Origin of the sequence: Streptomyces sp. NPDC101132 (assembly GCF_044759225.1) — a bacterium.
Classification (GTDB): Bacteria; Actinomycetota; Actinomycetes; order Streptomycetales; family Streptomycetaceae; genus Streptomyces.
On the sequence record NZ_JBIVYX010000007.1, the window covers coordinates 1 to 57,671 of the forward strand.

Genomic DNA, 57,671 nt, shown 5'->3' on the forward strand with positions numbered 1-57,671 from the left:
GGGCCTGCCGCTGGGGGTACCTCCCAGCGGTAGCTGGGGGAGGCCTGCAGGCCACGACGGGTCAAGCACCGAGGGGACCCACACACCACACGACCGGCCCCGGCAGCACCGGCTCCCGGGCACCGGCCGGCCCCCGGCCCCGGCTCGCCCCAGCCCGCACGCCCGCACGCCCGCACGCCCGCACGCCCGCAGCCCGCAGGGCCCCCAGCCCGCAAGCCCCGCAGCCCGCATGCCCTCAAGCCCGAAAGCCCGCAGGTCGCGAGTGCCCGCACCCCGCAACCCCCTTCCTCGAACCCCGCAACCCCCACTCCCCCGCCCCCCACCCCCCGCACTAGGATGCTCACCGTCGGGCCGACTGGTCCGGCACCGCCGAAGGCGGCGTCATGGGAGGAAGCCCGGTGTGAATCCGGCGCGGTCCCGCCACTGTGAGCCCCGGTGTCCGCCCTCGCGCGGCGCCCGGGTGAGCCAGGAACTCCCGCCGCCTTCACTGCCCGGGGCGCGGAAACCCCGAGGAAGGCCGGACGCCGCATGATCCTGCTGCTGTCGACGTCGGACACCGACCTGCTGAGCGCACGTGCGTCGGACGGCCCCGTCCCGTACCGCTTCGCGAACCCCTCCCGGCTCCCCCTGGACGACCTGCCCGCGCTGCTCGACGGGGCCGACCTCGTCGTCGTCCGCCTGCTCGGCGGCCTGCGCGCCTGGCAGGAGGGCCTCGACCTGCTGCTGGCCCCCGGCCAGACCAGGCCCGTCGTGGTGCTGACCGGCGAACAGGCCCCCGACGCGCAGCTGATGGAGGCCTCCACGGTGCCGATCGGCATCGCCGCCGAGGCCCACGCCTACCTCGCGCACGGCGGCCCGGCCAACCTGGAGCAGCTGGCCCGCTTCCTCTCCGACACCGTGCTGCTCACCGGCCACGGCTTCGAGCCCCCCGCCGCCTCGCCCACCTGGGGCGCGCTGGAGCGCGACCCGGCGCTCACCGTCCGCCCCCACCCGGACGCGCCCCGGATCGCCGTGCTCTACTACCGCGCCCACCAGATGAGCGGCAACACCGCCTTCGTGCACGCCCTGTGCGACGCGGTCGTCGAGGCCGGCGGCGCGCCCGTGCCGCTGTACGTGTCCTCCCTGCGCAGCCCGGAGCCGGAGCTGCTGGCCGAACTCGGCTCCGCCGACGCCATCGTGACCACCGTCCTCGCCGCCGGCGGCACCCGCCCGGCGGACGCCTCGGCCGGCGGCGACGACGAGTCCTGGGACGCGGGCGCCCTGGCCGCGCTCGACGTGCCGATCCTCCAGGCGCTCTGCCTGACCGGTTCGCGCGCCGACTGGGAGGAGAACGACGAGGGCCTGTCGCCGCTCGACGCCGCCAGCCAGGTCGCCGTGCCGGAGTTCGACGGCCGGCTGATCACCGTGCCGTTCTCCTTCAAGGAGATCGACGAGGACGGCCTGCCCGCGTACGTGGCCGACCCCGAGCGCGCCGCCCGCGTGGCCGGCACCGCCGTCCGCCACGCCCGCCTGCGCCACCTGCCGAACGCGGCGAAGCGGCTGGCCCTCGTGCTCTCCGCGTACCCCACGAAGCACTCCCGCATCGGCAACGCCGTGGGCCTCGACACCCCCGCCAGCGCGGTGGCGCTGCTGCGCCGGCTGCGCGCGGAGGGCTGGGACTTCGGCCCGGAGGAGGACATCCCTGGCCTGGTCTCCGGCGACGGCGACGAGCTGATCCGCGCCCTGATCGAGGCCGGCGGCCACGACCAGGACTGGCTGACCGAGGAGCAGCTGGCCAAGAACCCGGTCCGCATCCCGGCCGCCGATTACAAGCGCTGGTACGCCCGGCTCCCCGCGGAGCTGCGCGAGCAGGTCGAGGAGCACTGGGGCCCCGCGCCGGGCGAGATGTTCCTGGACCGCACGCACAACCCGGAGGGCGACATCGTCCTCGCGGCGCTGCGCCGCGGGAACCTGCTCGTCCTGATCCAGCCGCCGCGCGGCTTCGGCGAGAACCCGATCGCCATCTACCACGACCCGGACCTGCCGCCCTCGCACCACTACCTGGCGGCCTACCGCTGGATCCAGGCGGCCGCGGAGGACGGCGGATTCGGTGCCGACGCGATGGTGCACCTGGGCAAGCACGGCAACCTGGAGTGGCTGCCGGGCAAGAACGCCGGCCTCTCCGCGGCCTGCGCGCCCGACGCCGCGCTCGGCGACCTGCCGCTGGTGTACCCGTTCCTCGTGAACGACCCGGGCGAGGGCACCCAGGCCAAGCGCCGGGTGCACGCGACGCTGGTCGACCACCTGGTGCCGCCGATGGCCCGCGCCGACTCGTACGGCGACATCGCGCGCCTGGAGCAGCACCTCGACGAGTACGCGCAGATCTCCTCGATGGACCCGGCGAAGCTGCCCGCGATCCGCGCGCAGATCTGGACGCTGATCCAGGCCGCCAAGCTCGACCACGACCTCGGTCTGGAGGAGCGCCCGGACGACGACGGCTTCGACGACTTCCTGCTGCACGTCGACGGCTGGCTGTGCGAGGTCAAGGACGCCCAGATCCGGGACGGCCTGCACGTGCTCGGCGGCGCGCCGACCGGCCCCGAGCGGGTCAACCTGGTGCTGGCGATCCTGCGGGCCCGCCAGATCTGGGGCGGTACGACGGCCCTGCCCGGCCTGCGCGAGGCGCTGGGCCTGGACGAGTCCAAGGCCACCCGCACCTCCGCCGACGAGGCGGAGGAGACGGCCCGCGCGCTGGTCGAGGCGATGGAGGCGGCGGGCTGGGACCCGGCGGCCGTGGCCGGGGTCGCCGAGGGCCACCCGGCCGGCGTGGCGGACGTACTGGCCTTCGCCGCCCGCGAGGTGGTGCCGCGGCTGGCCGCCACCACGGACGAGCTGGACCACGCGGTGCACGCGCTGAACGGCGGCTTCGTGCCGGCCGGCCCCTCGGGCTCGCCGCTGCGCGGCCTGGTCAACGTGCTGCCGACCGGCCGGAACTTCTACTCCGTCGACCCCAAGGCGGTGCCCTCGCGCCTCGCGTGGGAGACCGGACAGGCGCTCGCCGACTCGCTGCTGGAGCGCTACCGCACGGACAACGGCGAGTGGCCGGCCTCCGTGGGCCTGTCCCTGTGGGGCACGAGCGCCATGCGCACCGCCGGCGACGACGTGGCCGAGGCCCTCGCCCTGCTCGGCGTCCGCCCGGTGTGGGACGAGGCCTCGCGCCGGGTCACCGGCCTGGAGCCGGTGCCGGTCGCCGAGCTGGGCCGCCCGCGCATCGACGTGACGCTGCGCATCTCGGGTTTCTTCCGGGACGCGTTCCCGCACGTGATCGGGCTGCTCGACGACGCGGTGCGGCTGGCCGCCTCGCTGGACGAGAGCGCCGAGGACAACTACGTACGGGCGCACGCCCAGGCGGACCTGGCCGAGCACGGCGACGAGCGGCGGGCCACCACCCGCATCTTCGGCTCCCGCCCGGGCACCTACGGCGCCGGCCTGCTCCAGCTGATCGACAGCCGGGACTGGCGCACCGACGCCGACCTGGCCGAGGTGTACACGGTGTGGGGCGGCTACGCGTACGGCCGGGGCCTCAACGGCCGGCCGGCGCGGGACGAGATGGAGTCGGCGTACAAGCGGATCACGGTGGCGGCCAAGAACACCGACACCCGCGAGCACGACATCGCCGACTCGGACGACTACTTCCAGTACCACGGCGGCATGGTGGCGACCGTGCGCGCGCTGCGGGGCACCGCCCCGGAGGCGTACATCGGCGACTCGACCCGGCCGGAGACGGTCCGCACGCGCACGCTGGTCGAGGAGACCTCCCGGGTGTTCCGGGCGCGCGTGGTCAACCCGAAGTGGATCGAGGCGATGCGCCGCCACGGCTACAAGGGCGCCTTCGAGCTCGCGGCGACGGTGGACTACCTGTTCGGGTACGACGCGACGACCGGCGTGATCGCGGACTGGATGTACGACAGGCTCACCCAGGCGTACGTGCTGGACCCGGAGAACCAGGCCTTCCTGAAGGAGGCCAACCCCTGGGCGCTGCACGGCATCGCGGAGCGGCTGCTGGAGGCGGAGTCCCGCGGGCTGTGGGAGAAGCCGGACCCGCAGGTGATCGAGGCGCTGCGGCAGGTGTTCCTGGACACCGAGGGCGACCTGGAGGGCCAGGCCGGGCAGGAGTAGCGGGCGCGCCGTACGCGGCCGTCGGGGCGGGCTCCGTTCCGTGGGGAGGACGTCCGACGACCTCCTCCCACGGAGCGGACGCTGCACGGCGCGGGCCGAACCGCCAGCGGGTCACCGGGCTTTCACCTGATGCGGTGAACCGCCCCATGGGCGGGCCGGGCCGGGGGTAGGGCACTGCCGATCCCGCGCGCGGACCGGGGAAACGGGCCGGGGAACGGCCCGGGGAAACGGTCACCCTCCGCGCGGCGGGACGCCCCGACGACGAAGCGAAGTGAAAGGCCGGGCCCTCCGTGACGCAGCCGTTCCACCTGCCGGACTTCTACGTGCCCCATCCGGCGAGACTCAACCCCCACGTGGAGCAGGCCAGGGCCCACAGCACGGAGTGGGCCCGCGGCTTCGGGATGCTGGAGGGGTCCGGGGTCTGGGAGCAGAGCGACCTCGACTCCCACGACTACGCCCTGCTGTGCGCGTACACGCACCCGGACTGCGACGCCGACGCCCTGTCGCTGATCACCGACTGGTACGTGTGGGTCTTCTTCTTCGACGACCACTTCCTGGAGCTCTTCAAGCGCACCAACGACCGCGAGGGCGCCCGCAGTTACCTCGACGGGCTGGCCGCGTTCATGCCGATGGACCTCGACGACGGCTTCCCCGAGCCGTCGAACCCGGTCGAGGCGGGCCTGAAGGACCTGTGGCTGCGCACGGTGCCCGCCATGTCGCCGGACTGGCGGGCCCGGTTCGCGGAGAGCACCCGCAACCTCCTCAACGAGTCGATGTGGGAGCTGCACAACATCGGCATCGGGCGGGTGGCGAACCCGCTGGAGTACGTCGAGATGCGCCGCAAGGTCGGCGGCGCGCCCTGGTCGGCCGGGCTGGTGGAGTACGCGGCGGCCGAGGTGCCCGCGCGGGTGGCCCACGCCCGGCCGCTGCGGGTGCTGCGGGACGCCTTCTCCGACGCGGTGCACATCAGGAACGACCTGTTCTCGTACCAGCGCGAGGTGCAGGACGAGGGCGAACTGTCCAACGCGGTGCTGGTCCTGGAGACCTTCCTCGGCTGCACCACCCAGGAGGCGGCCGACCTCTCGAACGACCTGCTGACCTCGCGGCTGCACCAGTTCGAGCACACGGCGCTCGCCGAGGTGCCCGCGCTGGCCGCCGAGTTCGGGCTCACGGCGCCCGAACTGGCCGCCGTCCTCGCGTACGCCAAGGGCCTCCAGGACTGGCAGTCCGGCGGCCACGAATGGCACATGGTCTCCAGCCGGTACATGAACGAGCACGCCCGGCGGACCGCCGCCGTCCCGCTGCCCGTGCCGGGCCCGGGGGCCCCGGGCGGGGCGGCCCTCCCGGGCGCGGTGACGCACAGCGGTCCGGGGACGGCCGCGCTCGACATCCGGTCCGTGTTCGCCCCGCGCGCCGCGGAGCTGCGCCGGCGGAGCCTCGGCCACGTGCCGTTCCGGCAGGTCGGGCCCGTCGCGCCGCCCGAGGTCACGCTGCCCTTCCCGGTCTCCCTCAGCCCCCACCTCGACCGGGCGCGGGCCGGGCTGGTGGAGTGGTGCCGCGAGATGGGCCTGCTGGAGCCGTACCCGGGCGACCCGGCCTCCGGGATCTGGGACGAGGACCGGCTGCTGGCCTTCGACTTCGCGCTCTGCTCCGCGGCGATCGACCCGGACGCCACGCCGGAGCAGCTGGACATCAGCGCGCGCTGGCTGGCCTGGGGCACGTACGCCGACGACTACTACCCGGTGGCCTTCGGCGCCACCAGGTCCCCCGACGCGGCCCGCGCCGCCACCGAACGGCTGCTGTCCATGGTGCCGTTGGACCCGGCCGAGGCGCCCGAGCCGCTGGTGCCGCTGGAGCGCAGCCTCAGGGAGCTGTGGGCGCACAGCGTGGCCGGCATGGCCGGGCCGGTGCGGGAGGAGTTCCGCGGCGCCCTGGCCGACATGCTGGAGAGCTGGGTGTGGGAGATCGACAACACCACGCTGAACCGCGTCCCGGACCCGGTCGACTACGCGGAGATGCGCCGGCACACCTTCGGCAGCGGGCTGACGATGTTCCTGGCGCGCCAGGGGCGGGCGGGGCGGGGGGTGCCGGCCGAGGTGTTCGGGGACGGGGTGGTGCGGTCGCTGGAGAACGCCGCGGCGGACGTGGCCTGCATGGTCAACGACCTGTTCTCGTACCGGAAGGAGATCGAGTTCGAGGGCGAGGTGCACAACCACGTCCTGGTGACGGAGACCTTCTTCGACATCGAGCCCCCGGCGGCCTCCGGCATCGTGGCGGACCTGCTCCGGCAGCGGACCCGGGAGTTCGAGCACGTCCGCGACCACCAGCTGCCGGTGCTGTACGAGGACCGCGGGCTGGACCGGGCGGGCCGGGCGGCGATGGACGCGTACGTCCGGGAGCTGGAGGACTGGATGGCGGGCGTCCTGCACTGGCACCGGGAGACCCGGCGGTACGACGAGGAGTACGCGTCCCGGGCGGCGGGGCGGGGCGCGGTGGCCGGCACCGGGGCGTCCGCGGGGGCCGGGCCCCTGCCGGACGCGGGGCCGGCCCCGGCCGCGCGGCCGCCGTCGGACGTCGGGCTGCCGACCGGCCTCGGGTCGTCCGCGGTGCGGCTGTTCCGCCCCCAGCCGGCCTGATCCGGCGCGGCCCCGGCCGCTCTGACCGGGCGCCGGTCCCGGGCGGCTGATCCGGCGCCGGCCCCGGCCGGTCCCCGAGGGGCCGGTCCGGGGCCGCGCCGGTCAGAACTCGTCGAGGGTGTGCGGCAGCAGCCCGGTGCGCAGCCCCGCGTCGAGCCACTCGGCCGCCCCCGGCGTGTGCTCGGTGACCAGCCCGGCCCGCACCAGGGCCCCGGCCGGGGTCCCGCCGAGGTAGCAGGCGGCCAGGTCCCGCACGTCGAAGACGAGGTCGGGCGCCTCGTGCACGGGCTCGTACGCGGCCCCGTCCGGCCCGGCCTTGAGGCGGAACCGCCCCGCGTTGGCCGGCAGCCGGTCGTCCCGCACCTCCAGCACCAGTTCCACCGGGGCGGCCCAGGACCGCGCGGTCAGCGCGGCCCGTACGTCGACCAGGCGCACCCAGAGGGCGGGGAACTGCTCGGTGACGCGCACCTGGTCGCGGTCGGCCGCGAAGAGCAGCAGCGGGTCGTCGGCCGGCCGGCCCCAGGCGCGTACCGTGCCCGCGAGGTCGAGGGCGGTCAGGCACTGCCAGAGCGCGGCGGCCGCGGCGGGGGTGTCCGCCTCCAGTTCGTGGACCTGCACGACCCCGCGGCCGCGGCCCGGTGCGCCGGGCTGTTCCTCGGTCTTGCTGCGGTAGACGGCGTAGCCGGCGAGCGGGTCGCCGAGGGCGAGGATCCGCGGCGGGCCCAGCTCGTCGTCCTCCTCGTCCTGCTCGGCCAGCCAGTCGGCGCGCCAGCGGGCCTCGTCGCGCAGGGTCCGGCCGGCGCGGAGGGTCCGGGTGCGTTCGAAGTAGGGGCCGAGGAGAGCGGGTGCCTCGTCGGGGGCGACCAGGCGCAGCGGGCGCGGGTCGGGCGTGATGCGCAGGGCGAGCGGGCGGGTGGCGTCGATCTCGACGCTGACGCCCTGCGTGGCGGCGCCGAAGCCGAACCGCCCGTAGATGGCGGTCTCGGAGGCCCAGAGGGCGGCGACCGGGTGCTCGTCGCGGACGGCCCGGTCCAGCCGTGCGGCCATCATCGCGGTGAGCACCCCGCGGCGGCGGTGGGTGGGGGCCACGGCGACGAAGGTGAGGCCGGGGCACGGCAGGTCCGCGCCGGGTACGGAGATCCGGAAGGGGTGCGCGGCGAGGAAGCCGACCAGGGTGGTCCCGTCGTAGGCACCGAGGCGGTCGCACCCGCGGAGCAGCTCGCGGTGGCGTTCGCGGACCCGTTCCTCGGGGCGGTCGTGGAAGACCAGGTAGGCGAGTTCCAGCGCGGCGTCGATGCCGTCCTCGGGCACCTCTCGGATGTCCAGCATGATCAAGACCCTAATGGGTTATTACGGCCCGGTTACCGCAGAATGGCCGGTTTCGCCAGGCGGACGAGCTCCAGGGCCTGCTCCGGGAACCACGCGCCGGCCTTCGGGTCCACGGTGCCCCGCGCGGGGTCCTCGGGGCCCTCGGTGCCGCGCAGGCAGGCGCCGTCGGACTCCCCCGGCGTCTTGATCCACAGCCTGGCGTCGTGGAGCGGGTCGCCGGTGGCGGTGGTGGGGCGGGCGCCCAGGCCGCGGCCAGGCGGGTTGCACCACTCCTGGGGGTCGGCGTAGCGGTCGGCGGGGGCCTTCCAGGGGCCCTGTCCGTTGCGGCTGCTGTCGGTGATGAAGTGCTTCATCGTGGCCGGATCCGGTGCCCCCACCCGGGCGGCGATCCAGGCGCGGGCCTCGCCGCGCGGGCGCCGCTGGTCGGGGCAGTCCGCGCTGTCGCCGCCCTGGTCGGCGTACCGGAGGCAGGCGGAGACCAGGTGGGCGAACCAGCTGCTGTCGTCGTCGGTGGTGTAGTTGGAGATGTTGACGGCGAACCCGGTGGCCGCGGCGACGCCGGCCTGACGCAGGCGCGGAACGATGTTGTTGACGGTGTGCCAGTCCGCGTGTCCGGTGTCCAGGTAGACGTCGGCGGCCGGCTTGGACTCCAGGGTGCGGACCGCGTAGTCGATCTCGGTGTAGCGGGAGGCGGTCCTGGTGCGGCCGAGGGCGTCACCGCCGCCGGCGCACTCGCGCGGGAGCAGGGCGAGCGAGTCGGGTTCGAGGACGACGAGGGCGCGGTGGTCGTCGATGCCGCGCGCCACGGCGTCGATCCAGGAGCGGTACGCGGCGGTGCCGGCCGCGCCGCCCGCGCTGTACTGGGAGCAGTCGCGGCCCGGCACGTTGTAGAGGACCAGCACCGGCAGCGTGCCGGCGCGGGCGGCGGCCATCGTGGTGGCCCGGGCCTCGGCCTCGGCCTGGGCGGGGGTCTGGTCGCCGAGCCAGACGGCGTGCGGGGTACGGGCCATGGCCAGGATCCCGGCGGCCTCGCGGTGCAGCCCGCGGTCGGCGAGCTCCCGGGCCTGCCGCTCCGCGGCCGGGTTGGGCTCGGGGACGTACAGGGCCTGCTGCGGGGCGGGCGCGGCGGCGCCGGGGGCGGGCAGCAGCGCGGCGCCCGCGGCGAGGGCGGCCAGCGCCCGGGCGAGGATGCGGTGGAACACGCCCCGACGCTGACGGAGCCGCCCCGCACGGGTCAACCCCCGTTCCCCGGTACGGCCCAAGGGCACAACCCGTGCGGGTTGCGCCCTCGGCGGTGTGCTTACGGAACGTCCGGCGGCGGCTGCGGGCGGGTGGGCCGGCCGCGTGTGCCGCCGGTCGGGTCAGGCGACGGCGGCGCGGGAGGTGGGGCGGGGGTCCGGGAGTTCGCGGTGGATCGGCGAGTGGGCGCCGGTCAGGGCGATGCCGCTGCCACCGCGGCGGTTGGCGACGATCTCGGCGGCGATGGAGATCGCGGTCTCCTCGGGGGTCCGGGCGCCGAGGTCCAGGCCGATCGGGGAGCGCAGCCGGCCGAGCTCCAGGTCGGTGACGCCGACGGCGCGGAGCCGCTTGTTGCGGTCGTCGTGGGTCCGGCGCGAGCCCATCGCGCCGACGTAGGCGACGGGGAGGCGCAGGGCCAGCTCCAGCAGCGGGACGTCGAACTTGGCGTCGTGGGTGAGCACGCAGAGCACCGTGCGGCCGTCGACCTCGGTGGACTCCAGGTAGCGGTGCGGCCAGTCCACGACGATCTCGTCGGCCTCGGGGAACCGGGCCTTGGTGGCGAACACCGGGCGGGCGTCGCAGAGCGTGACGTGGTAGCCGAGGAACTTGCCGACGCGCACCAGGGCGGCGGCGAAGTCGATGGCACCGAAGACGATCATGCGCGGGGCCGGGACGCTGGACTCGACCAGCACCTTCAGCGGCTCTCCGCAGAGGCGGCCGTCCGCACCGATCTCCAGGACGCCGGTCCGGCCGGCGTCCAGCATGGCGCGGGCCTCCTCGGCGACGGTGCGGTCCAGCTCCGGGCTGCCGCCGAAGCCGCCCTGGTGGGCGCCCTCGGAGCGGACCAGCACGGGACGGCCCACGAGCTCGGCGGGGCCGGCGGCGACGCGGGCCATGGCGGCCGGGGAGCCGGCCGCGGCGGCGGCTATCGCGGCCTCGAAGACGGCCCGGTCGGGGCTGTCGGCGCGGACCGGGGTGACCAGGATGTCGATGACGCCACCGCAGGTCAGGCCCACGGCGAAGGCGTCGTCGTCGCTGTAGCCGAAGCGCTCCAGGACGGTCTCGCCGTCCTCGATGGCCGTTCGGCACAGCTCGTAGACCGCACCCTCCACGCATCCGCCGGAGACCGAACCGATCGCGGTGCCGTCGCTGTCGACGGCGAGCGCGGCTCCGGGTTGCCGGGGCGCGCTGCCGCTGATCGCCACCACGGTGGCGACCGCGAAGTCGCGTCCCTGCTCGACCCACCGGTTCAGCTCTTCGGCGATGTCCAGCATTGCGGCCTCCCTGAGGGGTTCGGTTCCAGTATCGGACGGGTGGGGGGTGCGGTCCCGGTCAGCGGACTCAGCTGATGCCGAGCCAGCCCTCGATCGGGTGCAGGGCGTAGAAGACCACGAAGATCGCGGTGAGGCCCCACATGAAGCCGCCGATCTCACGGGCCTTGCCCTGCGCGATCTTGATGGCGACGTAGCTGATGACGCCCGCGGCGACACCGGCGGTGATCTGGTAGGTGAACGGCATGATCACGACGGTCAGGAAGACCGGGATCGCGACCGAGCTGTCGGCCCAGTCCACGTGGCGGGCGTTCTGCATCATCATCGCGCCGATGACGACCAGGGCCGCGGAGGCGACCTCACCCGGGACGATCTGGGTGATCGGGGTGAAGAAGATGCAGGCGGCGAAGAACAGGCCGGTGATGACGGAGGCGAAGCCGGTACGGGCGCCTTCGCCGACTCCGGTCGCGGACTCGACGAACACGGTCTGGCCGGAGCCGCCCGTGATGCCGCCGATGGCACCGCCGGCGCCGTCGATGAACAGGGCCTTCGACAGGCCCGGCATGCGGCCCTTGTCGTCGGCCAGCTTGGCCTCGGTGCCGACGCCGATGATGGTGGCCATCGCGTCGAAGAAGCCGGCCAGCACCAGGGTGAAGACGATCATGCCGATCGTCACGGCGCCGACCTCGCCCCAGCCGCCGAACTCGACCTCGCCGAAGAGCGAGAAGTCCGGCATGGAGACCGCGGAGCCGCTGAGCTCCGGCGGGCCGCTGCGCCACGCCTTGGGGCTGATGTCGGCCACGGCGTTGAGGATCACGGCGAGGACGGTTCCGCCGACGATGCCGATCAGGATCGCGCCGGGAACCTTGCGTGCCTGCAGCATGAAGATGGCGAGCAGGGTCACGCAGAAGATCAGGACGGGCCAGCCGGCGAGCTCGCCGGCGGGTCCGAGGGTGACGGGACCGCCACCCTGGGAAGCGTGCACGAATCCGGCCTTCACGAGGCCGATCAGGGCGACGAACATGCCGATGCCCATGGTGATCGCGTGCTTGAGGGCGAGCGGGATCGCGTTCATGATCATCTCGCGGAGGCCGGTGACGACCAGGAGACAGATCACGACGCCGTACATCACGCACATGCCCATGGCCTGCGGCCAGGTCATCTCGGGGGCGACCTGCGAGGCGAGCACGCCGGAGACGGAGAGTCCGGCGGCGAGGGCCAGCGGCACCTTGCCGATGAAGCCCATGAGGAGCGTGGTCACGGCCGCGGCGAAGGCGGTGGCCGTGATGAGGGCCTTCTGGCTCAGAGTGTCGCCGGCGGCGTCCTTGCCAGAGAGGATCAGGGGGTTGAGCAGGAGGATGTACGCCATCGCCATGAAGGTGGTGATGCCGCCACGGACCTCGTTGCCGACCGAGGATCCTCTGTGGGTTATGTGAAAGTACCGGTCGAGCCAAGACCGTCCGGCCGCGGGGGAAGAGCCGGTTCCGGCGTCTTCCGCGGTGGTCTTGGGCTCCACTGACGACTGGGTCATGGTGCCTAACTCCCAAGGTTCAAAGGGGCACCCGCAGGGGGTTCATTTTCAATCGCGGGATTTGGGACTGCGTTTGGCTGCACGACCCGGGGTGACGGCCCGAGCTGTGGTACTGCTGGGGGTGAAACTTCGGTGTTTCGGTCCTGCTGGTTGGTGCTGGGTCCTGCTGGGGTGTTGCCGGTGCTTCAGGTGGTGCTGGTGAAGCGGACCGCGAGCGGTGCGGTACTTCGTTGCTCCGGGCGGTGTGACCGCGTGAAGTGTGACGTTCCCCGGTCACACCGCCCGGAGAGTCCGGGGTCCGGGGGCCTCGCGGCCCCCGGAGGACGCCGTCCTAGAGGGTGCCGGTGAGGGCCTCGGGACGGATCGGCGTCTTGTTGAGCTCCAGACCGGTCGCCTGCCGGATCGCCGCGAGGACGGCCGGGGTGGACGACAGGGTGGGGGCCTCGCCGAGACCGCGCAGACCGTACGGCGCGTTCGGGTCGGCGAGCTCCAGGACGTCGACCGGGATGGTCGGGGTGTCGAGGATGGTCGGGATCAGGTAGTCCGTGAAGGAGGGGTTGCGCACCTTCGCGGTCTTCGGGTCCACGATGATCTCCTCCATCACCGCGACACCGAGACCCTGGGTGGTGCCACCCTGGATCTGGCCGACGACGGAGAGCATGTTCAGGGCCTTGCCGACGTCCTGCGCGGTGGCCAGCTCGACGACCTTGACGAGGCCGAGCTCGGTGTCCACCTCGACGACCGCGCGGTGCGCGGCGAAGGTGTACTGGACGTGGCCGTCGCCCTGGCCGGTGACCAGGTCGAACGCCTGGGTCGGGCGGTGGCGGAACTCGAGTTCGAGGTCGATCGCCTCGTCCTCGAGGATGTCGGCGATGTCCGCGAGGACCTCGCCGCCGTCGGTGACGACCTTGCCGCCCTCCAGGACCAGCTCCGCGTGGGCCCACGCCGGGTGGTACGAGCCGTTCTTGCGGCGGCCGATCTCCAGCAGCTTCTCGCGGACGGCCTCACAGGTGTTCTTCACCGCGCCACCGGTCATGTACGTCTGCCGGGAGGCGGACGTCGAACCGGCGGAGCCGACCTGGGTGTCGGCCGGGTGGATGGTCACCTGGGTGACGCCGAGCTCCGTGCGGGCGATCTGGGCGTGCACGGTGACACCGCCCTGGCCGACCTCCGCCATGGCCGTGTGGACCATCGCGACGGGCTCGCCGTTGATGACCTCCAGGCGCACGCGGGCGGTGGAGTAGTCGTCGAAGCCCTCGGAGAAGCCGACGTTCTTGATGCCGACCGCGTAGCCGACGCCGCGGACGACGCCCTCGCCGTGCGTGGTGTTCGACAGGCCGCCCGGCAGCGCGCGGACGTCCGCGTGCTCGCCGGCGGTCTCCCACTGGCGCTCCGGCGGCAGCGGGCGCTCCTTGACGCGGCGCAGCAGCTCGGCGACGGGCGCCGGCGAGTCCACGACCTGGCCGGTGGGCATGATCGTGCCCTGCTCCATGGCGTTCAGCTGGCGGAACTCGACCGGGTCCATGCCCAGCTTCGCCGCGAGCTTGTCCATCTGGGCCTCGTACGCGAAGCAGGCCTGGACGGCGCCGAAGCCGCGCATCGCCCCACAGGGCGGGTTGTTCGTGTAGAGCGCGACGGCCTCGATGTTCACGTTGTCGATGACGTACGGGCCCACCGAGAGGGAGGACGCGTTGCCGACGACGGCCGGGGAGGCGGAGGCGTACGCACCGCCGTCGAGCACGATCCGGCACTTCATGTGCGTGATCTTGCCGTCCTTGGTGGCGCCGTGCTCGTACCAGAGCTTCGCCGGGTGGCGGTGCACGTGGCCGAAGAAGGACTCGAAGCGGTTGTAGACCATCTTGACCGGCTTGTTGGTCGCGAGGGCCAGCAGGCAGGCGTGGATCTGCATCGAGATGTCCTCGCGGCCGCCGAAGGCACCGCCGACGCCGGAGAGCGTCATGCGCACCTTCTCCTCGGGCAGGCCGAGGACGGGGGCGATCTGCTTGAGGTCCGAGTGCAGCCACTGGGTGGCGACGTAGAGGTCGACGCCGCCGTCCTCGCCCGGTACGGCGAGGCCGGACTCCGGGCCGAGGAAGGCCTGGTCCTGCATGCCGAAGGTGTACTCGCCGGTGACGATGACGTCGGCCTTCTTGGCCGCCTCGTCCGCGTCGCCGCGGATGATCGGCTGGCGGTGCACGATGTTCGGGTGCGGGACGTGACCGGCGTGGTGGTCGTCGCGGCCCGGGTGGAGCAGGACCGCGTCCTCGGCGAGGGCGGAGGCCTCGTCCGTGACGACCGGCAGCTCCTTGAAGTCGATCTTGATCTTCGCGGCGGCGCGGCGGGCGGTCTCCGGGTGGTCGGCCGCCACGAGGGCGATCGGCTCGCCGTGGTGGCGTACCCGGCCGTTGGCCAGGACGGGGGTGTCCTGGATCTCCAGACCGTAGTTCTTCATCTCCGCGGGCAGGTCCGCGTAGGTGAGGACCGAGTAGACGCCGGGCATGGCCAGCGCCTCGGAGATGTCGATGTTCTCGATCTCGGCGTGGGCGATCGGGCTGCGCAGGGTCTGGCCCCACAGCATGTCCTCGTGCCACATGTCCGAGGAGTACGCGAACTCGCCGGTGACCTTCAGGGTGCCGTCCGGGCGGAGCGTGGACTCGCCGATGCCGCCCTTGTTGTGCTTCTGGGTGACGTTGGTCGGCGTACCGGAGGGCGCGGTGCGGGTGTTGGCCATGGTCAGACCGCCTCAGACTGACGGGCGGCCGCCAGGCGGACCGCGTCGAGGATCTTCTCGTAGCCCGTGCAGCGGCAGAGGTTGCCGGACAGGGCCTCGCGGATGTCCTGGTCGGACGGGTCGGCGTTCTGCTCCAGCAGCGCGTCGGCCTGGACCAGCAGACCCGGGGTGCAGAAGCCGCACTGGACGGCGCCGGCGTCGATGAACGCCTGCTGGATCGGGGAGAGCTCGACGCCCTCGCCGGTCTGCGAGTCGCCCGGCTTGGCGGCCCAGCGCTTGGCCTCGTCGGTGGAGACGCCGCTGCCGCCGCCGCACGCGCCGGTGCCGCAGGCGTGGCCGTGGTCCTCGCGCTGCTTGGAGAAGTCGGCCAGGCCCTCGACGGTCACCACGTCGCGGCCCTCGACCTGACCCGCGGCGACCAGACACGAACAGACCGGCACGCCGTCGAGACGGACGGTGCAGGAACCGCACTCGCCCTGCTCGCAGGCGTTCTTCGAGCCGGGCAGGCCCAGGCGCTCACGCAGGACGTAGAGGAGGGACTCGCCCTCCCAGACGTCGTCGGCTTCCTGCGGACGACCGTTGACGGTGAAATTGACGCGCATGGTTACGCAGCCCCTTCAAGCGAGCGGCCGTTCGTGCCGCGGTACTGCTCCCAGGTCCAGACGAGCTGGCGGCGAGCAAGGATGCCAACCGCGTGACGGCGGTACTTCGCCGTGCCACGGACGTCGTCGATCGGGTTGCACGCGCCGGAGGCGAGCTCACCGAACTGCTTGGCGATCGACGGGGTGATGACCTTGCCGGACTCCCAGAACCCGCCCTCTTCGAGCGCGGCGTTCAGGAACTCCTCGGCGGCCTTGGCCCGGATGGGCGTGGGGGCGGCCGAACCGATGCCCGTACGCACGGTGCGGGTGTCGGGGTGCAGGGCCAGGCCGAAGCCGCACACCGCGATGACCATCGCGTTGCGCGTGCCGACCTTGGAGTACTGCTGCGGGCCCGTGGCGTTCTTGATGTGGACCGACTTGATCAGCTCGTCCGCGGCGAGCGCGTTGCGCTTCACGCCGGTGTAGAACTCGTCGATCGGGATCAGGCGGGTGCCACGGACGGACTCGACCTCGACCTCGGCGCCGGCGGCGAGGAGGGCGGGGTGGGAGTCACCGGCGGGCGAGGCGCAACCGAGGTTGCCGCCGACGCCGCCGCGGTTGCGGATCTGCGGGGACGCGACCGTGTGCGAGGCGAGCGCGAGACCCGGCAGCGTGCCGCGCAGGTTCTCCATGATCTGGGTGTAAGGGACGGAGGCGCCGAGCTTGGTGACCTCCTCGCCTACCTCCCACTCCCGCAGCAGCTCGATGCGGTTGAGGTCGAGGAGGTACTCCGGACGGCGGTGGTCGAAGTTGATCTCGACCATGATGTCGGTGCCACCCGCAATCGGCACAGCTGTGGGGTACTCGGCCTTAGCGGCGAGCGCCTCCTCCCAGCTGGCGGGGCGAAGGAAGTCCATGTACGGCTCTCTTCTTCTTAATCGGGTCGTTCACTTCAAGCCAGGAGGCCCAAAGGCCCTCGACTGGTCGTTCACGTGCTGTTAACGCGGTGTGGAGTCAGTACACAAGCCGCGCATCCCTCGGGTGCAGTCACCGAAACCATGAAGCAGTTGGCTGGCGGCCTCCCTCGTCTTGTAGATTCGTATGAAAGGCGAGGCGCGCTGACCTCGCCGATTTCCAACGGCAACATCGAGACAGATCGGCGGCGACCCCATGCGGCTGCGCGCACTGCTGGAAACCGAGGCGCTGGGCTTGCGGCTGCTCGGCGGCGAGGAAGAGCTCGACCGTACGGTCCGAGGCGTCATGACCACGGACCTGAAAGACCCGAGCCGATACCTTTCGGGCGGAGAATTGGTGCTGACGGGGCTGGCCTGGCGACAGAATCCGGCCGACTCCGAGCCTTTCGTACGAATCCTTGCGTCGGCGGGTGTCGCAGGCCTCGCGGCGGGCGAGGCGGAGATCGGGGGCATCCCCGAGGATCTCGTTTCGGCCTGTCTCCGGAACCGGCTGCCGCTGTTCGCGGTGAACGAGGACGTTGCATTCGCCACGATTACGGAGTACGTCGTCCGGCAGGTGTCCGGGGAGCGCGCCGGGGACCTCGCGGCCGTCGTCGACCGCCACCGGCGGCTGATGACCTCGGGCCCCGCCGGCGGCGGACCTGATGTGGTGCTCGATCTGCTCACCACCGACCTCGATCTGCGCGCCTGGGTGCTGTCCCCCACGGGACGCCAGATCGCCGGCGCCGGGGAGGCGCTCTCGCCGGGCGTCTGCGCGGCGCTGGCGAGCGAGCATCTGGCGGCGGTCCGGACCGGCCGCCGGGGCCCGCACCGGATCTCCATCCAGGGTATTACCTACTCCCTCTTCCCGATCAGGGGAAACGGCCGCGCCACGGCCGGCGCGGGCGTCCGTGACGTGCGCGAGAGCGTGCTGTCGGACTGGCTGCTGGCCGTCGAGGCGGACGCCGGGGACTGGCCCGCGGAGCGGCTGGACCTGCTCCAGGGCGTCACCCAGCTGATCGCCGTGGAGCGGGACCGGCGCGACGCCGCCCGCACCGTGCGCCGCCGGCTGGCCCAGGAGGTGCTGGAGCTGGTGCAGACCGGCGCGGCGCCGGCCGAGATCGCCGCCCGCCTGCGGGTGGCCGCCCCCGTGCTGCTGCCCGGCCTCGGCGCGGCCCCGCACTGGCAGGTCGTGGTGGCCCGGGTGGACTGGGAGGGCGGGGACATCCCCGGCGGCCCGGTGGCCCAGTCGCTGCTGGAGGAGATCCTGGTCGACCCGAGCGTGTCCGGCCCCGAGCCGTCCGACCGGATCGCCGTGGCCCACGCCGGGGACGAGGCGATCGCCCTGGTCCCGCTGCCGGCCCTGGCCGGCGAGGGCGAGCCCGACACCGCCCTCCACGCCGACGTGCTGCTGACCTCGGTGCGGGAGCCCCTGGCGGCCGGTCTGGCCGACGACGGCCGGCTCACCCTGGGCGTCAGCGCGGCGGTGCACTCGGCCGAGGGGCTGCGCGGCGCCCTGGAGGAGGCCCGGCACGCCCGCCGGGTGGCCGCCGCCCGGCCCGGCCGGGTCTGCGCCGCCGGGCACCACGAGCTGGCCTCGCACGTGCTGCTGCTGCCGTTCGTCCCGGACGACGTGCGGCGCGCCTTCACGGCCCGGCTGCTGGACCCGCTGCGCGACTACGACCGGCGGCACCGCGCGGAGCTCATCCCGACGCTGGAGGCCTTCCTGGACTGCGACGGGTCCTGGACCCGCTGCGCGACCCGGCTGCACCTCCACGTCAACACGCTGCGCTACCGGGTCGGCCGGATCGAGCAGTTGACGGCGCGTGACCTTTCGCGCCTGGAGGACAAGCTCGATTTCTTCCTCGCCCTGCGGATGAGCTGACGGAACGCCGTTCCGGCGGGCCCCGGCGCCCGCCGGGGTCGGCCGAAACCACAGCCAAGAGATTGTGAAACCGTTCACCTGACCCCTTGGCCCAGCCCTCCGGTGTGTGCTGGGATGCGTCCACGGGCTCGACGACGCGCTTTTTCCGGGGAGGGCAATGTGGCGGACACCGCCATGTCGGGTGGTGGAACGACCGGGGGCGACGACCCCCTCCAGCGGGCGATATGGCGGCTGCGCTCCCGTGGCTGCTGGACGGACGCGGCCGCGCTGCTCGAACCGCACGCGGCGGCGCCGGCGGCCGCCCTCCAACGCGCGGCGCTGCTGATCGAGGGCTGCCTCTACACCGAGCGCGGCTGGACGGAGGCGGAGGAGGCCCTGCGGGCCGCCGAGGCGGTGGCCGGTACGGACGACGAGCGCGGCGAGGCCGCGTGCGAGCGGGGGTACCTGGCCTACGCGTCCACCCTGCTCGGGGTGCGGGACCGCGCCGACGAGGCCCGCTCCGCCCTGGGCCGGGCCGCGGCCCTGATCTCGCCCGACTCGCCCGCGCGGGCGCTGCTGGACTTCCGGCGGGGGCTGCTGTCCGAGAACATCTCCGGCTCGCCGCAGGCCGCGCGGGCCGCGTACCGCCGGTCCCACACGGCCGCGGCGGCGCACGGGGACTTCCTGCTGCTGTCCTTCACCTCCCGGCACCTCGCCGGGCTGGCGCTGCGGGACGGGGAGCTGGCCGAGGCCCGCACCGGGTTCGCGCAGTCGCTGCGGCTGCGCGAGGAACTGGGCTACCTGGTGGGCACCGCCCCCGCGCTGGCCGCGCTGGCCGAGGCGGAGGAGGAGCCCGAGGCGGGCCGGCTGCGGGAGGAGGCGCGGCGGCTGGTCAACCTGCTGGGCGGCGTACCGACGTGGCTGGCGGCGCAGCTGCGGCCGTCGCCCGCGGTCTGAGCACCGGCTGTGCCCGTCCCGAGGGGCGGGCACAGTCGCATGCGGCGGCCGGGCCGGTCAGGTCTGGGAGCCCGCGAAGTGTTCGCGTACGAGGGATTCGACGACCGGCAGGTCCTGGGCGATCAGGGCCTCCAGCAGGGCCGAGTGCTCGGCGGCGTCGGCCACCAGGTCGGCGCGCCGGACCGCGGGGGCGCCCGGCAGGGGCCACTGGGAGCGTCGGTGCAGGTCGTCGGCGACCAGCAGCAGCTGCTCGTTCCCGGCCAGGGCCAGCACCGCGCGGTGGAAGGCGCGGTCGGACTCCGCGTACCCCGCGACGTCGCCCGCGGCGGCGGCGGCGGTCGTCGCGGCGGCGAGGGGCCGCAGCGAGGGCCAGGTGCCCGCGGGCACGGTCCGCGCCAGCCGCAGCAACACCGGCACCTCCAGCAGGCCTCGCACCTCGGCCAGCTCGGCCAGCTCGCGCGGCGTGCGCTCGATCACCCGGAAGCCCCGGTTCGGCAGGCACTCCACCGCCCCCTCCAGGGCCAGCTGCTGCATGGCCTCCCGGACGGGCGTGGCGGACACCCCGAAGCGCTCCCCGAGCGCGGGCCCCGAGTAGATCTGCCCCGGCGCCAGGTCGCCGTCGATGAGGGCGGTGCGCAGCAGTCCGAGGACCTGCCGGCGGACGGAGTGCCGGGACACCTTCTGGGGCGGGATGGCCACCCCTTCGGCGGAAGGTGCCGTGGTGAGTGCGGCTTCCGACACGCGCCTCGTCCCTCCGTACCGGTCCGCCCCGCGCGGGCCGCCGTGCGCGGCCGCTGTCCAGGGGATGTCCCCCGAGGATAGGCGAAACGCCGGCCGGGGCCCGCGGTACGGACCCCGCAAGATCGGGTAAGGTAAGCCTAACCTTTGCTACGATCGCGATCGATGGGTCCCGTCATGACCGTCCCGGCTGCGCTCCCCGCCTCCCCGGCCGCCCCCGCCCACGCCCCCGTTTCCCCCGCGGGGGAACGCCGTGCCACCGCCGGCTCTCCGGTGACACCGGCGTACGCGCGGCTGGCCGAGGTGTTCCCGGGACTGACCGTCCGCGAGGCGGACGCCGCCGATCCGGCCCCGCGCGGTGCGGGCTGGGTCGGCGCCGCCGAGCTGGCGGCCGGGGGCGCGGCCCTGGACGCGTTCCTGGCCTGGGACGAGGCCCAGGTGCTGCGGGACTACGGACGGCAGGCCCGCCCGGACGTGATCGCGAGCTTCGGCCTCCACCGGTACGCGTGGCCCGCCTGCCTGCTGTTCACGGCTCCCTGGTTCCTGTCCCGGCGGGTTCCCCGGCTGCCCGTCGAGCGGGTCGCCTTCCACCGGACCCTCGGCCGGATGTCCGTACGGGTCGAGGAGTTCGCCTGCCTTCCGTCGGACCCGGCGGCCGCGCTCCCCGGGGCCCGGGTCGTGCCCGACGAGGAGGCGCTGCGGGCTGAGGTGCGGGCGGCGGTGGCCCAGCACGTCGCGCCGGTGCTGGAGGGCTTCGGGCCGCGGATGCGGCGCGGGCGGCGCGCCCTGTGGGGCATGGTGACCGACGAGGTCGCCGAGGGCATCTGGTACATCGCCAGCCTGCTCGGCGAGGAGTCCCGGGCCACGGCGGAGCTGGCGCTGCTGCTGCCGGGCTCGACCGCCCCGTACACGGGCGGCGCCGGCTTCCGTACGCTCACCGGGCCCGGCGGCCGGGAACTGCCCACCCGGGACCGCGCCAGCTGCTGCCTCTTCTACACGGTGCGCCCCGAGGACACCTGCGTGACCTGTCCGCGCACCTGCGACGCGGACCGGGTCGCCCGGCTGACCGCGGCCGCGACGGCGTAGGCCGGACCGCGGGGGCCGCACGCGGCACTGCGTACGCCGAGCGCGGCCGCCGGGGGTGGCCCGCTCCGTGCGCCGCACGCCCCCAGGCGCACACCTGGGCGGTCCTCCCGGGCGCGGCCGCCGGCCTCCCCGGCCCGGCCACCGGGCTCAGCCGGCACCCGGGCGGCCGGCCCGGCCCCCGCCGCCCTGCCGCACCGCGTCGTGCGCGGCCAGCGCGGCGTGCAGCGTCAGTACGTCGGCACCCCGGGCGGCGTCCAGCCCGGTGAGCTCGGCCGCCTTGCGCAGCCGGTAGTCGACGGTGTTGGGGTGGACCTGGAGCCGGGCGGCCGCCCCGCGCCGGTCGAGGCCGGAGGCGAGGAACGTCCGCAGCGTCTCCAGCAGCTCCGGGCGCCCCTCCAGGGGGCCCAGCAGCGCGGCGAGCCCGCGCCGCGCCGGACTCGGACGGCTCAGCTGGTACTCCAGCAGCACGTCCTCCAGCAGGTACAGCCCCGGCCCCCGGCCCGCGGCCTGCGCCACCTCCCGCACCTCACCGGCCAGCCGGGCCGCCTCCGCCACGTCCTCGGGCGCCGCCGGAACCACCGCCGCCAGCAGCTCGGCCCCGCACATCCGGCCGAGCTGTCCCACCATCCGGGTGAGCCGCTCCCGGTCCGCCGGACCGCACTCGGCGGCCGGGGTCTCGTACGGCACCAGCACCAGCCCGCCGGACCCGGACAGCACGGACAGCGGGATGCCGGCCGTCTGGCGCTGGAGCTCGTTCCGCAGCCGCCGGAGCTTGCGGCGGGCCGCGACCGCGTGGTTCACGCCGGGCAGCAGCTCGTCGGGGTGCGGCCCCACGCTGATGCTCAGCACCAGGTAGCAGGGCGGCAGCCGGATGCCGGCCCGGTCGGCCGCGGCCCGCGGACTGCCGCCCTCCAGCAGCCGGGACAGCAGGGACTGCAGGGCGACCTGTTCGTCGCCCAGGGCCATCTGCCGCTCCTGCACGTACCCCGCCGCCACGTCACAGCTCACCAGCCGCAGGTACGCGAGGAGTTGGCGCTGGACCAGCAGCACGTCGGCCAGGTCCTCCGGCCCCGCGGCCGAGAAGACCTGGGCGGCGCACTCCTCGGCGCCGAGGTGGTACGCGCTGACCACGGCCTCCAGCGGCACGCCCTCGTCGGCGCGCCGCGCCGAGGACTCGCGGATCGCCGCCTGCTCGGCCGGCCCGGGCAGTTCGCCGGTGCGCAGCACCTCGGCGAAGGTCCGGATGCCGCGGACGACCTGCTTGGCGATGTCGCCGCCGAGCTGTTCCGGCGGCAGCGCGCCGTACACGGGCAGCCGCTCCACCAGCCGGACCATCACGGCCCGTTCCAGCGTGCCTTCGGCCGCCCTCAGCCGTTTGTGGACCGGGACGCCGCCGAACCGCGGCGCCGCCTGGTCGGGTTCCGGGGCGTTGGACGCGGTCACAATCCACCTCTCCAATGTCTGGGGCCCGCCCCGGAGACGCGGCCGCGCGGGGCCCGCATGATGTTTCCGGGATTTTTCCTACTGGTTGGTAACACGTCCGGCCGGTGAACCGCCAGACAATCCCCCGCCCCTGTCACGTCGTTGCCGAAGCGCGCCGTACCCGGGAGCCCGCCGTCACGGACTCCGGCCCCGCACGCCCCCCACGAATCGAGGCACCCATGTCCAAGGCAGCCGTGCGCCTGACCACCCTCGCCGCCGCCACCGCGGTGGTCGTGGCCGCCTCCCCGGCGGCGACGGCCGGCGCGTCCGGCCTCCCGGCCGGCACGACCGCGGCCGTCGCGTCCCCCACGACCGCGGCCGCGGGCGACCCCTTCTACGCCTACGCCGGCAGCACGCCCCTGTCCGCGTTCGCGCCGGGCACCGTGCTGAGGTCCCGGACGCTGCAGTACCACCTCATCGGCATCCCCACCCCGCTGAAGGCGGTCCAGCTGCTGTACCGCACCACCGACGCCCAGGGCCGGCCGGCCGCGAACGTGACCACGGTCGTACACAGCCCGTCGGGCGACGGCAGCCGGGCGGTGTCCTACCAGTCCTTCTACGACTCGCTCAGCCCGGAGGACGGGCCGTCCCGCGCCATCGCCGGGAACGTCACCCTGGGCGGCCTGATCCCCAACGTCGAGGCCGTGTTCATGGCGCCGCTCCTCGCCAAGGGCTACGACCTCGTCATCCCGGACACCGAGGGCCAGCGGGCCAACTTCGCCGCGGGGCCGGAGTACGGGACCAACACCCTCGACTCGATCCGCGCCGCGACCCGCACGGACCTCACCCGGCTCGACGCGGACACCCGCTTCGCGCTGCTCGGCTACTCCGGCGGCGCCATCGCGACCAACTGGGCCGCCGCGCTCGCACCGCGCTACGCCCCGGACGTCAACGCCCGCCTGGTCGGCTACGCCGAGGGCGGCCTGCTCGTGGACCCGGCGCACAACCTCAAGTACGTCGACGGCTCGCTGGCCTGGTCCGGCGTCATCCCCATGGCGGTCATCGGGGTCTCCCGCTCGTACGACATCGACCTCAAGTCCTACCTCAGCGACTACGGCCGGAAGGTGTACGACCAGCTGGAGGACGGCTCCATCATCGACGCCATCGGCCACTACCCCGGCCTGACGTGGAAGAAGATGGCGAAGCCGGAGTACGCCGACCCCAACTCGATCCCCGCCTTCCTGGAGGCGGTCAACCGGCTCAACCTCGGGTCGGCCGCCACCCCGACCGTTCCCGGGTTCATCGGCCAGGGCGACGCGGGCGTCCTGGAGGGCACCTTCGGCAACCGGCCGGGCATCGGCACGGGCGACGGCGTCATGGTCGCCGGCGACGTGCGCGCGCTCGCCCGCCAGTACTGCGCCACCGGCGCCCCCGCCGTGAAGTACCGGCAGTACGAGCTGCTCAGCCACGTGGGCGCCACCGCCGCCTGGGCGCCCGTCGCGCTGGGCTGGATCGACGACCGCTTCGCCGGCCGGACGGCCCCCTCCGACTGCGGCCGCATCCCCGCCGGCAACTCCCTCGCCCCCGAGGAGGCCCCGGGGTCCTGAACACCGGCCCCCCTCCGGCTACTCCACTCTTTCGAGTGAGCGAATTCGAACTCAACTCCGTTTTCCCGAGAGGGAGTTCGAGACAGATCGCCCTATCCGGAGGGGGCCGCAACCCGATGGCGGTCACTTGACCCGAAACCCGCATGCGGCCTGCGCGCGATCCGCCAATATGACGCCGGAACGCCGCTCTCGCGATGCAAGGGACACCGGATGAGACTGACCGACATATCGCTGGACTGGCTGCTTCCGGGCAGCCTGCTGATCCTCGGCGTCCTGGCGGCGGTGGCGGTGCTGGCGCGCGGCAGGCGCGAGGGTGACAAGGCATCGGCGGACGACAGCTGGGAGCGCAGCGAGGAGCGCCGGCGCCGCAAGGAGGCGGTCTACGGAACCGCCTCGTACGTGCTGCTGTTCTGCTGCGCCGCGGTGGCCGCGGCCCTCTCCTTCCACGGTCTGGTCGGCTTCGGCCGGCAGAACCTCAACCTCTCCGGCGGCTGGGAGTACCTCGTACCGTTCGGCCTCGACGGCGCCGCCATGTTCTGCTCCGTACTCGCCGTCCGCGAGGCCAGCCACGGCGACGCGGCGCTCGGCTCCCGGCTGCTGGTCTGGCTGTTCGCCGGTGCGGCCGCCTGGTTCAACTGGGTGCACGCGCCCCGCGGCCTGGGGCACGACGGGGCCCCGCAGTTCTTCGCGGGGATGTCCCTCTCGGCGGCCGTGCTGTTCGACCGGGCCCTCAAGCAGACCCGCCGGGCCGCGCTGCGCGAGCAGGGCCTGGTGCCCAGGCCGCTGCCGCAGATCCGCATCGTCCGCTGGCTGCGGGCGCCCCGCGAGACCTTCGGCGCCTGGTCGCTGATGCTGCTGGAAGGCGTACGGACCCTCGACGAGGCGGTCGAGGAGGTGCGCGAGGACAAGCGCGAGAAGCAGGCGAACCGGCACCGCAGGCGGGAGCAGGAGCGCCGCGAGCGCGCCCACATCCGGGCGCTGGGCCGCCAGCACCGCGCGTTCGGCCGGTCCCGCGGCCGGCAGGTGGAGGTACCGGGACTCGCTCCGGGGACGGGCTCCGCGCCGGTCGGCGCGGAGCCCGCCATAGCGGAAACGGGACAGCTGCCCCTGCTTCCCCTGACCGGAGTTCCCGAGCGGCCCTCCCTGAAGGCCGTCAGCGGCTCCAGCTCCACTGAGGGCTATCCGCGGACCGTCGACCTCACCGCCGAGGACGACACGCAGACCATCCCGCGCCTCGACTCCCTGGAGCGCAAGCTCAAGGACCTGGAGCAGCAGTTCGGCTGAGGGACGCGGAGCAGCGGTCAGGCCGGAGGGGGAGGACCGGGTACGCCCGGTCCTCCCCCTCCGCGCTGCCCGGCCGCCGGCTCCGGTCCGGTCCGTCGTCGCCCGGCCAGTCCGGCCAGTCCGGTCGGTCCGGCCAGTCCGGCCAGTCGTCAGTCCGGTCCCGAGCCTGCGGCGTCGATCTCGAACCAGACCACCTTGCCCCTGCCCCGGGTGCTGACGCCCCAGGCGTCGGCCATCGCCTCCACCAGCAGCAGTCCCCTGCCGTGCGTACCGTCGTCGGCGGCCGGTACGAGGGGCAGCGGGTGCCGGGTGGCGTGGTCCCGGACCTCCACGCGGAGCCGGGAGGCGGCGAGGCTGGCGGTCACCTCGGCCCCCTGGTCGGTGTGGACCAGGGCGTTGGTGACGAGTTCCGTGGTGAGCAGTTCGGCCACGTCCGCGGAGTCGGCGCGGCCCCAGGGGCGGAGGAGTTCCCGCAGCGCCCGCCGCACCTCCCCCACGGCCCGGAGGTCGGCCCGGCGCACCGTACGGCTCATCCGGCGGCCCGGGGGCCCCGCCGGACCGGACGCCGAGGGGCCCGCGCGCTTGTTGTGCGCCGCCTCCGTGTCCGTGTCCTCGTCCTCGGAGGGCTCGCGCGCGACCGGCCGCCCCCTTCGCCACTGCTGCCCGGCGTTCGCCCCCACCCGCACGGTGCCATCCCTTCCTCGAACAGGTCTACGGGATGCATGCCCCGCGCGGGCGGCGGCACTCCTGCCGGTCACCGGCCGGTCGCGGTGGGCTATGGCCTGGGCACGTTCCGGAGGTTGGAGCGGGCCATCTGGAGCATCCTCCCGACACCGCCGTCGAGCACGATCTTGCTGGCGGACAGCGCGAAGCCGGTGACCATCTCCGCCTTGATCTTCGGCGGGATGGACAGGGCGTTGGGGTCGGTCACCACGTCCACCAGTGCAGGTCCCCTGTGCTTCAGGGCGTCCCTGAGGGCACCCGCCAGCTGCTTGGGCTTCTCCACCCGGACGCCGTACGCCCCGGCGGCGCGGGCGATGCCGGCGAAGTCCGGATTGCGGTTCGTGGTTCCGTACGAAGGCAGTCCGGCTACGAGCATTTCGAGCTCGACCATGCCCAGGGAGGAGTTGTTGAACAGGACCACTTTGACGGGCAGGTCGTACTGCACCAGCGTGAGGAAATCTCCCATCAGCATGGAGAACCCGCCGTCGCCCGACATCGAGATCACCTGCCGGCCGCGGTCGGTGAACTGGGCGCCGATCGCCTGGGGCAGGGCGTTCGCCATGGAGCCGTGACTGAAGGAACCGATGATGCGGCGGCGGCCGTTGGGGGAAAGATAGCGCGCCGCCCACACGTTGCACATTCCCGTGTCCACGGTGAACACCGCGTCGTCCGCGGCCAGTTCGTCCAGGACGGACGCGACGTACTCGGGGTGGATGGGGGTGTGCTTCTCCACCTTGCGGGTGTACGCCTTCACGACCCCCTCGAGCGCGTCGGCGTGCTTCTTGAGCATCTTGTCGAGGAAGCGCCGGTCGGTCTTGGCGCGCACCCGCGGGGTGAGGGAGCGCAGGGTCTCGCGGACGTCGCCCCAGACGGCGAGGTCGAGCTTGGAGCGGCGGCCGAGGTGCTCGGGCCTGACGTCCACCTGGACGATCTTGACGTCGTCGGGCAGGAAGGCGTTGTACGGGAAGTCCGTGCCCAGCAGGACCAGCAGGTCGCACTCGTGGGTGGCCTCGTAGGCGGCGCCGTAGCCGAGCAGGCCGCTCATGCCGACGTCGTACGGGTTGTCGTACTGGATCCATTCCTTGCCGCGCAGCGCGTGGCCCACCGGCGCCTTGACCCGCTCGGCGAACTCCATCACCTCGGCGTGCGCTCCGGCGGTGCCGCTGCCGCAGAAGAGGGTGACCCGGTCGGCCTCGTCGACCATCCGGGCCAGCTTCTCGATCTCGCCGTCGCCGGGGCGTACCGAGGGGCGGGCGGTGACCAGGGCGTGTTCGACCGGCCGGTCGGGGGCGGGCTGGGAGGCGATGTCGCCGGGCAGGGCGACCACGCTGACGCCGCTGCGGCCGATGGCGTGCTGGATGGCGGTCTGGAGCAGGCGGGGCATCTGCCGGGGGTTGGAGATCAGTTCGCTGTAGTGGCTGCACTCGCGGAACAGCTGGTCCGGGTGGGTCTCCTGGAAGTAGCCGAGGCCGATCTCGCTGGAGGGGATGTGGGAGGCGAGGGCGAGCACCGGGGCCATGGAGCGGTGCGCGTCGTAGAGGCCGTTGATCAGGTGCAGGTTGCCGGGGCCGCAGGAGCCGGCGCAGGCCGCGAGCCTGCCGGTGACCTGGGCCTCGGCGCCGGCCGCGAAGGCGGCGGTCTCCTCGTGCCTGACCTGGATCCACTCGATGCCGCCGGTGCGGCGGATGGCGTCGACCACCGGGTTGAGGCTGTCACCGACCACCCCGTACAGGCGCCGGACGCCGGCGCGGGCGAGGATGTCGACGAACTGTTCCGCCACGTTCTGCTTGGCCATGACAGGGGGTGCCCTTCCGGTCCGGCGTCGGTGCCCGTGCGGCCGCGGGGCGGCGGCACGCCTCCCATCAACCCACGCGCGGGCGGGTCACGCCTGTCGGGTTGCTCCGTCCCCGCCCTCGTCCCGGTCCCCTGCTCGTTCCCGTCTCCCGGCCTCGTTCCGTCTCCCGTACTCGGACCTGTCCTTCGTGTCAGCTCTCCCAGAGGGCGGCGGCGGTGCGGTCGTCGGCGTAGCCCTTGACCCTGAGCTGCGAGTCGGCGAGGAAGGCCGCCAGGCCCGGCGCGCCGCCGGAGCCCGGGCCCCAGCGGCCGGCCAGGGCCTCGGGCAGCAGGGGCTCGTCGCGCATCGGGTCGGCGAGGCCGCCGGTGCAGACGAGGAGGGTGTCGCCGGTCTCGCCGACGGAGGCACGGAACCGGAAGGGCTGGTCGGGCCTGGCGGGTTCCAGGTCCTCCCAGACGCCGCCGCGGAGCCGGAACAGGCCGCCCTCTCCCGCGCCGAACACCACCCGGGTGCGGCACTCGGGGTCGATGGGGAGCAGCATGCAGCGGAGCCCGGTGGGCTCGGGGTGGCCGAGGGCGCGCAGCCGGCCGTAGCCGCGGTCGGTCAGGCGCTGGAGGCCGGAGCGGAGGTCGTCGCGGCGGCCGGCCCGGATGTCGGCGCCCAGCCGCTCCTGGCTGCGGCCGACGGCGCCGGCGATCCACCGGCAGAGTTCGGCGTCGGCCTGCGGGGCGCCGGTGGTGGCGCGGTCGCCGCCGGCCAGGGCGACCAGGAGCAGGGCGTCGTCGCCGCGGCCGAAGCGGGCGGTGAGCAGGAAGTCCCGGCGGGCCTCGCCGCGGTAGCGGGCGGAGTCGCCGCGTACGGAGGCGGCGCGGAGGGTGTACCGGCCGTACCGGGCGCCTTCGAGGACGGTGTCGGGCACGAGGTCGGCCGGCTCGGCCGGGTCCGCGACCGGCAGGGCGCCGGGCTCGCCCTCGTAGGTGGGCGGCCGGTCGCCGAGGTACCGGACGGCGGGGCGCCCGGGGTGCGGGCGCGGCTCCGCCGGGCGCGGCTCCGCCGGGGGCGGGGGCAGCGTGGGCAGCTCCTCCGGGGGCCCGGTCCGCTGCCCGGGCAGCCCGGGCGCCGCACCGCTGCCCCGCACGGTGTCCCCGCCCACGGGACCGGCCCCGCCGCGGGGTGCCTGCGGCGCGTCCCCGTCCGGTGCGACGGCCCGGGGGTCGGGCCCCGTGCCGGGGGTTCCCGCCGTGTCCCGGGCGGGCGACGGTCCGGCGGAGCTCCCGTTCCCCGGGGCCGGGTGCGCGGGGGCGCCGGGGCCGGCGCCGGCCGATGCCCCGGGCCCGTCCGGCGGCTGCGCGCCGGAACTCCCGCGTCCCGCCCCGGCGGCGGGGTGCGGCGGGGTGGGTTCGGGGGTACCGGTGCCGGGTGCGCGGGGCCCGTACCGGGGGTCGGGCTCGGAGCACTCCCGCGGCAGGGGGGCGGGCGGAGGCGGCGGCGCGTCCGGGTAACCGGGCCACGGCAGCCCGGTGTCCGCGCTCCCGGGGGCCGGGGGCGGCGGTGGCACGGGCGGGACGCCCGGAGCCGGGCCGGAGTGGGCGGGCAGGCCGTCGGCCCCCGTCTCCCCGGCGCCGTGCCGGCCGTTCCGCCCGCCGGCGTCGCTGTCCGCCGCACGGGGCACGCCATCCCGGCCGGAACCGTCAGCACCCGACCCGCGAGAGTCGGCGTCCCGGCCGAAGCGGCCACCACCCGGCGCAGGAGAGCCGGCATCGCGAGCCGAGCCCTGACCACCCGCCGCCCGAGCAGCGGCGTCCCGGCCCGAACCGTCAGCACCCGACCCACGCGAATCGGCGTCCCGGCCGGAGCGGTCGCCGCCCGACGCGTACGGGTCGACGTCCCGGCCGAAGGGGGCGGTGCCCGGGGCTTGCGGGTCGGAGTGCCGGCCGGTGGGGCCGGTGTCAGGGCCGCGGTCGTCGGCGGTCTGCGGGGTCGGGGCGTCGGCTCGTCCGGCCGGGCCGGTGGTCCGCGGGGCGGGGTCGCGGCCGTCTGGTGCCCGGTCTTCGGCTCGTGGGCCCGGACCGCTTCCCCACCCGCCCCGGCCGGTGGTGCCGGCGCTGAAGTCCGGGAGGGTGGGAGGTGGTTCCCAGGGGGCGCGCGGGCGCGTCGGCAGGGCCCCGGACTCCGGGTCGTCCCCCGTCCACGGGCGTCCGTCGGCCCGGCCGCCAGGGGCGCCCGGTGCCGGCCCCGTACCCGGCGCCGACGGCCCGGGGGGCGCGAGGGGGTCGGACGCGTCCGCGGCGGCCGTGCTCCTGCGGGGTCCGGGGACGTCCGGTCCGGGGAAGGCGACGGGACCGCGCGGGGCCTCGCCGACCGCCGGGCCGCCGGGTCCGCGCACCTCACCCGCCCCGGGGACCGCGGGTGTTGGGACGGCGCCCGCCGGTGGTCGTGCCGGGCCGCCGGGCACGGGGGTGTCGTCGGTTGCCGCACCGGCTTCCGGTCTTCCGGGTGCCCGGCCGGGCGACGGCGGCCGGCGCGTGTCGGGGGCCGGCGGTACCGGGGCGGTCACCAGGGAGGCCGAGGTGAAGTGGGCGTCCAGGGTGTCCTCGGGGCCGCGTGCGGCCCGGTCGTCGTCGGGCGGGAAGTCCTCGTACAGGTTCTGCCACCAGTCGTCCGCGTCCCCCTGCTGGTTCATGCCCTTATGTTCGCCGCCCGGGGCGGGCGAAAACCTCGCGAACCCCGGCGGACACCACACCTACGAGCGAATGATCGAACCCCTGCCCGAAAACGCGGAGGTCCGCCGGGCGGCCCCACCCCCCACGGGAAGGTCGCCCGGCGGACCCGTCTCAACGGCCGCGGCTAGCGCACGTCGTACGCCCGCGCCACGGTCTGGCTCACGGTGCTGCCCTTGGCGTCCGTGAGCTCCACCCGCAGGGACACCGGCTTGCCGGAGGCCCCCGCGTGGTCCACGACCGCGGTCCACGCGGCGCCGTCACGGCGCACGGTGGCCTCGGTCCAGTGCTCGCCGTCGTACGAGTACGCGAGCTTCGCGGCGGTCAGCGCGCCGGGCGCGTACCCGGCGTGGCCGGCCGCGGAGAGCCGTACCGTCTGGCCGTTCGCCGCCGGCAGGGTCTTCAGCCCGTCCGCGCCGGGCAGCGCGATCCGGGGGAAGAGGATGCCCAGCCCCTGCGAGTACACGGACCCGTCGAGCTTCGAGGTGAAGCCCCAGGTGGTCCGGATCGCGGTGGACCGCTGCCAGACGCGGGCCGGGGGACCCCACTTCTCCACGCTCTGGGTCAGCTCGTACCGGCCCTCCGCGGCCGGTACCTCGAAGACCCCGAACGGGTAGCCGCTGTCGCCGACGACCTCGCCGTTCCGCTCCAGCCGGAGGTTGCCGATGTCGCCGAAGCCGCCCGGCTGGGCGTAGTGCCCGGAGTCGCCCCACATGGCGGAGGCGAAGCCGATCAGGTTGCCCTGGCGCTCGGCCGCGAGCACCTCCCGGCCGTCGGTGCCGCGCGGGGCAACCGGGCCGACGACGCCGTCGTACCAGCTCTCGGACCGACTGGCGCCGGCCCGGTACGTGCGCTGCTGGTCCGTCATGAACTCCCCCCAGGGGAAGCTGCTGGCGACCAGGTGGTCCCAGGCGGTGTCCCCGGCGGTGTAGAACTCGGTGCGCTTCCCCGGTACGGCGACCGTCTCGATGCCGCCGAAGTAGACGGCGCCGCCGCTCGGCCGGTACGCGGCGGTGGTGTCGACGTAGTCGGCCGCCACCCCCATGGAGTGGTACGCGGCCTCCACCCGGCCCAGCTCGCGGTCGCGCACCCGGTAGGTGCGGTCGCCGCGGACGGTGCCGGTCTCCGGGAAGGCCAGGTTGTAGAGGTACGGGCTCTTCGCGGTGGCCTTCCACGCCAGCGTGACGGGTCCGGCCTTCAGCTTCGCGAGCAGGGCCGCGGCCTCGGTGGAGTCGATGCTCAGGGCGGGCAGGGCGCCGCCGGTGTAGCCGGTGAAGCCGTACCAGCGGCCGGGGGCCGTGCGGTGGGCGAGCAGGGCGACGGCGCCGGCGGCCCTGGCGGCCTGCGCGGCCTCGTACAGCGAGCCGTCCTCGGAGCGGACCAGCGCGACGGCGCCCTTGACGCCGGCGGCGGCCAGTTCCCCGGGGGTGCCGGTGCCGGCGTCGACCAGGCGGGCGCTGCCGGTGCCGTCGAGGTTGTCGCTGCCGGTGCTCGCGGTGTTGGGGTGCAGCACCGGTCCGCCGACCGCCCTGAGTTCGGTGACCAGCGGGGCGGCGGCCCGCCAGTAGCTGCCGAACTCGAACGCGCCGTCGGTGGCGCGGCCTTCGACGGAGGCGTAGTAGCCGCGGATGGCGCGGCCGCCCCCGGCGGTGCCGGCGTGCAGCCACACGTCGTCCCAGGAGCGGGCGAAGGCGAGGGTGGCGCCGCGGACCTCGGTCGGCCGGTCGGCGGCGATGCGCAGCCGGGCGGCCTTGCGGGCGTCGAGGACGACCGTGGTGTCCCTGCGGACCTCGACCTGCGGGCGGCCGAGGTAGGTGAGGGAGTCGATCAGCGTCGCGCCCTCCTCCCGGTCGGGGGTGCCGACGAAGGCGGAGAGGAAGTACGCGCCCGGGCGCACCCGGTAGACCTGGTCGGCGGCGCCGTCGTTGAAGCGGCGCTCGCCGCTGGCGTCGTCGGTGCCGATGACGTCGAGGGAGGACGGTCCCCCGGCGGGCTTCCCGGCCCGGTCGACCAGCTTCACGCGCAGGGTGACGGTCTCCGGCTGCACGTACAGGGAGAACGGGGTCGAGACGCTGACGCCCTTGGCCGTGGCCACGATCCGGCCGGTGACGTCGCCGTACTGGGCGCGGGTCAGCCGGGCGGCGGGGTCGAGGGCCAGCGGGACCCTGACGGTGGCGCCGGCCGGCACGGTGACGGTGGTGCGGCCCAGGCGGGCGACGGTGCTGCGGACCGCGGAGCCGTCGTGGCCGGTGACCTGCCGGACGGCCAGGCTCAGGGTGACCGGGGCGGTGCCGTGGTTGGTGTACGGGACCTGGACGGTGGTCCGGTCGCTGCGGTCCTGGGGCCAGTTGAAGCTGCCGCCCTGGACGGCGGGGGCGCTGGTGACCGTGGTGCGGACGGCGGCGAGGACGTCGAGGCGTCCGGCGCCGGTCTCGCGGGCGTCGCCGGGGACCTTCGGGGTCGCGGAACCGGTGAGGGCGGCCTTGATCTGCGCGCCGGTCCAGTCGGGGTGGCGCTGCTTGACGATGGCGGCGGCGCCCGCGACGTGCGGGGTGGCCATCGACGTACCGGACATGGACTGGTACGCGTACACCCCGCGGCCGCCGGCCGCGGCGGCCGAGATGCCGACGCCGGGGGCGGCGATCTCGGGCTTGAGGGTGTGGGCGAGGCCGGCCGGGCCGCGGCTGGAGAAGTACGCGGTGGAGTCGTCGCGGTCGACGGCGCCGACGGTCAGCGCGCTGGGTGCGCAGCCGGGCGAGGAGACGGTGTTGGGGCCGGGGCCCTCGTTGCCGGCGGCGATGACGAAGAGGGCGCCGGAGGTGCGGGACAGCTCCTCGGCGGCGGCCGCGAGGGGGTCGGTGCAGTCCCTCTGGGAGGGGTCGCCCAGGCTCATGGAGACGACGTCGGCCTGCTGGGCGACGGCCCACTCCATGCCGGCGATGATCCACGAGTCGAGGCCGTAGCCGCCGTCGTTGAGGACCTTGCCATTGAGGAGTTCGGCGCCGGGGGCGACGCCCTTCCTGGTGCCGCCGGAGGCCGCGCCGGAGCCGCCGACGGTGGAGATGGTGTGGGTGCCGTGGCCCTGGCGGTCGTCCGCGGTGTCGGAGTCGGTGAAGTTCTCCGAGGCGGTGACCCGGCCCTTGAGGTCGGGGTGGGCGGTGTCGGCACCGGTGTCGAGGACGGCGACGCGGGTGCCCTTGCCGTCGTAGCCGGCGGCCCAGGCGGCGGTGGCGTTGACCTGCCGGGTGGAGCGTTCCAGGTTCGCCTTGACCTTGCCGTCGAGCCAGAGCTTCTTCAGCCCCCGGACCGAGCGGGACCGGGGGGTGGTGAGGTCGGCCCAGAACTGCGCGGCCCGCTGCTTGTCCGCGGTCAGCGCGACGCCGCCGACGGAGTCGAGGACCAGGGTGCGCTCGGCGCCGCGCGGGGCGACGGGGGCGCTGCGGGCGACGTCGACAGAGCCGTCGTACACGGCGATCAGGGGCAGTGCCTTGGCATGGGCGTCGTCGTAGCCCTGGCGGATCAGGCCGGTGACGTTGAAGAGCTGCTCGTCGACCGTGCCGGCGGCGAGGGCGGCGACGGCGCCCTCCGGGTAGACGTACAGGTCGTCGCCGGACCGGCGGGTCTGGACGAGGGGCGGGGTCCCGTCCTCGCCGGGCAGCGCCGTGGCGGCGGTCCGGCCCGCGGCGTCGGTGCTCACGAGGACGCGGTCGCCGGTGACGAGGGTGACGGTCACCGGGCCGCGCTGCTGCCGGGCGGCAGCCTCGCTGCCGACGAGGGGACGCTTTCCGGACGTTCCGCTTCCGGTCTGTGCCGTGGACGGGGCGACCGCGGTGACGGCGAGGACGACGGCTGTCGCCGCTCCCCACGCCGTACGCGATATCGGGCGCATCGCTCTCCCAGGGTGGATTTCCGGCCATCGCGCGCAGAGGGGCCCAAAGGGGGCCCGGCAAGGGGCGTATGACCAGCGGATGTTGGTGCTGCGGTGGCGTCACCTTGGCAGAGTGGCGGGCGATGCGGTGATGATGTTCTCGGCGGGTTTGCGCCGTGGCTGTTTCCCGCCGTCGACCGCGGCCGGAAACCGGTCGGAGGAGGGGTGGTTTCGCGTGTTGGGTGCGATAGGGCTCGACGAGGCCCAGGAGTCCGCTTATCGCGCGCTGGTCGCGCTGGGGGCAGCGGAGATACCGGATCTTGCACACCGGCTGACGCTGGGCGTGCCGCAGACGGAGCGGGCGCTGCGCCATCTGGAGCGGCACGGGCTGGCGGCCCAGTCGTCGGCGCGGCCGGGCCGCTGGGTGGCGGCGCCGCCGGGGGTGGCGCTGGGGGCGCTGCTGACGCAGCAGCGGCACGAGCTGGAGCAGGCCGAGCTGGCGGCGGCGCTGCTGGCGGAGGAGTACCGGGCCGAGGCGACGGAGCCGGCGGTGCACGACCTGGTGGAGGTGGTGACCGGGGCGAGCGCGGTCGCGCACCGCTTCGTGCAGCTCCAGCTGGGGGCGGTGGAGGAGGTCTGCGCCCTGGTCACCGGGCAGCCGCAGGTGGTCAGCGGGGCGGACAACGAGGCCGAGGAGCAGGCCGCCGTACGCGGTGTCGAGTACCGGGTGGTGCTGGAGCGGGACGTCCTCGCCCTGCCGGCCGGGCTGGCTGAGGCGACCTCGGCGCTGGAGCGCGGTGAGCAGATCCGGGTGACGGGGCGGGTGCCGACCAAGCTGGTGGTCGCGGACCGGAACCTGGCGATGGTCCCGCTGACGGGGCGCGGCTCGGCGGAGCCGGCGGCGCTGGTGGTGCACGCGAGCGGGCTGCTGGAGTCCCTCATGGGCCTCTTCGAGGCGGTCTGGCGGGAGGCGCTGCCGCTGCGGCTGGGTACGACGGGCACGGTGGCGGAGGGCGAGACGGTACCGGACACGACGGACCTGCAGATCCTGTCGCTGCTGCTGTCGGGGATGACGGACGCGAGCGTGGCCAAGCACCTGGAGCTGGGACTGCGGACGGTGCAGCGGCGGGTCAAGGGACTGATGGAGATCACGGGGGTCACGACGCGGCTGCAGTTGGGGTGGCACGCGTACGAGCGGGGCTGGGTGGCGCGCTAGGGGGTGAGGGCGCCGCTGTCGTGCGGGGCGGGCCGGGACGGTCAGCGGTGGCCGGGGGGCGGTACGTCCGGCAGGCTGGGGAAATGGACGGGCCGCAGCAGGTTCTGGTGGGCCTGGTGCTGCTGCTCGGCCTTTTCGGGGTGCTGGTCCCCGGCGTACCGGGCACGTGGCTGGTCTGGGCCGGGCTGCTGTGGTGGTCCCTGCACGAGCAGACCGGGGTCGCCTGGGTGCTGCTGGTCGGCGCGACGGCACTGCTGCTGTTCATCCAGGTGGTCAAGTGGCAGCTGCCCCCGCGCCGGCTGCGGGGCACGGGGGCGTCCCGCCGGATGGCGGTGTTCGCGGGCGCCGGGGCGCTCGTCGGGTTCGTCGTCGTCCCGGTGATCGGAGCGGTCCCGGGCTTCGTCGGCGGGATCTATCTGTGCGAGCGCCTGCGCCTGGGCAGCCACGGCGAGGCCGCCGCCTCGACCCGGGTGGTGATGCGCTCGGTGGGCACGAGCGTGCTGGTGGAGCTCTTCGCCTGCCTGCTGATCACGGGCGCGTGGCTGGGTGCGGTGCTGGCAGGCGTGTAGGGGCCCCGGTCAGCGGCGGCCGCCGAATTCCCACTCGTGCACTTCCACGTCCGCGTAGCGGTCGGCGGGCAGGAGGCGGCGGGCGGCGTCCGCGTCCGGGGCGCGGACCAGGGCCGCGGTGCCGAGCCAGGTGTCACCGTCGTCGGACAGCAGCGGCCCGTACGCGATCAGGTCGTCGTCTCCCCACCCCTCGGGCGCCACACCGACCCCGGAGGCCCGCACCGGAGCGGCGGCGAGGCCGAGGACGAGGAAGCGGTCACCGCCCTCCCGGCCGCCGGGGAACTCCCACATGGTGCGCCCGAGGACGTTGCGCCACCTGAGCAGCAGGACGTCCCGGTACACGCCGGCCTGGTAGCCGGGCTCGTCGAACGCGAACGCCCGGGCGGCGGCGGGCCCGGGCAGGTCGACGATGTGCACGCTGCCGCTCGGCACGTCGCCGCCCGGCGCGAAGGTCGGGCCCCGGGCGATCATCTCCGGGAACCCGTCCATGTACGACCAGTGCCGCTCCAGCAGTTCCCTCCGGAGCGCCGCCGACCCGGGCCGGTCGCGGTGGTAGCAGAAGAACTCCATGCCGGCCATTCTCCCGGGCCCGCCGCCGGCTCCTGGCGGGGGCCCCTCACAGCGGCAGCGTGCGCCAGCCCCGGGTGATCTGGTCCGGGACCGTCAGGGGGTGGCCGGGCGTCAGGAGCGCGACCAGCGCCGCACCGTCGGCCGGGCGGGCGGCCGGGTCCGGGGTCAGGGCCCGGGCCACGGTGGCCGCGAGGTCCGGGTCCAGGGCCCGGACGGCCGCCAGCGCCGCCGGTTCGGGGCCGGTCTCCACGATGCGGCGGATCACCGCGCCGGTGCTGGTCGCCGCGAAGGGGCTCGTACCGTGCGCCGCGCACACCACGCAGCAGGCCCAGGCCCACACGTCCGCGGCCGGACCCGCCTGGGCCTCGCCGAACTGCTCGGGCGCCATGTACGTCAGCGTGCCCGGGCCGCCGCCGGTACGGGTCAGCCGCGTCCCGTCCACGATGGCCGCGATGCCGAAGTCCAGGAGCCGGGGCCCGGCGCTGGTCAGCATGATGTTGGCCGGCTTCAGGTCCCGGTGGACCAGCCCCAGCCGGTGCACCCCCGAGAGGGCCACGGCGAGTGCCAGCGCGAGCGCGCGGAGCGCCTCGGGGGCCCGGACGGGGCCCTGCTCGGCCAGGTGGGCGTCGAGGGGCCGGCCGTCCAGCAACTCCATGACCAGGTACGGCCGTCCGGCGTCCACCCCGGAGTCCAGCACCCGGGCCGTGTACGCGCCCGGCACCATGGCCAGCACCTCGGCCTCCCGCTCGAAGCGGCGCAACAGGTCGTCCTGGTCCAGGAGTTCGGGGTTCAGGGTCTTCAGCGCGACCTGGGTCGCCGCGCCTTCGCGCCGCGCGAGGTAGACCGTGCCCATGCCGCCGGCGCCGATCCGGCCGAGCAGGCGGTAGCCGCCGATGGCCTGCGGCTCGTGCGGACGCAGCTCGCGGTACCCGGCCGGGGCGGTGGCGGGCGGGGCCGGGGTGGCCGCGGCGGGGGCGTGCGGTGGCGGGACCTGTCCCCGCTCCACCCGCGGCGGCACTGCCTGGTCCGCGGTCTCCACGTACGGGTTGGGCGCCGCGTACGGGGCCGCTCCCGCGTACGGACGGGGCGGATCGTACGGCGAGGCCTGCCGCGGGACGGGCCCGGCGGCCCCGGCCCGCCCCGCGCGTCGGCTCATCGCCAGGGCGACCACCTGGCAGACCAGGGCCGCCAGCACCAGACCGACCGGCAGGAACAGGCCCGCCACCAGCCGTACGGCGAGCTGCGCGGCCGGCACGGTCCGGGCCGGGGGCGTCCCGGGGACGGTCAGCAGGTTGCGCCGGGTGCGGTGCCAGAGGAACAGCCAGAGCAGCAGCACCGGCACACCGGCGGCGACGAAGAAGACCCGCGCGGCCGAGAGGGACAGGCCGTAGGCCATGGCCAGGGCCCAGCCCTGCCCGAGGGCGATGGAATCCAGCAACAGGGCGAAGGCAGTGAGAAGGTGGGAGTCCAGGAACATCCAGAGCCCCAGCCCCGCGACCGCACCCAGGGCCAGCTCGCCGGCGACGGGTAGCGGAAGGAGGCCCGGTGACGGCCCGTCGGCCGACACCCGCCCGCGCACCGCCGCCTGGGCCCGCGTCAGCAACGGCAGCGACGCCAGCCGCACCGCCAGCGCCGGGCCGGCCACGGCCAGGACCCCCGCGCTCAGCGAAAGGTCGAGGTACTCCGCCACTGTGTCTCCCGCGTGCCCGTCGCGGACCGTCTGCCGCGCAGGTTGGGGAGTATAGGACCGCGCACACGACCCCGCCCCCGCTTCCCCGGCAGGACCAGTGGGTCGTGTGATGTACGGGGCCCGGGGCAGCCGAAGTCCAGGACGAAACGCGCCAGCCCCCCCCCGGCGGATACCGGCGTGGCCGCGCCCACTCCACCCGGCACTCCCCTTGGCCGCCCTGGTGGGTCGTGTGGTGTGTGGGGAAGGTGCTTGAGGCGTCGTGGCAGGCTGGTCCGGAGGCAGGCCCGGGCCTGGGGTGGCCGAAGGCCAGGGCGAAGCCCCAAAGCCCCAGGGGTGGGCCTGCCGCAGGGCCTGCAGGCCACGACGGGTCAAGCACCGCGGGGACCCATACACCACACGACCCACCCCCGAAGCAGGCTTCGGCAAGCTGCACCCCCCAAAGCCCCCGCGACCGGCAGCACCGAAGCTCCGAACGGCGGGAGAGCCGAAAGCTCTCGCACCCCACCCCTGCCACCCCACCCCACCCCCTTGGACGTTCTGCCCAGGGCGGCCCGCGCCGCTGGTCGGGAACGCTCCTTGCGGCCGGCGGGGATCCACGGGTGGGATGACCAAGATCGACCGGCACGGGGGGAAGCACATGGCACCGATGCTCGACGGCTGTACGCCCTGGCCCGCGGCCTTCGTCGACCGCTACTGGGCGGCCGGGCACTGGCGCGGCAACACACTGGACAACCTGCTGCGCGGCTGGGCCCTGCAGTACGGACCGCGGACGGCACTCGTGTACGGCGACGAGCGCGTGACGTACGCACACCTGAACCGGCGCGTGGAGCGCAGGGCCGCCGGTTTCCGGCTGCGCGGCCTGCACCGGGGGCAGCGGGTCCTCGTCCAACTGCCGGACGTCCCGGAGGCCGTGGTCACCCTGTTCGCGCTGATGCGGGCCGGGCTCGTCCCCGTGCTCTGCCCCCTCTCGTACGGCGCACCCTGGATCACCCGGCTCGCGCGGGTCACCCAGGCCGTCGGATACGTCGCCCCGGCGGAGCACCCGGGGTTCGACCCCGTCGCGGCCGCCGCCGGCATCGCGGCCCGATGGCCCTTCCTGCGGCGGGTGTTCACCCTCGACGCGCCGGGCGCCTCGTCCCCGTACGGCGGTCTGACGACCGATCCGGCCGGCTGCCAGTACAGCCCGCTCGCCACCATCGACGCCCCGCCGGCCCCGGCGCTGGTGCAGAGCTCGGACCAGGTGGCGTTCCTGCTGCCCGCCGGCGCCGTCACCGGGGAGCCGGTGCTGGTGCCCCGGACGCACGACGACTACGCGTACCAGGCACGGGCCGCGGCCGAGCTGGTCGCGCTCACCGAGGACGACGTCTACCTCGCCGTCCCGGCCGACGGGTCCCCCTTCGTCCTGGGCGGCCCAGGCGTCATCGGCACCCTGTCCGCCGGCGGCACGGTGGTCCTGGCCGACGGCCCGGAGCCCACCACGTGCCTGCCGCTCGTCGCCCGGGAGGGGGTCACCGTCACGTCGCTCACGGCGGACGCCGCCGGGCGCTGGCTCGACGCACTGCCCTCGGCTGCGGACTCCACCGGGAGCCTTCGCCTCGTCCAGGCCGGCGGGGACACGACCAGGTCCGGGGCGACGGCGGAGGCACTGGGCCGGGCACTGCGCTGCCGGGTCCAGCGGGTGTACGGCCTGACGGAGGGCCCGCTACTCCTCTCGAACCCCACCCCCGCCCCCGCCCCCAACCCCACCCCCAACTCCGCCCCCGCCCCCGACTCCGGCCCCAGCGCGGACCCGGCCCCCGCCCACGCCCTCACCCCCAACCCCACCCCCGATGAAGCGGACAAGACACAGCCGCACGAACGGGTCCGGCCGCTGTCGCCGGACGACGACGTCCGGGTGGTCGGCGCCGACGGCGCGGACGTGCCGGACGGGCAGCCCGGCGAGCTGCTGGCCCGCGGCCCGTACACCCCCCGGGGCTACTACCGGGAACCGGAACACGACGCCCGCCGCTACGCCCCCGGCGGCTGGCTCCGCACCGGGTTCCTGGCCCGCCGCACGCCGGACGGCGCCCTGCTGGTGACCGGCCGGCGCACGGCTGCGGGCCGGAACCCGGCGTACGAGGACCAGACCACCGACTGACACAGGCCGCGGCCTACACGCCCCCGGTACCGCCCCCGGCCTCCCCCCGCTCCGCCCCACTCAGCGGCAGCGCCGCCCCCCGGACCTCCGCCCCCCGGACCTCCGCCCCCCGGACCTCCGCCGCCGGCATCCCCGCGGCGCCCAGGTCCGCCCCCGCGCCCACCCCCAGGTCGGCCCGCATCGTGCCGCGCAGGGCCAGTCCGCGTTCCCAGAGGTCCTGGAGCGCGTCGTGTATCTCCTGGAAGGACCCACCCGGCACCGGGTTGCCCTCCGCCAGCCGCATCGTCCGCGCGTACAGCGTCGCCAGCGCCGAGGTCAGAGCGTCCAGCTCCGCCACCACCGCGTCGGAGGCCGTCATCTGGGCCTCGGAGAACGCAGCGTGGTGGCCCTGCCGGGCGGCCTCCAGCTCCTGGCGGTCCGCCGGCCCGGCCTCGCCCTGGTGCACCAGCCACAGGTGGTTCATGAGCTGGATCCGGAAGCGCCGGTACGCCGCGTTGGCCGCCACGTAGCTGTCGCGCCGCCGGTCGTGCTCGGCGACCCGGCGCTCGCGGATCCACTGGTCCTCGGCCGTCCGCTGCTGCCGTTCGAACTGTTCCGCCTGGGCGCGGGCCAGCAGCCGCTGGGACAGCACGGGCGCGAGGAGCGTGCCGAGCACGCCGACGGTCGCGACGGCCAGCGCGATCAGGGCGTTGCCCACGGGATCCTCCTGGGGGGTGTCGGGTCGGTGGGGTCCGCCCCATCCTCCCCCGGCCGGGCGAACGCCCTTGTGCGGGACCGGAATACACCCGTTCCGTATCCACACATCCACGCATCCACGCATCCCCCGGCCGGGCGAACGCCCTTGTGCGGGACCGGAATACACCCGTTCCGTATCCACACATCCACGCATCCACGCATCCACCCGGCCCGGGTGCACTCCTGAGGGCCTGTGACGTCACATGCGGCCGTTCAGGATGTGGGCGGCCCCTTACGGACAGCCGCCCACGGGCGTCAGATCCGGCCCCCGCGCTTCGCCTCGTAATTGGCCCGGCCCGCGGCCGACTTCAGCCGCCAGTCGCGGCGGATCTCCGCCCGCAGGCGGGCGTCGGTCTTGGCCACGATCCGCTGGTTCTCGCGCAGCAGCTTGCGGTAGCTTTCCAGCCGCCGCTCGGGCAGCGCGCCGGACTCCAGCGCCTCCCGCACGGCACAGCCCGGCTCGCTCTCGTGGGCGCAGTCGTGGAACCGGCAGCCCTCGGCCAGCTCCTCGATCTCGGCGAAGACCTGGCCGACGCCGGTCTCCGCGTCCCACAGGCCCACCCCGCGCAGCCCGGGGGTGTCGATGAGGACGCCCCCGCCCGGCATCAGCAGGAGGTTGCGGGTCGTGGTGGTGTGCCGGCCCTTGCCGTCCACCTCGCGGGTGGCCTGTACGTCCATGACCTGCTCGCCCAGCAGGGCGTTGGCCAGGGTCGACTTGCCGGCGCCGGAGATGCCCAGCAGCACGCTGGTGCCGGAGCCCACGACCGCGCCGAGCACGTCCATGCCCTCGCCGGTCAGCGAGCTGACCGTGAGCACCTGCACGCCGGGGGCGGCCGTCTCCACGTCCTGGACCAGGTACGACAGGGCGACCGGGTCCGGTACGAGGTCCGCCTTGGTCAGCACGACGAGCGGCTGCGCGCCGGACTCCCAGGCCAGGGCGAGGAAGCGCTCGATGCGGCCGAGGTCCAGCTCCACGGCGAGGGAGACCGCGATGACCGCGTGGTCGACGTTGGCGGCGAGGATCTGCCCCTCGGAGCGCTGGGAGGAGGTGGACCGTACGAACGCCGTCCGGCGCGGCAGGTACGCCTTGACGTAGCGCGGGTTGCCGCCGGGTTCGACGGCCGCCCAGTCACCGGTGCAGATGACCCGGAGCGGGTCGTGCGGGGTGACGAAGGCGGTGTCGGCGCGGACCGGGCCGTCGGCGGTGACGAGGTCGCACTGGCCGCGGTCGACCCGTACCACCCGGCCGGCGAGCAGGCCCTCGGCGGCGTACGGCGCGAACTCGGCCTCCCAGGCCGCGTCCCAGCCGTAGCGGGCGAGGGTTGCGGAGGCCCCGGCGGAGGCCGCAGCGGAGGAAGAGGCAGAGGACGAGGAGGGCGAAGAGAAAGAAGAAGACGAAGAGGAAGCGGTGGATGCCTGAGAGGCGGAGGAAGACAAGGGGGACCCTTCACGGTGGGCGGTCCCGGCGGCGCACGCGCTCGACGGCGCGGCGCGGAGGAAGAAGAGGTCAGCCGGAGACCAGGGAAGTGGGAACGACGAGCTTCGGGATGCGGGCAGCGCCCAGCGCGACGGCAGTCATCGAAAGTCCACCTCCTGGTCGGATCCACGTGTCGGTACGTCCTGTTGGCACCCGAGCGGCGCCCCGCCCCTCAGGTACTCCGGAACCATAACCCTGCCCCGTGCACACCCGTCAATCCTTTTTCCGCCGGCCGGGCCGGGGCACCGCACCCTGTCCGATTCCTTCAAGACCCGGCCGGCGGACGGGGCCAGGATGGGCCCATGACTCCACGACTCGACATGATCGGCCTGGTCGTCTCCGACATGGCCGCCTCGCTCGCCTTCTACCGGCGGCTCGGCTTCACGCTGCCCGCGGACGCCGACGCGCAGCCGCACGTCGAGGCGGAGCTGCCGGGCGGGCTGCGGATCGCCTGGGACACGGAGGCGACGGTCCGTTCCTTCGACCCGTCCTGGACCCGGCCGACCGGCGGCCAGCGGCGCGAGCTGGCCTTCCGCTGCGATTCCGCCGCCGAGGTCGACGCGCTGTACGCGGAGCTGACGGGCGCGGGCCACCCGGGGCACCTCAAGCCCTGGGACGCGTTCTGGGGGCAGCGCTACGCCGTGGTGCTGGACCCGGACGGCTGCGGGGTCTCCCTGTTCGCCCCGCTGTAGGCGGCGAGGGTGGTCCCGGCCAGCTCCCTGACCTCCCTGGCCAGGTGGGCCTGGTCGGCGCAGCCGACGGCGTACGCGATCTCCGCGGCCGGCATGCCCGTGCGGGCCAGGGCCAGCGCGCGGCGCAGCCGGAGCACCCGGGCCAGCGTCTTGGGCCCGTAGCCGAAGGCGTCGCGGGAGCGGCGGTGCAACTGCCGGGCGCCGAGCCCGACCGCGTCGGCGGTACGGGCCACCGAGTGCCCGGCGCGCAGGTGCGCCACGATCCCGGCCGCCAGGGGGTCGGGCGGGGGTGCGGCGGCGGCCAGCCGGGCGCCCAGGGCCTCCAGGGCGCGGGCGGCACCGGGCCCGGTGCGCTCCCCGTCCCGCAGCCGGACGCCGGGCAGCAGGTCGGCGAGCGGTACGCGCAGGTCCACCAGGGCGTGGGCCGGTACGCCGAGCAGGGCGGGGGCGGTGCCGGGCGGCAGCCGCAGGCCGGCGAAGCGCGCGGCGGTGACGTCCCCGGTGCTGTGCGGGCGGGTGTCCGTACCCGCGACCCACAGGCGGCCGTCGGCCCACAGCAGGTCCATGCAGCCGTCCGGCAGGACGGGCGCGGCGGGCCCGTCCCCGCGTTCGGCCCGCCACACGACGGCTCCCGGCAGCACGCGGGAGGCGCGTTCCTGGTACACACCCCCACGCTAGCGCGCCACCCCGGCCCCCGGACCCGGCCGCCGGCCCCCGGCCCGACCCGGAGGGCCCGGCCTAGTGGTGCCGGTGGCCCTCCTTGCGCAGCCGGGCCTGGACGTCGTCCGGCGGGAGGAACTTCGACCAGCGCTCCGGGAACTCGGAGGGCATGTCTCCGCCGTCGTCGTCGTCCTCGGACTCCCCCTCGGCCAGCGCCCGCCACGCCGCGGCGCGGGCCACCAGCTGGTGGGCCTCCGCCTCCTTGGCCCGCTCGTTGGCCTCCCGGGCGGCGGCGGTGGCGACGGAGGGCCAGACGCGGTCGATGGCGGCGTTCACGGCGGCGCCCACGAGCACGGCGAAGGCCGAGATGCCGATCCACAGCAGCACCGCCACCGGGGCCGCGAGGGAGCCGTAGATGGTGGGGCCCTCGACGGTGCTGGTCAGGTAGATCCGCAGCAGGAAGCTGCCCAGCACCCACATGGCCAGCGCCACCAGGGCCCCCGGCACGTCCTCGATCCAGGGCGAGCGGACCGGCACGGACACGTGGTACAGCGTGGTCAGGAAGGCGATGGACAGCAGGGTGACCGTGGGCCAGTACAGGACGCTGATCAGCTCGGTGCCCCACGGGAAGACCGCGACCACCGCGTCGGGCCCGACCACCATCAGCGGCAGCACCACCGCGCCGATCAGCAGGGCGATCACGTACAGCAGGAAGGCCAGCAGCCGGGTCTTGACGATGCCGCGGCGGCCGTCGAGGCCGTACATGACCGTGATCGTGTCGATGAAGACGTTCACCGCGCGGGAGCCGGACCACAGGGCGAAGGCGAAGCCGAGGGAGATGATGTCGGGCCGGCCGCGGCTGGTGACGTCGTCCAGCAGCGGCTTGGCCACGTCGTTGACGCCCCGGTCGGACAGGACCGTGCCGACGGCCCCCAGGAGGTTCTCCTCGATGCTGGCTACGGTGTGGGTGTTGGTCCAGCCGTCGACGTAGCCGAGCAGGCCGAGCAGGCCGAGGAAGAGCGGTGGCAGGGAGAGCAGGGTGAAGAAGGCCGCCTCGGCGGCCAGGCCCAGGATCCGGTACTCGATGCACGAGTTGACGGTGTCCTTCAGGAGCAGCCAGGCCATCTTGCGCTTGGAGACGTTGCGGTACAGGACCCGAGCCCTGTGGAGCCGCCCCGGAGGAGGCTCGGGTGTTTCATTTGCTGGCTGCACGTCCTTACCGTATCGGCATGGCAGCCACCACCCACACCGTCACCAATCAGGCCCCGCCGCTGGCCGGGTACGACGTCTACGCCACGGACCCGGCCCTGGTGGAGGGGGTGGCCCGGCACCTGGCTCCGGAGCCGCTCGCCGAGGCGGAGGCCGAGCTGGGCGCGCTCGGGCGCGCCGCGGGCTCGTCCCAGGTGCAGGAGTGGGCGGCGCAGGCGAACGAGAACCCGCCGCGGCTGCGCACCCACGACCGGTACGGGCACCGGATCGACGAGGTGGAGTTCCACCCGGCCTGGCACCGGCTGCTGGGCAAAGCGGTGGCGGCGGGGCTGACGGACGCGTGGGGGCGGCCGGGCGGGCACGTGCGGCGGACGGCCGGCTTCTACGTGTGGTCGCAGGCCGAGGCGGGGCACGGCTGCCCGGTGTCCATGACGCACGCGGCGGTGCCGGCGCTGCGCACCGACCCGGAGCTGGCGGCCGCGTGGGAGCCGCTGCTGACCTCGCACCTGTACGAGCGCGAGCTGCGCCCGGCGGCCGGGAAGGCCGGGGTGCTGTTCGGCATGGGGATGACGGAGAAGCAGGGCGGCAGCGACGTACGGGCCAACACCACGCAGGCCCGGCCGCTGGACGCGGCGGGCGAGTACCTGCTGACCGGTCACAAGTGGTTCTGCTCCGCGCCGATGAGCGACGGGTTCCTGGTGCTGGCGCAGGCTCCGGCCGGGCTGAGCTGCTTCCTGGTGCCGCGGGTGCTGCCGGACGGCACGCGGAACGCCTTCGCGATCCAGCGGCTCAAGGAGAAGCTGGGCAACCGGTCCAACGCCTCGGCCGAGGTGGAGTTCGACGGGACCTGGGCGCGCCGGGTGGGCGAGGAGGGCCGGGGCGTACGGACGATCATCGGGATGGTCGCGGCGACCCGGCTGGACTGCGTGACGGGGGCGGCGGCGGTGATGCGGCAGGCGCTCACCCAGGCCGTGCACCACACGGCGTACCGCAGCGCCTTCGGCGGGAGGCTGATCGACAAGCCGCTGATGCGGAACGTGCTGGCGGACCTGGCGGTGGAGTCCGAGGCGGCGCTGACGCTGGCGCTGCGGCTGGCCGCCGCGTACGACGCGGACACCGAGGCGGAGCGGGCGTTCCTGCGGCTGGCGGTGCCGGTGGCCAAGTTCTGGGTGACGAAGCGGTGCACGCCGGTGGTGGCGGAGGCGCTGGAGTGCCTCGGCGGCAACGGGTACGTGGAGGAGTCGGGGCTGCCGCGGCTGCTGCGGGAGTCGCCGCTGAACTCGATCTGGGAGGGCGCGGGCAACGTCCAGGCGCTGGACGTGCTGCGGGCGTTGCAGCGGGAGCCGATGGCGCTGAACGCGTTCCTGCGGGAGGTGGGGCTGGCGCGGGGCGCGGACCACCGGCTGGACGCGGCGGTGAAGGGGATGCTGACGGAGCTGGCCGACCTGGAGGGCATCGAGGCGCGGGCGCGGCGGCTGGTGGAGCGGATGGCGCTGGTGCTGCAGGGGTCGCTGCTGGTGCGGTTCGCCCCGCCGGAGGTGGCGGACGTGTTCTGCGCCTCGCGGCTGGGCGGGGACTGGGGGTCGAGCTTCGGCACGCTGCCGCCCACGCTGGACCTGGCCGCGCTGGTGGAGCGGGCGCGGGTGCCGGCCGGAGCGGAGTGACGGTGCGTACTCGACCACGGGGGCCGGAGCGGCGGCCGCGTGGCCGGGAGAGGGGTGTCCGCCGGGTGGCGGAGAGAGGGTGGCGGCGGCCCGTACGGCCGCGGACCGGGGTGGCACCGCGCCGACTCGGCACCACCCCCGCCACGTTCGCCCCGAGGAGGAGCTGCAACGCCGCAGAGCGGCGTCGCGGTTAGTTTCGGTCGGCCGACCGGGACTTGGCGAGAGTTGCATACCGTTGCAACCTTTGTGGCGGAACCGTCCGCGAGGGGGCCCCGGGGAGGGGCACGCCCGGGGTGACCGGTCCGGTTCCGGGGCACGTCCGGTTCAGTACGGGGAGGATCCGGTGACCAACACCGCTGTCGACTTGGCCCGCCTGTCCGCCATGGAAGCGGGGCAGGCCGCGCGCCTGCTCAAGGGCGTACGGGCGGCCGCCCTGGCCGGCCGGAGACCGCCGGCCGCGCCGCGCCCCGAGATCGCCGAGTCGTGGCGCCGGATGATGGCGGGCGGCGTGCACCCGGACCGCGACGCCCGGTCCCGGATGCTGTCGGTGGCCGAGACCGAGGAGCGGCGGCAGCTGTCGCCGCTGCGGCAGGTGCTGCCGGTGCTGCGGGAGGGGCTGCTGCCCACGCTCGACGAGGCGCTGCACATCATGGTGGTCGCCGACGCGGAGGGGCGGCTGCTGTGGCGGGAGGGGCACGCGTCGATCCTGCGGAAGGCGGACCGGCTGGGCTTCGAGGTGGGCGCGGACTGGGACGAGGGCGTGGTCGGCACGAACGGCGTGGGCACGGCGCTGGTGGCCCGGCGGCCGGTGCAGGTCTTCTCGGCCGAGCACTTCGTGAGCAGCCACCACGACTGGACCTGCGCCGGGGCGCCGATCCACGACCCGCGGGACGGCTCGCTGCTGGGCGTGATCGACGTGAGCGGTCCGCTCGCGACCATGCACCCGGCGACGCTGGCCTGGGTGTCCTCGGTGGCCCGGCTGGCGGAGAGCGAGCTGCGGCTGCGGCACCTGGCGTCCCTGGAGGGGCTGCGGGCGGTGGCCGCCCCGCTGCTGGCCCGGCTGCCGGGGCGGGCGCTGGCGGTGGACCGGCAGGGCTGGACGGCCGCGGTGACCGGGATGGCGCCGCCGGAGCGGGTGCCGCTGCCGAAGTCCTTCGGGCCGGGCCGTACCTGGCTGCCGGCGCTGGGCGACTGCGCGGTGGAGCCGCTGCCGGGCGGCTGGCTGATACGGGTGGAGGAGGCCCGTACTGGCAGGGAGGTGTCCCGGGTGGTGCTGGACCTGAGCCGGCCGCGGCGGTGGTCGGCCACGGTGGGCGGGAGCGCCGGGGAGTGGACGCTGGAGCTGAGCCCGCGCCACGCGGAGCTGCTGTTCCTGCTCGCCGCGGGCCCGCGGGGGTGGACGGCGGCCGAGCTGGCGGAGGAGATCTTCGGGGACGCGTCGCGGACGGTGACCGTGCGTGCCGAGATGTCCCGGGTCAGGAGACACCTGGCGGGGGTGCTGGCGCACCGGCCGTACCGGTTCAAGGAGACGGTGGGCGTCGAGGTGGTCATGCCGGAGGACCCCTTCGGCCTGCTGCCGCACTCGACCGCGCCCGCTGTGATCAAGACCCGCTTGGGGCGCGAGGGGCACCCGTGATTCCCTGGCAGGCATGAGCATCACTCTCACCACCTGGTCGCTGGAGCAGACCTCGCCGGACGACCTGCGGCCCGCGGTCGTGCCGGGCGACGAGATCCGCGTCGAGCGGGCCGAGGTCCCGTCGCCCGAGTTCAGCCGCTTCCTGTACGCGTCGGTCGGCCAGGACATCCACTGGACGGACCGGCTCTCGCTCACCTACGAGGAGTGGGTGAAGGTCCTGGACCGGCCCGGCGTGGAGACGTGGGTGGCGTACGACCGCGGGACCCCGGCGGGGTACATCGAGCTGGACCCGCAGCCGGACGGTGTGGTGGAGATCATGTACTTCGGCCTGCTGCCGGCCTTCCGGGGCCGCCGCATCGGCGGGCACCTGCTGACCGTCGGCACGGCCCGCGCGTGGGACCTGGCGGAGCGCTGGCCGGACCGCGAGCCGACCCGGCGGGTCTGGGTGCACACGTGCAGCCAGGACGGGCCGACGGCGATGGACAACTACCAGCGCCGCGGCTTCCGGCTCTTCCGCACCGAGACCGAGGAAAAGGCGGAGGCCCCGACCCCCGGCCCCTGGCCCGGCGCGTAGCGCCGTCCGGCGGTTCGTCCGGGCCGCGGGACCGGCGCGGGCCCGCCCCCTCCCCGGCGGCCCGGACACCGACGGACCCCGGCGGCCGGCACCGCGGCGGGCTCCGGGCGCTTCCACTCGGGTCGGCGGCCCGCCCCGCGACGGCCTGGGCTCCCGCGCTGCGCGGGCGCCGGGCGTGCGGTGGGCGGCGCGGCGGACGGGTACGCTCGGCCTCTCGGAGGCCGGCCGGGCACCCGCGGGCGCCCGGCTGTCCAGAGGCCCCGACCGTCCGGGCCGCCGGGGCGGTGCTCGCGGACTCCGCGGGCACCGGCTCGGCCGGATCGGGCCGTTCGTGGCCGTCTCCCCCAGACGTCCCGGCACGTGACCCAAGCCACAGCGTCCCGCATTTCGAGACTCTCGCGTCCAAATTGCGGACACTAGTGGACTCCTCCAAGCGCCGCATGCCACGCTTCCGCCATGACTGGAGCTGGAATTGCCTTGGTGAGTCGGCGGCACGTCGACCTCGGCCGCGTGTCCAGCGCCATCTGTCCGGCGCGCTGACGGAACCAGCCACGCCGTAACTTCGCCGTCCCCGTCGTCGCGGACGCGTCGATCCCCCTGAGGCCGGAACAGGCCCCCGCACACCCGCAGCGGGGCCCGTTTTGCCGCACCCGGAACCATTTGTCCCGGGTCACCGCAGTAACGGGGTCATTCCGCCGCCACCTGTCCCCCTTGCCTTGAGCCGCCACAGAAGGACGTACCGCCATGGCCGCCACCCCCGAAAAGCCCACCGCCGCCGTCGCGCGCCGCAAGACCGGCCGCCACCGCGGAGAAGGCCAGTGGGCCGTAGGCCACTTCACGCCCCTCAACGGCAACGAGCAGTTCAAGAAGGACGACGACGGTCTCAACGTGCGGACACGCATTGAGACGATCTACTCCAAGGCCGGGTTCGACTCGATCGACCCCAACGACCTGCGCGGACGCATGCGCTGGTGGGGCCTCTACACCCAGCGCAAGCCCGGGATCGACGGCGGCAAGACCGCGATCCTGGAGCCGGAGGAGCTGGACGACGAGTTCTTCATGCTGCGCGTCCGCATCGACGGCGGCCGTCTCACCACGCAGCAGCTGCGCGTGATCGGCGAGATCTCCGAGGAGTTCGCCCGCGGCACCGCGGACATCACCGACCGCCAGAACGTGCAGTACCACTGGATCCGCATCGAGGACGTCCCGGAGATCTGGAACCGCCTGGAGGCGGTCGGTCTCTCGACCACCGAGGCCTGCGGTGACACCCCCCGCGTCATCCTCGGCTCCCCCGTCGCCGGCATCGCCGAGGACGAGATCATCGACGGCACCCCCGCCATCGACGAGATCTACCGCCGCATCGTGGGCAACAAGGACTTCTCCAACCTGCCCCGCAAGTTCAAGTCCGCGGTCTCCGGCTCGCCGCTGCTCGACGTGGCGCACGAGATCAACGACATCGCCTTCGTCGGCGTGAACCACCCCGAGCACGGTCCCGGCTTCGACGTCTGGGTCGGCGGCGGCCTGTCCACCAACCCCAAGCTCGGCGTCCGCCTCGGCACCTGGGTCTCCCTCGACGAGGTCCCGGACGTCTACACCGGCGTCATCTCGATCTTCCGCGACTACGGCTACCGCCGCCTGCGCACCCGGGCCCGCCTGAAGTTCCTGGTCGCCGACTGGGGCGCGGAGAAGTTCCGCCAGGTCCTGGAGGACGAGTACCTCAAGCGCAAGCTCACCGACGGCCCCGCCCCGGACCAGCCGGTCCAGCAGTGGCGCGACCACGTCGGCGTGCACCGCCAGAAGGACGGCAACTTCTACGTCGGCTTCGCCCCCCGCGTCGGCCGCGTGGACGGCGCCACCCTGACGAAGATCGCCGACATCGCCGAGCGGCACGGCTCCGGCCGGGTGCGCACCACCGCCGAGCAGAAGATGATCGTGCTCGACGTGGCGGAGGCGCAGGTCGAGCCGCTGGTCTCCGCCCTGGAGGCGCTGGACCTGCGGGTCAAGCCGTCCCCGTTCCGGCGCGGCACCATGGCGTGCACCGGCATCGAGTTCTGCAAGCTGGCGATCGTCGACACCAAGGGCCGCGGCCAGACCCTCATCGAGGAGCTGGAGCGCCGCCTGCCGGAGTTCGACCAGCCGCTGACGATCAACATCAACGGCTGCCCCAACGCCTGCGCCCGTATCCAGGTGGCGGACATCGGTCTCAAGGGCCAGCTGGTCCTGGACGAGGACGGCAACCAGGTCGAGGGCTTCCAGGTGCACCTGGGCGGCGCGCTGGGCCTGGAGGCCGGCTTCGGCCGCAAGGTCCGCGGTCTGAAGGTCACCTCGGCCGAGCTGCCCGACTACGTGGAGCGGGTCGTCCGGCGCTTCGAGGCGGAGCGCGAGGACGGCGAGCGGTTCGCCGCCTGGGTCGCCCGCGCGGACGAGAAGAGCCTGTCGTGAGCGAGCGCGCCGCACCGTTCTACTGCCCGTACTGCGGCGACGAGGACCTGTTCCCGAACGAGCAGGGCCACGGCGCCTGGGAATGCCGGTCCTGCAACCGCGCCTTCCAACTGAAGTACCTCGGGCTGCTGGCCCGCGGCTTCCAGTCGAACGGCAACGGAGGGGACGGGATATGACCACCGCTCAAGACACGGATCTCAGGACCGCGGAACTCAGGGCGCTGGCCGAGCAGGCGGGCCGCGACCTGGAGGACGCCTCCCCGCTGGAGATCCTCACCTGGGCCGCCGAGACCTTCGGCGCACGCTTCTGCGTCACCTCCTCGATGGAGGACGCGGTCGTCGCGCACCTGGCCTCGCGTGCGTTCCCCGGTGTGGACGTGGTCTTCCTCGACACCGGCTACCACTTCGAGGAGACCATCGGCACCCGTGACGCGGTCGACGCGGTGATGGACGTCAACGTCATCACCCTCACCCCGCGCCAGACGGTCGCCGAGCAGGACGCCGAGTACGGCCCCAGGCTGCACGACCGCGACCCGGACCTGTGCTGCGCCCTGCGCAAGGTCAAGCCCCTCGAAGAGGGCCTGGCCGGCTACGACGCGTGGGCGACCGGCCTGCGCCGCGACGAGTCCCCGACCCGGGCGAACACCCCGGTGGTCGGCTGGGACGAGAAGCGGCGCAAGGTCAAGGTCTCGCCGATCGCCAGGTGGACGCAGGACGACGTGGACGCCTACGTCGTCGAGCACGGCGTGCTGACCAACCCGCTCCTCATGGACGGCTACGCCTCCGTCGGCTGCGCCCCCTGCACCCGCCGCGTGGCGGACGGCGAGGACGCGCGGGCCGGCCGCTGGGCGGGCCGGGCCAAGACCGAGTGCGGACTGCACGGCTGATGACGGAACGTACCGAAGTGACGGAAGCTACGGAGAAGCAGATGAGCGTGACCGGCCAGGGAGCCACCGTGTGGCTGACCGGTCTGCCGAGCGCGGGCAAGACCACCATCGCGTACGCGCTGGCCGAGCGGCTGCGCGGCGAGGGCCACCGCGTGGAGGTCCTGGACGGCGACGAGATCCGCGAGTTCCTCTCGGCTGGTCTCGGCTTCTCCCGCGAGGACCGCCACACCAACGTGCAGCGGATCGGCTTCGTCGCCGAACTCCTCGCCAGCAACGGCGTCAAGGCGCTCGTCCCGGTCATCGCCCCGTACGCGGACAGCCGCGAGGCCGTCGCCAAGCGGCACGCCGCCGCCGGCACCGCGTACCTGGAGGTCCACGTGGCCACCCCGGTCGAGGTCTGCTCCGCGCGCGACGTGAAGGGCCTGTACGCCAAGCAGGCGGCCGGCGAGATCTCCGGTCTCACCGGCGTCGACGACCCGTACGAGGCACCGGCCGCGCCGGACCTGCGCATCGAGTCGCACACCCAGACCGTCCAGGAGTCCGCGGCGTCGCTGTTCGCGCTGCTCAACGAGAGGGGACTGGCGTGACCACCGCCGCGCACCTGCACAACCCGGCCGCCGACGCCGACGCGCCGTACGCCCTGTCGCACCTCGACGCCCTGGAGTCCGAGGCGGTCCACATCTTCCGCGAGGTGGCGGGCGAGTTCGAGAAGCCGGTGATCCTCTTCTCCGGCGGCAAGGACTCCATCGTCATGCTGCACCTGGCGCTCAAGGCCTTCGCGCCCGCGCCGGTGCCGTTCGCCCTGCTGCACGTGGACACCGGGCACAACTTCCCCGAGGTCATCGAGTACCGCGACCGCACGGTCGAGCGGTACGGCCTGCGCCTGCACGTGGCCTCGGTCCAGGAGTACATCGACGCGGGCAAGCTGAAGGAGCGTCCGGACGGGACGCGCAACCCGCTGCAGACCGTCCCGCTGACCGAGGCGATCCAGCAGCACCGGTTCGACGCGGTGTTCGGCGGCGGCCGCCGCGACGAGGAGAAGGCCCGCGCCAAGGAGCGGGTGTTCTCGCTGCGCGACGAGTTCTCCCAGTGGGACCCGCGCCGCCAGCGCCCCGAGCTGTGGCAGCTCTACAACGGCCGCCACGCCCCCGGCGAGCACGTCCGCGTCTTCCCGCTCTCCAACTGGACCGAACTCGACGTGTGGCAGTACATCGCCCGCGAGGACATCGAGCTGCCGGAGATCTACTTCGCCCACGAGCGTGAGGTCTTCCAGCGCAACGGCATGTGGCTGACCGCGGGCGAGTGGGGCGGGCCGAAGGAGTCCGAGCAGGTCGTCACCCGGCAGATCCGTTACCGGACCGTCGGCGACATGTCCTGCACCGGCGCCGTCGACTCCGACGCCACCACGCTCGACGCGGTGATCGCCGAGATCGCCGTCTCCCGCCTCACCGAGCGGGGCGCGACCCGCGCCGACGACAAGCTGTCCGAGGCCGCGATGGAAGACCGCAAGCGCGAAGGGTACTTCTAGCCATGACCAGCACCACCGAGCAGCTCAGCGCCACGACGCTGCTGCGCTTCGCCACCGCGGGCTCCGTCGACGACGGCAAGTCCACCCTGGTCGGCCGGCTGCTGCACGACTCCAAGTCGGTCCTGGAGGACCAGCTGGAGGCCGTGGAGCGGGTCTCCCAGGACCGCGGCCAGGACGCCCCCGACCTCGCGCTGCTGACCGACGGCCTGCGCGCCGAGCGCGAGCAGGGCATCACCATCGACGTCGCCTACCGCTACTTCGCCACCGCCCGCCGCCGGTTCATCCTGGCCGACACCCCCGGCCACGTGCAGTACACCCGCAACATGGTCACCGGCGCGTCGACGGCCGAGCTGGCGGTCGTCCTGGTCGACGCCCGCAACGGCGTGGTCGAGCAGACCCGCCGCCACGCGGCCGTGGCCGCGCTGCTGCGGGTCCCGCACGTGGTGCTGGCCGTCAACAAGATGGACCTGGTCGGCTACGACGAGGCGGTCTTCGCGAAGATCGCCGAGGACTTCACCTCGTACGCCTCCGCCCTCGGCGTCCCGGAGATCACCGCGATCCCGATCTCGGCGCTGGCCGGCGACAACGTCGTGGACCCGTCCGCCAACATGGACTGGTACGGCGGCCCGACGGTGCTGGAGCACCTGGAGACCGTCCCGGTCAGCCACGACCTCACCGCCTGCCCGGCCCGTTTCCCGGTCCAGTACGTGATCCGCCCGCAGACCGCCGAGCACCCGGACTACCGCGGCTACGCCGGCCAGATCGCCTCCGGCGTGCTGCGCGTCGGCGAGGCCGTCACCGTGCTGCCGTCGGGGAAGACCAGCGTCATCGAGGGCATCGACGCGCTCGGCGAGAGCGTGGACATCGCCTGGGCCCCGCAGTCCGTGACGCTGCGGCTGAAGGACGACATCGACATCTCGCGCGGCGACCTGATCGCGCCGTCCGCGAGCACCCCGGCCACCACGCAGGACGTCGTTGCGACGGTCTGCCACGTGGCCGACCAGCCGCTCACCGTGGGCGCCCGGGTGCTGATCAAGCACACCACGCGCACGGTGAAGGCGATCGTCAAGGAGATCCCCTCCCGGCTGACGCTGGACGACCTGTCCCAGCACCCGAACCCCGGGCAGCTCGTAGCCAACGACATCGGCCGGGTCGTCGTACGCACCGCCGAGCCGCTCGCGCTCGACGCCTACGCCGACTCGCGCCGCACCGGGTCCTTCCTGCTGATCGACCCGGCCGACGGCACCACCCTCGCCGCGGGCATGGCGGGCGAGTCCTTCGCCTCCCAGGCCGAGGAAGCCGCGCCGGACGACGACGGATGGGACTTCTGACCGTGACCGCCGACATCTACTCGACCTTCGCGAAGGAGGGCGGCCGCGTGGGCAGCGGCTCCCTCGGCAGCGGCCAGGGAGGGGTGGCGCGATGTGCGCGATGACGTACGCGCACTGCCTGCGCGCCCGCACCCCCCACGAGCCGTACCCGCACCGTCGAAGACCGAACGCCTTCCCGGCCGCGTACCCGGACCACTGATCCGGAGTACGTGAGCACCGGGCCTCCGAGAGGAAACCCTCCCGTGCCTGCCACCCGCCGCACCGCCCTCCGCCGTTCCGTGCTCGCCGCGGCCGCCCTGCCGCTGCTGTTCGGCTCCCTCGCCGCCTGCGGCTACGGCTCCGGCGCGAAGGACGAGAAGAAGGACGAGAAGTCCAACGTCGCGGCCACCGGAAAGAAGCTCTCCGCGGACACCGTCCGCATCGGCTACTTCCCCAACCTCACCCACGCGACCGCGCTGGTGGGCATCCAGGAAGGCCTCATCGCCAAGGAGCTGGGCGGGACGAAGATCGCCCCCCAGACCTTCAACGCCGGCCCCTCCGAGATCGAGGCGCTCAACGGCGGTTCACTGGACATCGGCTTCATCGGCCCCTCGCCCTCGATCAACGCCTACGTCAAGTCCAAAGGCAAGAACCTCCGGATCATCTCCGGCTCCGCGTCCGGCGGCGTGAAGCTCGTCGTCAACCCGGACAAGATCAAGACCCTCGACGACCTCAAGGGCAAGAAGATCGCCACCCCCCAGAAGGGCAACACCCAGGACGTCGCGTTCCTCAACTGGATCGCCGACAAGGGCTGGACCGTCGACCCCGAAAGCGGCAAGGGCGACGTCTCCGTCGTCCGCACCGACAACAAGGTCACCCCCGACGCCTACAAGTCCGGCTCCATCGACGGCGCCTGGGTCCCCGAACCCACCGCCTCCAAGCTCGTCTCCGAAGGCGCCAAGGTCCTCCTCGACGAGACCAGCCTGTGGCCCGACAAGAAGTTCGTCATCACCAACGTCATCGTCTCCCAGAAGTTCCTCGCCGAGCACGCCGACGTCGTCGAGGCCGTCCTGCGCGGCACCGTCAAGACCAACGACTGGATCAACGCCAACCCCGACAAGGCCAAGGCCTCCGCGAACGCGGCCCTGAAGGCCGAAACGGGCAAGGAACTGGCCGCCAAGGTCATCGACCCCGCCTGGCCCAGCATCCAGATCACCGACGACCCGCTCGCCGCCACCCTGAAGACCCAGTCCGAATGGGCGGTCAAGGCCAAGCTCATCAAGCAGCCCGACCTCACCGGCATCTACGACCTCACCCTCCTCAACAAGGTCCTCAAGGCCGCCGGCAAGCCCGAGGTCTCCGACGCCGGACTCGGCACCAAGTAAGCCCGCAAGCCCTTCCGTACCCAGGAGGTGACGACCATGGCCACCACATTCGCCAAGGCTGCCGAAGGCACCGCCCACACGGCGGCGCACGCCGCCCGCATCGAGCACGTCTCGAAGTCGTTCCCCGGCCCGGCCGGACCGCAGCTCGTCCTCGACGACATCAGCCTCGATGTCGCGCGCGGCGAGTTCGTCACCATCCTGGGTGCCTCGGGATGCGGCAAGTCCACGCTGCTCAACCTGGTGGCGGGGCTGGACCGGCCGTCCCAGGGGGCCATCGAGACCCCCGGCGGCCGCCCGGCGCTGATGTTCCAGGAGCACGCCCTCTTCCCGTGGCTGACCGCGGGCAAGAACATCGAGCTGGCCCTGCGGCTGCGCGGGGTCGCCAAGGCCGAGCGCCGCGTGGAGGCCGAGCGCCTGCTGGAGCTGGTCCGCCTCGGCGGCGCGTACGGCAAGCGCGTGCACGAGCTGTCCGGCGGCATGCGCCAGCGCGTCGCGCTGGCCCGCGCGCTGGCCCAGGACAGCGAACTGCTGCTGATGGACGAGCCGTTCGCGGCCCTGGACGCCATCACCCGCGACGTGCTGCACGGCGAGCTCACCCGCATCTGGGAGGAGACCAACGTCTCCGTCCTCTTCGTCACGCACAACGTCCGCGAGGCCGTCCGGCTCGCGCAGCGCGTGGTGCTGCTGTCCTCGCGGCCCGGCCGCGTGGCCAAGGAATGGACCGTGGACATCCCGCAGCCGCGCCGCATCGAGGACGCGGCCGTCGCGGAGCTGTCCGTCGAGATCACTGAACACCTG

At 74.1% G+C, this 57,671-nt stretch carries 42 protein-coding genes and 1 riboswitch (1 of these 43 running past the window's edge); of the genes, 23 read left to right on the plus strand and 19 right to left on the minus strand.

What is annotated here, in order from left to right:
* The first annotated feature begins 387 nt into the window (after positions 1–387).
* Positions 388–475: riboswitch (cobalamin riboswitch) on the plus strand.
* A gap of 53 nt (positions 476–528) precedes the next feature.
* On the plus strand, positions 529–4,158 hold the full coding sequence (cobN, locus tag ACIQUR_RS17450; RefSeq protein ID WP_403664897.1) for a cobaltochelatase subunit CobN: 3,630 nt from the start codon (positions 529–531) through the stop codon (positions 4,156–4,158).
* A gap of 290 nt (positions 4,159–4,448) precedes the next feature.
* Positions 4,449–6,794, plus strand: coding sequence for a germacradienol/geosmin synthase (locus ACIQUR_RS17455; protein ID WP_403664899.1), 2,346 nt, complete (start codon positions 4,449–4,451; stop codon positions 6,792–6,794).
* Between the two features lie 102 nt (positions 6,795–6,896).
* Here ACIQUR_RS17455 and ACIQUR_RS17460 read toward each other — a convergent pair whose 3' ends face one another.
* From ACIQUR_RS17460 to ACIQUR_RS17490, 7 genes are all read right to left on the minus strand, one after another.
* Positions 6,897–8,123 (minus strand): GNAT family N-acetyltransferase, encoded by a 1,227-nt coding sequence (locus ACIQUR_RS17460; RefSeq protein WP_403664901.1) that lies wholly within the window; start codon positions 8,121–8,123, stop codon positions 6,897–6,899.
* 32 nt (positions 8,124–8,155) lie between these two features.
* Positions 8,156–9,325, minus strand: a complete 1,170-nt coding sequence (locus tag ACIQUR_RS17465; protein WP_403664903.1) for a glycoside hydrolase family 6 protein — start codon at positions 9,323–9,325, stop codon at positions 8,156–8,158.
* Between the two features lie 159 nt (positions 9,326–9,484).
* A complete protein-coding gene (locus ACIQUR_RS17470) occupies positions 9,485–10,636 on the minus strand; it encodes an XdhC family protein (protein WP_403664905.1) in 1,152 nt (383 codons plus the stop codon).
* 67 nt (positions 10,637–10,703) lie between these two features.
* Positions 10,704–12,164: an NCS2 family permease gene (locus ACIQUR_RS17475; RefSeq protein WP_403664907.1), complete on the minus strand. Its 1,461-nt coding sequence runs from the start codon at positions 12,162–12,164 to the stop codon at positions 10,704–10,706.
* A 331-nt stretch (positions 12,165–12,495) separates the two neighbouring features.
* Entirely contained in the window at positions 12,496–14,895 is a 2,400-nt protein-coding gene (gene pucD / locus ACIQUR_RS17480) for a xanthine dehydrogenase subunit D (protein ID WP_403664908.1), read from the minus strand.
* 2 nt (positions 14,896–14,897) lie between these two features.
* Positions 14,898–15,497: a (2Fe-2S)-binding protein gene (locus ACIQUR_RS17485; RefSeq protein WP_403664910.1), complete on the minus strand. Its 600-nt coding sequence runs from the start codon at positions 15,495–15,497 to the stop codon at positions 14,898–14,900.
* A 2-nt stretch (positions 15,498–15,499) separates the two neighbouring features.
* Complete coding sequence (locus ACIQUR_RS17490) at positions 15,500–16,393, minus strand: FAD binding domain-containing protein (RefSeq protein ID WP_403664912.1); 894 nt, start codon at positions 16,391–16,393, stop codon at positions 15,500–15,502.
* A 253-nt stretch (positions 16,394–16,646) separates the two neighbouring features.
* Between ACIQUR_RS17490 and ACIQUR_RS17495 the strand changes: the two genes are divergently transcribed.
* Both ACIQUR_RS17495 and ACIQUR_RS17500 read left to right on the plus strand, forming a co-directional pair.
* Positions 16,647–18,314 (plus strand): PucR family transcriptional regulator, encoded by a 1,668-nt coding sequence (locus ACIQUR_RS17495; RefSeq protein ID WP_403664914.1) that lies wholly within the window; start codon positions 16,647–16,649, stop codon positions 18,312–18,314.
* A 174-nt stretch (positions 18,315–18,488) separates the two neighbouring features.
* Positions 18,489–19,250 (plus strand): hypothetical protein, encoded by a 762-nt coding sequence (locus tag ACIQUR_RS17500; RefSeq protein WP_399942111.1) that lies wholly within the window; start codon positions 18,489–18,491, stop codon positions 19,248–19,250.
* A 57-nt stretch (positions 19,251–19,307) separates the two neighbouring features.
* On the opposite strand, the gene ACIQUR_RS17505 is transcribed toward ACIQUR_RS17500, so the two are convergent.
* Positions 19,308–19,991, minus strand: a complete 684-nt coding sequence (locus tag ACIQUR_RS17505; RefSeq protein WP_403664916.1) for a GntR family transcriptional regulator — start codon at positions 19,989–19,991, stop codon at positions 19,308–19,310.
* A gap of 174 nt (positions 19,992–20,165) precedes the next feature.
* Here ACIQUR_RS17505 and ACIQUR_RS17510 point away from each other — a divergent pair, with 174 nt between their 5' ends.
* Positions 20,166–21,074, plus strand: coding sequence for a (2Fe-2S)-binding protein (locus tag ACIQUR_RS17510; RefSeq protein ID WP_403665542.1), 909 nt, complete (start codon positions 20,166–20,168; stop codon positions 21,072–21,074).
* A 147-nt stretch (positions 21,075–21,221) separates the two neighbouring features.
* On the opposite strand, the gene ACIQUR_RS17515 is transcribed toward ACIQUR_RS17510, so the two are convergent.
* The gene (locus ACIQUR_RS17515; protein ID WP_403664918.1) at positions 21,222–22,517 is read right to left on the minus strand and encodes a PucR family transcriptional regulator; all 1,296 of its coding nucleotides are present in this window, start codon (positions 22,515–22,517) and stop codon (positions 21,222–21,224) included.
* Positions 22,518–22,735: 218 nt separating this feature from the next.
* Here ACIQUR_RS17515 and ACIQUR_RS17520 point away from each other — a divergent pair, with 218 nt between their 5' ends.
* Both ACIQUR_RS17520 and ACIQUR_RS17525 read left to right on the plus strand, forming a co-directional pair.
* A complete protein-coding gene (locus tag ACIQUR_RS17520; protein WP_403664920.1) occupies positions 22,736–24,103 on the plus strand; it encodes a lipase family protein in 1,368 nt (455 codons plus the stop codon).
* Between the two features lie 210 nt (positions 24,104–24,313).
* Positions 24,314–25,387 carry a DUF2637 domain-containing protein gene (locus ACIQUR_RS17525; RefSeq protein WP_403664922.1) on the plus strand — a complete coding sequence of 358 codons (1,074 nt, stop codon included), beginning with the start codon at positions 24,314–24,316 and terminating at the stop codon, positions 25,385–25,387.
* Between the two features lie 149 nt (positions 25,388–25,536).
* Here ACIQUR_RS17525 and ACIQUR_RS17530 read toward each other — a convergent pair whose 3' ends face one another.
* The 4 genes from ACIQUR_RS17530 to ACIQUR_RS17545 all read right to left on the minus strand — a co-directional run bounded on the left by ACIQUR_RS17530 (position 25,537) and on the right by ACIQUR_RS17545 (position 34,514).
* Positions 25,537–25,920: an ATP-binding protein gene (locus tag ACIQUR_RS17530; protein ID WP_403665544.1), complete on the minus strand. Its 384-nt coding sequence runs from the start codon at positions 25,918–25,920 to the stop codon at positions 25,537–25,539.
* 242 nt (positions 25,921–26,162) lie between these two features.
* The gene (locus tag ACIQUR_RS17535) at positions 26,163–27,905 is read right to left on the minus strand and encodes a pyruvate dehydrogenase (RefSeq protein WP_403664924.1); all 1,743 of its coding nucleotides are present in this window, start codon (positions 27,903–27,905) and stop codon (positions 26,163–26,165) included.
* 190 nt (positions 27,906–28,095) lie between these two features.
* Positions 28,096–29,058: a hypothetical protein gene (locus tag ACIQUR_RS17540; protein WP_403664926.1), complete on the minus strand. Its 963-nt coding sequence runs from the start codon at positions 29,056–29,058 to the stop codon at positions 28,096–28,098.
* 1,694 nt (positions 29,059–30,752) lie between these two features.
* Positions 30,753–34,514 carry a S8 family peptidase gene (locus tag ACIQUR_RS17545; RefSeq protein WP_403664928.1) on the minus strand — a complete coding sequence of 1,254 codons (3,762 nt, stop codon included), beginning with the start codon at positions 34,512–34,514 and terminating at the stop codon, positions 30,753–30,755.
* Between the two features lie 214 nt (positions 34,515–34,728).
* Between ACIQUR_RS17545 and ACIQUR_RS17550 the strand changes: the two genes are divergently transcribed.
* Positions 34,729–35,709, plus strand: coding sequence for a helix-turn-helix domain-containing protein (locus ACIQUR_RS17550; protein WP_403664930.1), 981 nt, complete (start codon positions 34,729–34,731; stop codon positions 35,707–35,709).
* Positions 35,710–35,792: 83 nt separating this feature from the next.
* Positions 35,793–36,278: a DUF456 domain-containing protein gene (locus tag ACIQUR_RS17555; protein WP_403664932.1), complete on the plus strand. Its 486-nt coding sequence runs from the start codon at positions 35,793–35,795 to the stop codon at positions 36,276–36,278.
* Between the two features lie 9 nt (positions 36,279–36,287).
* Here the strand turns inward: ACIQUR_RS17555 and ACIQUR_RS17560 are convergent, their stop codons facing one another.
* On the minus strand, positions 36,288–36,848 hold the full coding sequence (locus tag ACIQUR_RS17560) for a YciI family protein (protein WP_403664934.1): 561 nt from the start codon (positions 36,846–36,848) through the stop codon (positions 36,288–36,290).
* A 46-nt stretch (positions 36,849–36,894) separates the two neighbouring features.
* Complete coding sequence (locus ACIQUR_RS17565; RefSeq protein WP_403664936.1) at positions 36,895–38,538, minus strand: serine/threonine-protein kinase; 1,644 nt, start codon at positions 38,536–38,538, stop codon at positions 36,895–36,897.
* Between the two features lie 604 nt (positions 38,539–39,142).
* Between ACIQUR_RS17565 and ACIQUR_RS17570 the strand changes: the two genes are divergently transcribed.
* Entirely contained in the window at positions 39,143–40,675 is a 1,533-nt protein-coding gene (locus ACIQUR_RS17570; protein WP_403664938.1) for an AMP-binding protein, read from the plus strand.
* Between the two features lie 13 nt (positions 40,676–40,688).
* Here ACIQUR_RS17570 and ACIQUR_RS17575 read toward each other — a convergent pair whose 3' ends face one another.
* Both ACIQUR_RS17575 and rsgA read right to left on the minus strand, forming a co-directional pair.
* Entirely contained in the window at positions 40,689–41,372 is a 684-nt protein-coding gene (locus ACIQUR_RS17575) for a hypothetical protein (protein ID WP_403664940.1), read from the minus strand.
* Between the two features lie 293 nt (positions 41,373–41,665).
* Positions 41,666–42,847, minus strand: a complete 1,182-nt coding sequence (rsgA, locus tag ACIQUR_RS17580) for a ribosome small subunit-dependent GTPase A (RefSeq protein WP_403664942.1) — start codon at positions 42,845–42,847, stop codon at positions 41,666–41,668.
* Positions 42,848–43,189: 342 nt separating this feature from the next.
* On the opposite strand from rsgA, the gene ACIQUR_RS17585 reads away from it, so the two are divergent.
* Positions 43,190–43,579 (plus strand): VOC family protein, encoded by a 390-nt coding sequence (locus ACIQUR_RS17585; RefSeq protein WP_403664945.1) that lies wholly within the window; start codon positions 43,190–43,192, stop codon positions 43,577–43,579.
* On the opposite strand, the gene ACIQUR_RS17590 is transcribed toward ACIQUR_RS17585, so the two are convergent.
* Positions 43,522–44,244: a helix-turn-helix domain-containing protein gene (locus ACIQUR_RS17590; protein ID WP_403664947.1), complete on the minus strand. Its 723-nt coding sequence runs from the start codon at positions 44,242–44,244 to the stop codon at positions 43,522–43,524. The genes ACIQUR_RS17585 and ACIQUR_RS17590 overlap by 58 nt on opposite strands.
* A 73-nt stretch (positions 44,245–44,317) precedes the next feature.
* Positions 44,318–45,451: a YihY/virulence factor BrkB family protein gene (locus ACIQUR_RS17595; protein WP_403664949.1), complete on the minus strand. Its 1,134-nt coding sequence runs from the start codon at positions 45,449–45,451 to the stop codon at positions 44,318–44,320.
* A 17-nt stretch (positions 45,452–45,468) separates the two neighbouring features.
* Between ACIQUR_RS17595 and ACIQUR_RS17600 the strand changes: the two genes are divergently transcribed.
* The 12 genes from ACIQUR_RS17600 to ACIQUR_RS17655 all read left to right on the plus strand — a co-directional run.
* Positions 45,469–47,112, plus strand: a complete 1,644-nt coding sequence (locus ACIQUR_RS17600) for an acyl-CoA dehydrogenase family protein (protein ID WP_403664951.1) — start codon at positions 45,469–45,471, stop codon at positions 47,110–47,112.
* 343 nt (positions 47,113–47,455) lie between these two features.
* Positions 47,456–48,748: a GAF domain-containing protein gene (locus ACIQUR_RS17605; protein ID WP_403664953.1), complete on the plus strand. Its 1,293-nt coding sequence runs from the start codon at positions 47,456–47,458 to the stop codon at positions 48,746–48,748.
* Between the two features lie 13 nt (positions 48,749–48,761).
* Positions 48,762–49,322: a GNAT family N-acetyltransferase gene (locus tag ACIQUR_RS17610; protein WP_403664955.1), complete on the plus strand. Its 561-nt coding sequence runs from the start codon at positions 48,762–48,764 to the stop codon at positions 49,320–49,322.
* Between the two features lie 456 nt (positions 49,323–49,778).
* Positions 49,779–49,862 (plus strand): putative leader peptide, encoded by an 84-nt coding sequence (locus ACIQUR_RS17615; protein WP_399942109.1) that lies wholly within the window; start codon positions 49,779–49,781, stop codon positions 49,860–49,862.
* Positions 49,863–50,066: 204 nt separating this feature from the next.
* Positions 50,067–51,764, plus strand: a complete 1,698-nt coding sequence (locus ACIQUR_RS17620) for a nitrite/sulfite reductase (RefSeq protein WP_403664957.1) — start codon at positions 50,067–50,069, stop codon at positions 51,762–51,764.
* Complete coding sequence (locus ACIQUR_RS17625; RefSeq protein WP_399940589.1) at positions 51,761–51,940, plus strand: hypothetical protein; 180 nt, start codon at positions 51,761–51,763, stop codon at positions 51,938–51,940. Before ACIQUR_RS17620 ends, ACIQUR_RS17625 begins: the two co-directional genes overlap by 4 nt.
* Positions 51,937–52,650, plus strand: coding sequence for a phosphoadenylyl-sulfate reductase (locus ACIQUR_RS17630; RefSeq protein WP_403664959.1), 714 nt, complete (start codon positions 51,937–51,939; stop codon positions 52,648–52,650). Before ACIQUR_RS17625 ends, ACIQUR_RS17630 begins: the two co-directional genes overlap by 4 nt.
* Positions 52,651–52,691: 41 nt before the next feature.
* Entirely contained in the window at positions 52,692–53,237 is a 546-nt protein-coding gene (cysC, locus tag ACIQUR_RS17635) for an adenylyl-sulfate kinase (RefSeq protein ID WP_403665546.1), read from the plus strand.
* A gap of 14 nt (positions 53,238–53,251) precedes the next feature.
* On the plus strand, positions 53,252–54,178 hold the full coding sequence (cysD, locus tag ACIQUR_RS17640) for a sulfate adenylyltransferase subunit CysD (RefSeq protein ID WP_403665548.1): 927 nt from the start codon (positions 53,252–53,254) through the stop codon (positions 54,176–54,178).
* A 2-nt stretch (positions 54,179–54,180) separates the two neighbouring features.
* Complete coding sequence (locus tag ACIQUR_RS17645; RefSeq protein WP_403664961.1) at positions 54,181–55,509, plus strand: sulfate adenylyltransferase subunit 1; 1,329 nt, start codon at positions 54,181–54,183, stop codon at positions 55,507–55,509.
* Positions 55,510–55,751: 242 nt separating this feature from the next.
* Positions 55,752–56,873 (plus strand): aliphatic sulfonate ABC transporter substrate-binding protein, encoded by a 1,122-nt coding sequence (locus ACIQUR_RS17650; RefSeq protein WP_403664963.1) that lies wholly within the window; start codon positions 55,752–55,754, stop codon positions 56,871–56,873.
* Between the two features lie 36 nt (positions 56,874–56,909).
* Positions 56,910–57,671, plus strand: the 5' portion of a protein-coding gene (locus tag ACIQUR_RS17655) for an ABC transporter ATP-binding protein (RefSeq protein WP_403664965.1). It continues 33 nt past the right edge of the window; the window shows 762 of its 795 coding nt (coding positions 1–762); the start codon lies at positions 56,910–56,912; its stop codon lies beyond the right edge, outside the window.

Coding starts and splice junctions, on each gene's coding strand:
- cobN (WP_403664897.1), top strand. CDS start 529: ATGATCCTGCTGCTGTCGACGTCGGACACCGACCTGCTGAGCGCACGT.
- ACIQUR_RS17460 (WP_403664901.1), bottom strand. CDS start 8,123: ATGCTGGACATCCGAGAGGTGCCCGAGGACGGCATCGACGCCGCGCTG.
- ACIQUR_RS17470 (WP_403664905.1), bottom strand. CDS start 10,636: ATGCTGGACATCGCCGAAGAGCTGAACCGGTGGGTCGAGCAGGGACGC.
- ACIQUR_RS17475 (WP_403664907.1), bottom strand. CDS start 12,164: ATGACCCAGTCGTCAGTGGAGCCCAAGACCACCGCGGAAGACGCCGGA.
- pucD (WP_403664908.1), bottom strand. CDS start 14,895: ATGGCCAACACCCGCACCGCGCCCTCCGGTACGCCGACCAACGTCACC.
- ACIQUR_RS17485 (WP_403664910.1), bottom strand. CDS start 15,497: ATGCGCGTCAATTTCACCGTCAACGGTCGTCCGCAGGAAGCCGACGAC.
- ACIQUR_RS17490 (WP_403664912.1), bottom strand. CDS start 16,393: ATGGACTTCCTTCGCCCCGCCAGCTGGGAGGAGGCGCTCGCCGCTAAG.
- ACIQUR_RS17495 (WP_403664914.1), top strand. CDS start 16,647: ATGCGGCTGCGCGCACTGCTGGAAACCGAGGCGCTGGGCTTGCGGCTG.
- ACIQUR_RS17500 (WP_399942111.1), top strand. CDS start 18,489: ATGTCGGGTGGTGGAACGACCGGGGGCGACGACCCCCTCCAGCGGGCG.
- ACIQUR_RS17510 (WP_403665542.1), top strand. CDS start 20,166: ATGACCGTCCCGGCTGCGCTCCCCGCCTCCCCGGCCGCCCCCGCCCAC.
- ACIQUR_RS17520 (WP_403664920.1), top strand. CDS start 22,736: ATGTCCAAGGCAGCCGTGCGCCTGACCACCCTCGCCGCCGCCACCGCG.
- ACIQUR_RS17525 (WP_403664922.1), top strand. CDS start 24,314: ATGAGACTGACCGACATATCGCTGGACTGGCTGCTTCCGGGCAGCCTG.
- ACIQUR_RS17530 (WP_403665544.1), bottom strand. CDS start 25,920: ATGAGCCGTACGGTGCGCCGGGCCGACCTCCGGGCCGTGGGGGAGGTG.
- ACIQUR_RS17535 (WP_403664924.1), bottom strand. CDS start 27,905: ATGGCCAAGCAGAACGTGGCGGAACAGTTCGTCGACATCCTCGCCCGC.
- ACIQUR_RS17545 (WP_403664928.1), bottom strand. CDS start 34,514: ATGCGCCCGATATCGCGTACGGCGTGGGGAGCGGCGACAGCCGTCGTC.
- ACIQUR_RS17555 (WP_403664932.1), top strand. CDS start 35,793: ATGGACGGGCCGCAGCAGGTTCTGGTGGGCCTGGTGCTGCTGCTCGGC.
- ACIQUR_RS17560 (WP_403664934.1), bottom strand. CDS start 36,848: ATGGAGTTCTTCTGCTACCACCGCGACCGGCCCGGGTCGGCGGCGCTC.
- ACIQUR_RS17570 (WP_403664938.1), top strand. CDS start 39,143: ATGACCAAGATCGACCGGCACGGGGGGAAGCACATGGCACCGATGCTC.
- ACIQUR_RS17585 (WP_403664945.1), top strand. CDS start 43,190: ATGACTCCACGACTCGACATGATCGGCCTGGTCGTCTCCGACATGGCC.
- ACIQUR_RS17600 (WP_403664951.1), top strand. CDS start 45,469: ATGGCAGCCACCACCCACACCGTCACCAATCAGGCCCCGCCGCTGGCC.
- ACIQUR_RS17610 (WP_403664955.1), top strand. CDS start 48,762: ATGAGCATCACTCTCACCACCTGGTCGCTGGAGCAGACCTCGCCGGAC.
- ACIQUR_RS17615 (WP_399942109.1), top strand. CDS start 49,779: ATGACTGGAGCTGGAATTGCCTTGGTGAGTCGGCGGCACGTCGACCTC.
- ACIQUR_RS17620 (WP_403664957.1), top strand. CDS start 50,067: ATGGCCGCCACCCCCGAAAAGCCCACCGCCGCCGTCGCGCGCCGCAAG.
- ACIQUR_RS17630 (WP_403664959.1), top strand. CDS start 51,937: ATGACCACCGCTCAAGACACGGATCTCAGGACCGCGGAACTCAGGGCG.
- cysC (WP_403665546.1), top strand. CDS start 52,692: ATGAGCGTGACCGGCCAGGGAGCCACCGTGTGGCTGACCGGTCTGCCG.
- ACIQUR_RS17645 (WP_403664961.1), top strand. CDS start 54,181: ATGACCAGCACCACCGAGCAGCTCAGCGCCACGACGCTGCTGCGCTTC.